Origin of the sequence: Stutzerimonas frequens (assembly GCF_024448335.1) — a bacterium.
GTDB classification, from domain to species: domain Bacteria; phylum Pseudomonadota; class Gammaproteobacteria; order Pseudomonadales; family Pseudomonadaceae; genus Stutzerimonas; species Stutzerimonas frequens.
In genome coordinates this window covers 168,768-226,438 of record NZ_JAMOHM010000005.1, presented here as the reverse complement: position 1 = coordinate 226,438, position 57,671 = coordinate 168,768, and the positions used below count along the sequence as shown (strand labels likewise).

The window sequence follows — 57,671 nt, the reverse complement described above, 5'->3', positions numbered from 1 at the left end:
TGGCATCGGGATTGCGCCGGAGCAGCAGGCCGCCATCTTCGAAGCGTTCCGTCAGGCCGACGGCACCACCAATCGCCGCTACGGCGGCACCGGCCTGGGGCTGTCGATCTCGCGCGAACTGGCCAATCTGCTCGGTGGCGAGATCGAGGTGCAGAGCAGGCCGGGGGCGGGCAGCACCTTCACCCTGGTGGTGCCGGAACACTACAGTGAGCCGCGCCCCACCACGCCTGCCAGCGTGCCGGTGGCGGCGCCTGTGGTCGCGCTCGAGCCTCCGGCGCCTCCAGCCGCCGTCGAGCGAGACCTGCTGCAGCGTGCCGCGGCTCCCCGCCAGTGGCTGCCGGACGACCGTGACGAGCGGCCGTTCGAGGCGCGCTGCGTACTGGTGATCGAGGACGAGCCGCAGTTCGCGCGCATCCTCTACGACCTCGCCCACGAGCTGAACTACAGCTGCCTGCTGGCGCAGAACGCCGACGACGGCTTCGATACCGCCGTGCAGTACAAGCCCGACGCGATCCTGCTCGACATGCGCCTGCCGGATCACTCCGGGCTGACCGTGCTCGAACGCCTCAAGGAAAATCCCGCCACTCGGCATATCCCGGTGCACGTGGTATCGGTAGAGGACCGCAAGGAAGCGGCGCTGCAGATGGGCGCGGTGGGCTACGCAATGAAGCCGACCACCCGCGAAGAACTCAAGGACGTCTTCAGCCGGCTGGAGGCCAAGCTGGCGCAGAAGGTCAAACGCATCCTGCTGGTCGAGGACGACGCCCTGCAACGCGAGAGCATGTCGCGGCTGATCGAGGACGTGGACATTGAGATCACCGCCGTCGAGTTCGGCGAGCAGGCCCTCGAACTGCTGCGCAGCACCGTGTTCGACTGCATGATCATCGATCTCAAACTGCCGGACATGGATGGCAGCGAACTGCTCGAACGCATGGCCAAGGAGGACATCTGCTCCTTCCCGCCGGTGATCGTCTACACCGGGCGCAACCTGACCCGCGACGAGGAAGCGGCGCTGCTCAAATACTCGCGCTCGATCATCATCAAGGGGGCGCGCTCGCCGGAGCGCCTGCTCGACGAGGTCACCCTGTTCCTGCACAAGGTCGAGTCGGACATGCCGCCCGAGCGGCAGAAGATGCTGAAAAGCGCGCGCAGCCGCGAGAAGGCCTTCGAGGGCCGCAAGATCCTGGTGGTGGACGACGACGTACGCAACGTGTTCGCCCTGACCAGCGCGCTGGAGCAGAAGGGCGCACTGGTGGAAATCGCCCGCAATGGCCTGGAGGCCATCGACAGGCTGCAGCACGACGGCACCATCGACCTGGTGCTGATGGACATCATGATGCCGGAGATGGATGGCTTCACCGCCATGCAGGAAATTCGCAAGGACTCCCGTTTCGCCAAGCTGCCGATCATCGCGGTGACCGCCAAGGCGATGAAGGATGACCAGGATCGCTGCCTGAGCGCTGGCGCCAACGACTACCTGGCCAAGCCCATCGACCTCGATCGGCTGTTCTCGCTGATCCGTGTCTGGCTGCCGAAAGTGGAGCTGCTGTGACATGCCCGACCGTAACGTCGAGATCGAACTCAAGCTGCTGATCGAGGCGATCTACCTCAAGTACAGCTACGACTTCCGCGACTATTCCGGCGCCTCGCTCAAGCGCCGGGTATTGCTGGCATTGAAGCAGCTGCAGTGCCAGAGCATCTCCGAACTACAGCGCAAGATTCTCTACGATCCGCAGGCGTTCATGGAGCTGCTGCAGTACCTCACCATTCCGGTGAGCGAGATGTTCCGCGACCCGAGCTACTACCGGTCGCTGCGCGAGCACGTGGTGCCGGTGCTGCGTACCTACCCGTCGCTGAAGATCTGGATCGCGGGCTGCAGCACCGGCGAGGAAGTCTATTCGATGGCCATCCTGCTCAAGGAAGAGGACCTGCTGGAGCGTTCGATCATCTACGCCACCGACATCAACCCGCGGTCGCTGGAACAGGCGCGCCAGGGCATCTTCTCCATCGACCACCTGCGTCAGTACACCGCCAATTACCAGCAGGCCGGTGGCACGCAGAGCTTTTCCGACTACTACACCGCCGCCTACGACTCGGCGATCATGGACAAGTCGCTGAAAGAAAAGGTTACGTTTGCCGACCATAGCCTGGCGACCGATAGCGTATTTTCCGAGACACAGCTGATTTCTTGCCGAAATGTGCTGATCTACTTCAATAAGCCGCTGCAGGATCGGGCGTTCGGCCTGTTCCACGAGTCGCTCTGCCACCGGGGTTTCCTTGGCCTTGGCAGCAAGGAGACCGTCGAGTTCTCGGCCTTTGCCGGTCTCTACGAGCCATTCGACAAATCGGAAAGGATCTTCCGCAAGCTATGAGCAGCGAGCAGGCTATATTGCGCAGCAAACGGCAGCCGCCCATCGAGGCCGTGGTGATCGGTGCCTCGGCTGGCGGGCTGGAGGCGCTCGGCATGCTGCTCGACGATCTGCCGGCCAACTTCCGCCTGCCGATTCTGGTGGTGCAGCACGTTCCGGCCAACGGCCCGACCCACCTGGCCGAAATCTTCGGCCGCCGGACCCGGTTGCGGGTGAAGGAGGCCGACGACAAGGACGCGGTAAGTGGCGCCACCCTGTACTTCGCGGCGCCCGGCTATCACCTGCTGGTCGAGCGCGATCGCAGCCTGTCGCTGAGCCAGGACGATGCGGTGCATTTCTCGCGGCCGTCCATCGACGTACTGTTCGAGTCCGCCGCCGATGCATGGGGCGCGCAACTCGCCGGGCTGCTGCTCACCGGTGCCAATGAGGACGGCGCCGCGGGACTCGAGGCGATCCATCGTTGTGGTGGCCTGACCGTTGTCCAGGACCCAGCCGAAGCGGCGGTACCGACCATGCCGCGTGCCGCGCTCCAGCGCTTCGCGCCGGATTTCATCTTGCCTCTGCGCGACATCCACCGATTGTTGCGAGAACTGGAGTGACCATGCCCGACCATACCGACGAGGTGAATCTGCTGATCGTCGATGACCTGCCGGAGAACCTGCTGGCCCTTGATGCACTGCTGCAGGCGCCGGGCGTCAGGGTGTACCAGGCCGAGTCGGCCGAACAGGCGCTCGAACTGCTTCTGCGGCACGAATTCGCCCTGGCCATTCTCGATGTGCAAATGCCGGGCATGGACGGCTTCCAGCTGGCCGAGCTGATGCGCGGCACCGAGCGCACCAAGCAGATCCCCATCGTCTTCGTCAGCGCCGCCGGTCGCGAACTCAACTATGCCTTCAAGGGCTACGAGAGCGGCGCGGTGGATTTCATGCACAAGCCGCTGGACGCCCATGCGGTGCGCAGCAAGGTCAGTGTGTTCGTCGACCTGTATCGCGGGCGCAAGCGTCTGGCTCGCCAGCTCGATGCGCTGGAGCGCAGTCGCCGCGAGCAGGAAGTGCTGCTCGACGAACTGCGCAGCACCCAGGCTGAGCTGGAGAATGCGGTGCGCATGCGCGATGACTTCATGTCGATCGTCTCCCACGAGCTGAAGACCCCGCTCAACACCCTGATTCTCGAGGTGCAGCTGCGCAAGCTGCAGCTCGGTCGCAACAACCTTGAGGCCTTCAGCGAAGAGCGCCTGCGCAACATGGTGGACAAGGACGAGCGGCAGATTCAGAGCCTGATCCGGCTGATCGACGACATGCTCGACGTGTCGCGAATCCGTACCGGCAAACTGTCGATCCGCCCGGCTCAGATCGATCTGGCGCAACTGGTGGGCAACGTCGTGGAGAGTTTCGCAGCGCAGATGGAAGCCTGCGGCTGCGAACTGCGGCTGGAGCGAAACGAGCCGATCATCGGCGTCTGGGATGCCTTCCGTATCGAACAGGTGCTGGCCAACCTGCTGACCAATGCGATGCGCTACGGTGCCGGCAAGCCGGTACATGTCAGTGTTGCGTCCTGTGCGGAGGGTGCGTGCATCGAGGTGCGCGACCACGGCATCGGCATCAGCCCGCAGAGTCTGGAGCGCATCTTCTGCCAGTTCGAGCGTGCCGAGGGTAGCGAAAGCAGCGCCGGACTCGGGCTTGGCCTGTTCATCGCCGACCAGATCGTCAGGGCGCACAACGGCCGCATCCAGGTTCACAGCGAGGAAGGTCAGGGCTCGCGGTTCCGCGTGCTGCTGCCATTGGGCAAGTAGCGCAGCGACGGCACTCCAGCGGGCGATATGGACTCGGCCCGTCACGGGCCGCGCACCTCAGGACGAGCAGCTGATCTCCAGATGCTTGCCCCATTCCGGCGGGCGCTCGGCGTAGCGCTGCATGCCGGGCTGCTCATCGAACGGTCGGCTGAGCACCTGATGCAATTCGCGCACCGGCCCGTAGTCGCCTTTCTCCGCCGCCTCGATGGCCTGCTGCGCCAGGTAGTTGCGCAGGATGTACTTCGGGTTGACCGCCTGCATGCGCGCCTGGCGCTCGGCCGGCACGCTGCCCTCGCGTGCGGTGCGCGCGCAATAGTCCGCGGCCCAGGCATCGAAGCCCGGCAGATCGACGAAGTCCTCGCGCAGGCGGCGTACCGCCTGTTCGGCAGGACTCTCGCTGAGTTCGCGGAAGAAGTTCGTGTAATCCACGGCGCTGGCCTGCATCAGCTGCAGCAGGCGGCGCACCAGTGCCTCGTCATCCGCTTCGGCCGCGGCGAAGCCCAGGCGTCGGCGCATCAGGTCGAGCCATTCGGCTTCGTACAGCGGCAGGAACAGCTCCATGGCTTCACGCAGCAGCTTGACCTCGACGAAGGGCGTCAGCGCCTGGGCCAGCGCCGCCAGGTTCCAGTGGGCGATGGGCACCTGGTTCTCGAAGGAGTAGCGGCCGGTATCGTCGGAGTGGTTGCAGATGAACCGCGCGTCGAAATCGTCGAGGAAGGCATAGGGGCCGAAATCGAAGGTGATACCCAGGATCGACATGTTGTCGGTGTTCATCACCCCGTGGCAGAAGCCGTAGGCCTGCCAGCGGGCGATCAGCGCCGCGGTGCGTTCGAGCACTTCGCGGAAGAAGGCGTGGAATGGTTCGGGGTGTTCCAGCAGGTCGGGAAAATGGGCCTCGATGACATGCTCGAGCAGCTGCTTCAGCTCGGCATGCTGGCGGGTGTAATAGAAGAATTCGAAATGGCCGAAGCGCACGTGGCTGGGCGCCAGGCGCAGCAGCATGGCGCCACGTTCCGGTCGTTCGCGGTAGACCGTGGTGTCGGAGCCGGTCACGCACAGCGCGCGGGAGCTGGGGATGCCCAGCGCGTGCAGATGCTCGCTGGCGAGGAACTCGCGGATCGACGAGCGCAGCACGGCACGGCCATCGCCCATGCGCGAGTAGGGCGTCTTGCCGGCACCCTTGAGGTGCAGGTCCCAGTGCTCGCCCGCTTCGTTGACCACCTCACCGAGCAGCAGGCCGCGGCCGTCGCCGAGCTGCGGGTTGTAGCTGCCGAACTGATGACCGGAGTAAACCATCGCCCGCGGTTCGGCGGTCGACCAGATCTTGTGTCCGGAGAACAGCTCGGCGAACAGCGGCTGCTCGGCCTCGGCCGGGTCCAGGTCGAGCAGCGCCATGGCCGCCGCGCTGACGACCACCAGGCGCGGTGCCTCGAGTGGTTGCGGCGGCACCTCGGTGGAGAACGTATCGCCAAGGCGGGCGAAGCGGTTGTCGAAGGTCAGTTGGGTCAGGGTCTTCAAGATCCCTCCGGCGCGGCATGCAGGCAAGAATAGCCCGGCAATTGCCGGGCGTGTTCAGGTGGTTGGAGGCTGCGATCCGTCTGGGCGTTCCTCAGCCGCGATCGTCGGTCTCCGATTTGTCGCCATCCTCTAACGGCTTGGGGGTAGCGCTGAGCTGCAGCTGCTGGCCATTGCGGTTCTTCAGATGCACATCCAGCTGGCGGAAGGCGACGACGATGCCAACTTCACGGAACTCCCGGTCCAGGCGCCTGTTGATCTCGTCGATCACGGGGTTGCGGTCACCCAGATCACGGACGTGCAGGCGCAACTCGTGTTCCAGTCGACTTTCGCCAAAGTTGAGGAAGAACACCTGCGGCTCGGGTTCCTTTAGCACGCGCGCGTTCTCCCGGGCGGCCTTGAACAGCATTTCGCGGACGGCTTCAAGATCAGAACCGAATTCGACCCCGATGCGTATCGTGACGCGCGTGACGGTATCGCTCAGCGACCAGTTCACCAACTGATCGGTCACGAATGTCTTGTTCGGGACAATGATTTCCTTGTTGTCGAAATCAGTGATCGTCGTGGCCCGGATGCGAATGCGGCTGACCGTGCCGGACAGATTGCCGATGGTCACAACGTCGCCGATACGCACTGGTTTCTCGAACAGGATGATCAGGCCGGAAACGAAGTTGGCGAAGATTTCCTGCAGGCCGAAGCCCAGGCCCACCGAGAGCGCCGCTACCAGCCACTGCAGCTTGTCCCAGCTGACACCGAGGGTCGACAGGCTCGAGACAATGCCAGTGCCGACCAGCGTGTAGGAAAGCAGCGTGCCAGTGGCATAAGCGCTACCGGGCGCCAAGCGCAGGCGCGATAGCACTGCAACCTCCAGCAAGCCAGGCAGGTTGCGCGCCAGCACCAGCGTGATGCCGATGATTGCCAGTGCGCCGATCAGGTCGTTCAGGCTTATCGTCGAAGTGGTCAGCGTGTCGCCACTGCCGCTGGAAAATTCGTAGAGGGCGACGTTATCCAGGTATGAGATTACCGAGAAAAGGTCCGACCAGACCCAGTACAGTGCCACCAGCAGTAGCGCGAAAGTGGCGAGCCGGGTCAAGCGCAAGGACTGCTGGTTGACCTGTTCGATATCCAGCCCCGGCTCGTCGACCGTTTCGTCAAGCTCCGTGTTGGCGGATTCTTCGGCCGCCTGGCGCCTGGCGATAGCTCGCTGATAGGCAAGCCGTCGGGCGGCGATGGTCAGCGATCGAACCAGCGTAGCCTCGAGCGCGACCCAGATCATCAGCAGGTAGAGCGTGTCGATAAGTCGATCGGTAAGTTTCAGTGCGGTGTAGTAGTAACCCGCTCCGACTGCGACGATCAGTGCCAGGGGAAGCATGGTAAAAGTCATCCCGAGCAACAGGCGGCTCGGTGGGGCGTTTTCATGTGACGGGCCTTTGAGCAGCATGCGCGTCAGCCGCCAGCTCATTAGTGCATAACAGGCAAGAACGACGAGGAGCCCCAGCACGTCGTCCGCCAGGTTGGCCGGTCGTTGCTCGGCAATGCTGACCACCACCACCAGCGCAAGCACGATCAGCCCGAGGCGACGAATCTCGTTGCGCAGGAAGATCACCTGCGGGTGCGACCAACGGAAATGCAATTCCGCAACCCGCCCAGGGGAGAGCATGCGATAGGCGGTGTAGAACACCAGCCAGCCCTGCGCCATCTGGTAAAACGCGGCGCCGATGCCGAGATTCTGTCCGCGCGCATCGATCTGCAACAGGTAACCGCACAGCGCCAGCAGCAGCGCGCCGGGCAGCGCCAGCAGCAGATTGAGCAGTAGGGCGAGAGGCGTATGCAACTGGCTGTCGTTGCGGAAGTGGCCGATGTCTTTGCTCAGTGCGTCCAGCTTGGCGTTGATCGCCGGTCGCCGCCAGAGCAGCGCTGCGATCATCAGGAACAGTGGCAGGAACAGCAGCGGCCGCTCACCCAGCCCGGCGGCCAGGCCCTGTAGCGCCGACGCCCAAGGCAGGGTGCTGATTTGCCGCTCCAGCAGCAGGGGCGCGGTCTTCAACCAGCTGAAATCGAGCGGTTTGTTGCTGGGAATCCAGAACATCTGCTCGTCGAGGGTTTCGCTGAGCGCGCTGGCGGTGTCCTGCAGCTGCTTCTGGTTCAGCTGCAGGGTGATGGATGCGTTGAGCAGGGCATCCAGTTCGCGATTGAGCCGATCGAGCAGCTCGCTGCGGGTGGTCGCCAGCTCCAGCAGGGTGCGCCGCAGTTCCGGTGTGACCTCCTCTGCGTTCTGCTGGGCCAACAGCTGCTCGACGTAGGCAGAGGGGTTGCCTGCGGCTTCACGGCGCTGGTTCAGCTCGAACTGATAGAGGCGGATATCGGCGATCTCGTCGGCGAGATTCTTGTCCAGCTGCAGGCTCGGCAGCGCCTGCTTCTGCTGATAGAGAATGCGCGACAGCAGCAGGCTGCCTTCGAGCACGGCGATCTGCTCCTCCAGTGCCTGGTCGGTCTGGTTGAGCGTGTCGAGCTGTTGACGGGTCTGCAGGTTCTGCTGGTTCAGACGGTTGAGGCGTTCGGTGGCGCGCAGCAGGTAATCGGAGAGCTTGAGGTTCTCGGCGCTTTCGGCGGCGAGCAGTTTGTCCGAGCCGGCCTGCTGCACCCGTGCCGAGAACTCCGCCACGGTCTGTTCCGATTCGGCCCGGCGCTTTTCGTTGATCAGGTTCTGCAGCGCCTGGGTTTCTTCCTCCGCACGCCGAATGCGTTCGGCGAGCAGATCACGGCGAGCCTTGCCGAGGTCCTGCAGCAGGCTGTTGCCGGCCAGTTCCTGGCGGCGCAGCTCGATCTGCGCGCCGAGCGCGAGGATTTCGGCATCTAGCAGCGCTCGTCGCTCGTCGCTCAGCGGCTTGCCGGCTTCGCGGCCGCTCTTGAGCAGGTTGTTGATCTCCTGGATGCGTGTCTGTGCCGTACCGATCTGCGCCTGAGCGCGTTCGGGGCGTGTCTGCGCCGAGATGATCATGCTGTTGGCCGAGCTGTATTGCTTCTGCCATTCAGCCAGTTCCTCGACCCGCGCGCTCAGACGCTGCTCCAGCGCCTCGACCGATTGCTTGGCGTGGCGTTCGGCGGGGTCCTGCTCGGGGCTGGCCTTGAGTCTGGCCAGCTCGCGCTGGGCTTCGGCGATCTCCTTCGGCGCCTGCGCCAGTTGCGTCTTCAGCTCGTCGAGGCGGGTCTTGCTGGTTTCGGTCTGCTCGACCATGCGCTGGGTCTGCTCGCCCAGCGATTGCGCGGCGGGCTTCGCTTCGCCTTCGGCGCTGGGGGGCGTTCCAGTGAGGCTGTCCAGCGATTGGGCATGCAAGGGGGCGACGATCAGGCAGAGCGTCGAGAGCAACAGCGTGCGCAGAAGTGACATGAGGGCAGTGACGTAGCGGATGACCGGGAAGAGCGGAAGTCTACGGACTGTGCCGGCCCAGCGCGAGTACCCGGCAACCGAGCGGCGGATGAGCGGCGAGGCCGCGCCAGCCGGCGGCTGTGCTGGCATCAGAACATCAGCTGCGGGCCGGGCTTGTCGCCTTCTGGAAATTTCAGGCCGACCTTGCGCACTTCGCCGGCTTCCATGGCCGCCACGGTCCAGGTCAGACCGTTCCATTGGAGCTGGTCGCCGACCACCGGGCGGCCGCCGACCTGCTCGGCCATGAAGGCACCGATGCTCAGGCTGCCGTCGACCTCGCCGAGCTTGAGCCCGTAGAGCGCGGCAATGGCGCTGAGCTGGGCGTCGGCTTCGAGGATGAAATCGCCGAAGAAGCGCAGGTCCTGGCCGCGCTTGGGCGCCTGGCTGAACAGCTTGCCGAGGGCCGGCAGGTCTTCGTCATGGCCGATCACGCAGAGGATGTCGTTCACCTGCAGACGGGTACTGCCCGACGGGTGCAGCAGCTCCTTGCCGCGGAACAGCGCAGCAATGCGAGTACCGGGTGGCATTTTCAACTCGCGCAGCGCGGCGCCGACGCACCATTTGCTGGCACTCAGGCGGTAGACGAACATCTCCCACTGGCTGGTGGTGTGCACCTGCAGGCCGGTGCGCGAGATCGGCATAGGCGCCGGCGGGACTTCCACCTTGGCTTTCTTCGCCGCCCAGGCCAGGGTCGAGCCCTGCAGCAGCAGCGATACGAGGACGATGAAGAACGCCACGTTGAAGAACAGCTGGGCATTTTCCAGCCCGGCCATCAGCGGGAACACCGCGAGGATCACCGGCACCGCGCCGCGCAGGCCGATCCAGGAGATGAACAGGCGCTCGCGCAGGTGGAAGCTGCGAAACGGCAGCAGGCTGACGAATACCGCCAGCGGCCGGGCGAAGAGGATCATCCACAGCGACAGCAGCAGCGCCGGCAGGGCGATGGGCAACAGCTCGCTGGGCGTGAGCAGCAGGCCGAGCACGAGGAACATGCCGATCTGGCTGAGCCAGGCCAGGCCGTCGAACATGTGCAGGATGCCGTGGCGGTTGCGGATCGGCCGGTTGCCCAGCAGCAGACCGCAGACGTAGATCGCCAGGATGCCGCTGCCGCCAATCGCGCCGGACAGGGCGAAGATCATCAGGCCGCCGGCCACCGCCAGCAGCGGGTAGAGCCCGTCGGCCACCGACAGCCGGTTGATCAGTTGCAGCAGCAGCCAGCCACCGAGCAGGCCGAGCACGGTGCCGATGCCGAACTGCTGCAGCAGGTTGAGCAGGAAATTCCAGCCGAACGTGGTCTGCCCGGCGAGCAGCATGTCGATCAGCGCGACGGTAAGGAACATCGCCATCGGATCGTTGCTGCCCGATTCGATCTCAAGGGTCGAGCCGACCCGTTCGTTGAGGCCCTTGCCGTTGAGCAGATTGAACACCACCGCGGCATCGGTGGAGCCGACGATCGCACCGATCAGCAGGCCCTGCAGCAGCGGCAGATCGAACAGCCAGGCGGCGGCGAGGCCGGTCAGGCCGGAGGTGATGGCGACGCCCAGGGTGGCCAGGGAAAAGGCCGGTTTCAGCGCGACGCGGAAGGTCGCGGTGCGCGTGCGCATGCCGCCATCGAGCAGGATCACCGCCAGCGCCAGGTTGCTGATGACGAAGGCGAGCTGGTAGTCCTCGAAGACGATACCGCCGATGCCGTCGACGCCGGCGAGCATGCCCACGGCGAGGAAGATGACCAGGATCGGTACGCCGAGGCGATTCGACAGCGAACTCATCAGGATGCTGGCAGCAACCAACAAGGCACCGATAAAAAACAGGTGGTTGATGTTGCCGACGTCCAAATGCGCTCTCCCCGGTCATTGCGGCCCCATGCAGGGGGCATGCCAGCGATTCTAACCTGATGATTTGACGGGCTGTCAAAAAAAAGCCCCGCATTGTGCGGGGCGCTGTAACAGGATTTCTAACGGCTTAGAACCAGGCGTCCTGCATGCCCAGGCAGGTGTCGTCGCGGGCTTCGAGAATGGCAAGCTCATGGGCGCAGCCCGGTACCTCCCAGGTCAGGAAGTAGCGCGCCGCCTGTAGCTTGCCGCGATAGAAGTCGGCATCGGCCGGATTGCCTTCGGCCAGCCCGCGCTCGGCGTGCAGCGCCTGTTCCAGCCAGCGCCAGCCAACCACGGCATGGCCGAATACCTTCAGGTACAGCGCCGAGTTGGCCAGGGTCTGGTTGACCTTGCCGGCCATCAGGTCGCCGAGCAGCGCCTGGGTCACGCTGGTGAGGCGGGCGATGTGCTGCTCCAACGGCTGGCGCAGTGCGCTCAGCGAGTCGTACTCGGCGGCGTGCGCGCAGCTGGCCTGGATCAACCCGAGTAGCTGGCGCAGGCCGGCGCCCTTGTTCTGCATCAGCTTGCGGCCGAGCAGGTCCAGCGACTGGATGCCGTGGGTGCCTTCGTGGATCGGATTGAGGCGGTTGTCGCGGTAGTACTGTTCCACCGGGTATTCGCGGGTGTAGCCATGCCCGCCGAGAATCTGGATCGCCAGCTCGTTGGCCTTGAGGCAGTACTCCGATGGCCAGGACTTGACGATCGGCGTCAGCAGGTCGAGCAGTTCGCCGGCGTTGCGCCGCTCCTCGTCGCTCTCGGCGGTGTGCTCGTCGTCCACCAGGCGTGCCGAGTACAGGCCGAGATCGAAGGCGCCTTCGACATAGGCCTTCTGCATCAGCAGCATGCGCTTGACGTCGGTGTGCTCGATGATCGGTACCTGGGTCGACGCCGGGTCCTTGCCGTCCGGCAGGCGACCCTGCGGACGCTCGCGGGCGTAGTTCAACGAGTAGAGGTAGCCGGCGTAGCCGAGCATGATCGCGCCCATGCCGACGCCGATGCGCGCCTCGTTCATCATCTGGAACATGTAGGCCAGGCCCTTGTGCGGCTCGCCTACCAGGTAGCCGACGCAGTTGCCGTTGTCGCCGAAGTTCAGCGCGGTGCTGGTGGTACCGCGCCAGCCCATCTTGTGGAACAGACCGGCGAGCAGCACGTCATTGCGCTCGCCGAGGCTGCCGTCGTCGTTGACCAGGAACTTCGGCACGATGAACAGGCTGATGCCCTTCACCCCGGGCGGTGCGTCCGGCAGCTTGGCCAGCACCATGTGCACGATGTTTTCCGACAGCGGGTGGTCGCCGCCGGAGATGAAGATCTTGTTGCCCTTCAGGCGATAGCTGCCGTTACCGGCCGGTTCGGCGCGGGTGCGGATGTCCGACAGCGAGGAGCCGGCGTGCGGCTCTGTGAGCGCCATGGTGCCGAAGAAGCGGCCATCGATCATCGGCTGCAGGAACAGGCGCTTCTGCTCGTCGGAGCCGAAGGCCTCGATCAGGTGGGCCGCGCCCATGGTCAGCATCGGATAGGAGCTGGTGGCGATGTTGGCCGACTGGAAGTGAGCGAAGCAGGCGCGCGACAGCAGGTTGGGCATCTGCATGCCGCCGTCTTCGAAGTTGCGTCCGGCGTTGTGGAAGCCCGCCTCGATAAAGGCATCGACCGCCGGCTTCACCTCGGGAATCAGCACAGCCTCGCCGTTCTGGTAGACCGGTTCGTGCTCGTCGGACTTGCGGTTGTGTGGGGCGAAGTACTTCTCGGCGATGGTACGTGCGGTGCCGAGGGCGGCATCGAAGGTTTCGCGGCTGTGCTCGGCGAAGCGCTCGCGGCGGGTCAGGGCTTCGGCGTCGAGCACTTCGTAGAGTTCGAAAGCCAGGTTGCGCGGGCAGAGCAGGGTCTCGGTCATGGTCAACCTCCATTTTTATCGACCCGAGTCTAAGGACCGCGGTTTTCCATTGCCTAGCTCCATCCATTGCACTGATGGAGCGTCAACACGGTCGCCCTCGTCAGCTAGCCGAGCAGCTGGCGCATCAGCGAGGCGAGCTCGCCTTCGGCCAGCCCGGCGGCCTGCAAGTGCGCCAGTGCCGCTTCGCGGTGCGTCGCCAGTTGCTGGCGCGCGGCCTGCGGACCGAGCAGCGAGACCACCGTGGCCTTGGCCCGATCCTGCTGGCAATCCTTGCCGGTCTGCTCGGGGCTGAGGCCGTCGGCGATGTCGTCGAGCAGCTGGAAGGCCAGGCCCAGTTCGACGGCGAAACCGTGAAGATGCCGCATCAGCGTTCGATCGGCCCCGACCAGCAGCCCGGCCAGGGTCAGCGCAGCGCTAAACAGGGAGCCGGTCTTCAATTGGTTGGTGGTGGTGGCTGCATCGAGTGGGTGAGCCCGTTGCTGCGCACCGTGCAGGTCGCGGAACTGCCCTCGCACCAGGCCCTGCGCACCGACGGCGCGAGCCAGGATGGCGACCGCTTCGTTGCGCTGTCTGGGCGTCAGGCCTGGAGCGGTGGCGGTGATGCCGTAGGCGTGGCTGAGCAGGGCCACCGAGGCGAGTACGGCGACGTCTTCGCCGAAACGCAGGTGCAGAGTCGGCTGGCCGCGGCGCAGGCTGGCGTTATCCATGCAGGGCATGTCGTCGAGAAACAGCGACGCGGCATGGATCATCTCCAGCGCACAGGCCGGATCCAGGCCGATGGTCGGGTCGCTGCCCAGGTCGCCGAGCGCCAGCAGGAGCAAGAGCGGGCGCAAGCGCTTGCCGGGTGCCAGGGTGCCCTCGCGAAGCGCGAGCGTGACCGTGTCCAGCTCCGATTCGGGAAACGGCAGGCGCAGCGCCAGGCGCTCGTCGACTTGCCGGCGCAGGCGCAGCAGGCTGTCGCATGACGGGAGCGGGAGGCTGGTATTCGGCGTTTGCATGGCGCTGCCCTCGCTGGCGTCCCGGCACGAGCCAGGATGGCGGATAGGTTGTACAACCTGATGGACGGTTTGACAGAAACTTGTACAACTCGTGCCATCGCATAGCACTTTTTTCAGGTCATCACGTCCAATGAAGTCATTCCGGGGAGCCGATTCCATGAGCAAGCAATCGCTGGTGAGCCGCAAGAACGATCATCTGGACATCGTCCTCGATCCCGGGCGCGCGGCGAGCGCAGCAGGGAACGGTTTCGCTGCCTTCCGCTTTGAGCACTGCGCCCTGCCCGAGTTGCACCTCGACCAGATCGACCTGCGCAGTCAGCTGTTCGGGCGGCCGCTACAGGCACCGCTGCTGATCAGCTCCATGACCGGTGGTGCGGCGCGCTCGGCGGCGATCAATGCGCATCTGGCCGAGGCCGCTCAGCAGCTGGGCATCGCCATGGCTGTCGGTTCGCAGCGGGTGGCGCTGGAAACTGCGGGCGACCAGGGGCTCACCGGTCAGCTGCGCCAGCTGGCGCCGGACATCCTGCTGCTGGCGAACTTCGGCGCCGCCCAGCTGGTTCGGGGCTATGGCGTGGACGAGGCGCGGCGGGCGGTGGAGATGATCGAAGGCGATGCGCTGATCGTGCACCTCAACCCGCTGCAGGAGGCCGTGCAGGCCGGCGGCGATCGGGACTGGCGCGGCGTGCTGCAGGCGATCGAGGCACTGGCCGCGCGCCTGCCGGTGCCGGTGGTGATCAAGGAAGTCGGCGCGGGTATATCCGCAGCGGTGGCCCGGCGACTGATCGATGCCGGGGTGGCCGCCATCGATGTGGCTGGTGCCGGCGGCACCAGTTGGGCTGCGGTGGAGGCCGCGCGGGCGGCAGACGCCAGCCAGCAGGCCGTCGCCCAGGCCTTCGCCGACTGGGGCATACCCACGGCGCAAGCACTGCTGGCGGTGCGAGAGGCCTGCCCGAACACGCCGCTGATCGCCTCCGGCGGTATCCGCGATGGCGTCGAGGCGGCCAAGGCGATCCGCCTGGGCGCCGATCTGGTGGGGCAGGCGGCCGGCGTGTTGCAGGCGGCGATGCACAGCAGCGAGGCGGTGGTCAGCCATTTCGAGATGCTAATCGAGCAGTTGCGCATCGCCTGCTTCTGCACCGGCTCGACCGATCTCGCCGCGCTGCGACAGGCCCGGCTGCTGCAGCTATCCGCCTGCTGATGCCCGGCCAGGCGCGCCGATGACACATTTTGCGGCAATTGTGCCGCCCTTTCTCAGCCATCTGCGGGCGTTCGAGGCGATCGCCTGGCAGCTGCAGCAACGTGGCCACCGTCTGACCTTTATCCAGCAGGCCGATGTCGGCGCGCTGCTGGACCTGCCTGCGGCGGGCTTCGCCGCCATCGGTAGCGACACCCATCCGCCGGGCTCGCTGGCCGCGGTGGTGCGTCGTGCCGCCAGTCCCGGACCGTTCGGCATTCGCCGGGTGATCGCCGACATGGCGGCGAGCACCGAGCTGTTCGGCCGCGAGGCGCCTGCCGTGTTGCGGGCGCTGGAAGTGGAGGCGGTGCTGGCCGACCAGATGGAGCCGGCCGGTGCGCTGCTGGCCGAGCACCTCGGGCTGCCATTCGTTTCCATCGCCTGCGCCCTGCCGTTCAACCGCGAGCCGCGGGTGCCGCTGCCGGTGATGCCCTGGCGTTACCGTGCCACGGACTGGGGCGAGCAGCTCAACCGGCACAGTAGCGGCGTCTACGATCGGCTGATGCGGCCGCACGGCGAAGTGATCGAGCGCTATTGCCGGGCGTTCGGCCTGGCCAGACGCACGAGCCTGAGCGACTGTCTGTCGCCGCTGCTGCAGATCAGCCAGACGGTGGAAGGTTTCGACTTTCCGCGGCAGGCCCTGCCGCCACATTTCCATGCCGTCGGCCCGTTGCGTCGGCCTCAGGCGGAGGGGGAGCTGGACCTGCCGATCGACCGCGCGCGGCCCTTCGTCTTCGCCTCGCTGGGCACGCTGCAGGGCCACCGCTACGGCCTGTTGCGCAGTATCGCCCGCGCCTGTCGGCGGCTCGATGTGCAGCTGTTGATCGCCCATTGCGGTGGGCTGGATGCCGCAGCGGCCGCCAGGCTCCGGCAGGAAGGCGCATGCTGGGTCACCGATTTCGCGCCGCAGCGGGCCGTGCTGGCGCAGGCGTCGGCCGTGGTGACTCATGCCGGGCTGAACACCGTGCTCGATGCCTTGGAGGCGGGTGTGCCGATGCTGGCGCTGCCGATCGCCTTCGACCAGCCCGGCGTCGCCGCGCGTATCGAGCACGCCGGCGTCGGGCTGCGCCTGCTTCCGGCGCTGGCCAGCCCGGCGCGTATCGCCCATGCGCTGCGGCGGCTGCTCGCCGAAGCGGCCTTCCGCCAGCGTGCCGCGGCGCTCGGTGAAGAGGTTCGTCAGGCCGGTGGCGCGGCCCGCGCCGCCGAGCTGATCGAAAGCGCGCTCGGCTGCGTTCGGCCTCGGTCGGAGGTAGCCGATGACGCCTGATGCAGACCTGATCCTGGTCGGCGGTGGCCTGGCCAACGGGCTGCTGGCCCTGCGCTTGCGCCAGCAGCGGCCGGAGCTGCGCGTGCTGATCCTGGAGCAGGGTGAAACCCTCGGCGGCAACCACACCTGGTCGTTCCACCAGCACGACCTGACCCCGGCGCAGCAGGCCTGGCTGGCGCCGCTGGTGGAGCAGCGCTGGCTGGGTTACGAGGTGATCTTTCCCGCCCTGCGACGGCAGCTCGGCAGCGGCTACGCGAGCATTTTCTCGTCGCGCTTTCATCAGCACCTGATGGCTGAGCTCGGCGGGCAGATCCGCCTGGGCGTGGAGGTGTCCGCGGTCGAGCCGCAACGCGTTCAGCTGGTCGGCGGGCAGAGCCTGGAGGCCGGGGCGGTGATCGACGGGCGCGGCGTGCGGCGCAGCGCTCAGCTGGCGCTGGGCTTCCAGAAGTTTCTCGGCCAGGAGTTGCGCCTGCAGCAGCCCCATGGCCTGCAGGTGCCGATCATCATGGACGCCAGCGTCGCCCAGAAAGACGGCTATCGCTTCGTCTACGTGCTGCCGCTCAGCGTCGACAGCCTGCTGATCGAAGACACCTACTACGCCGACGGCGATGCGGTGGCGCCGGAGGCACTGCGCGCCAATATCCAGCGCTACGCCGAGGGCCGCGGCTGGGCGATCCGCCAGGTGCTGCGCGAGGAGCAGGGCGTGCTGCCTATCGTGCTGTCCGGCGACATTGCCGCCTTCTGGGGCGAGGCGCGTGGCGTGCCGCAGAGCGGGCTGTCGGCTGCGTTGTTCCACCCCACCACGGGCTATTCGCTGCCCGATGCGGTGCGCCTGGCCGACCACCTGGTTGCCCTCGATCGCTGGGATGCAAGCAGCCTGTTCGCCGCGATTCGCGACTATTCCACGCTGCAGTGGCGCAGGCGCGGCTTCTTCCGCCTGCTCAATCGCATGCTGTTCATGGCCGGCCCGGCGGATCGCCGCTGGGCGGTGATGCAACGTTTCTACCGGCTGCGCGAACCGCTGATCCAGCGCTTCTACGCGGCCGAGCTGACTGCCTGGGACCGCTTGCGCATCGTCTCGGGCAAACCTCCCGTGCCGGTGGGCGAGGCGCTGCGGGCGCTGGCCGCCAGCAATCTGCACAAGGACAGACGATGAACCAGGCAACAGGTGGTGTGAGGCGGGCGGTGGTGATCGGTGCCGGTTTCGGCGGGCTGGCGTTGGCGATCCGCCTGCAGCGTGCCGGCATCCAGACGACGCTGCTGGAGAAGCGCGACAAGCCGGGTGGCCGCGCCTACGTCTATCACGACCAGGGCTTCACCTTCGACGCCGGGCCGACGGTGATCACTGATCCGCCGGCGCTGGAAGAACTCTTCAGCGGCGCCGGCAAGCGCATGGCCGACTACGTCGAGCTGCTGCCGGTCAGCCCCTTCTACCGGCTGTGCTGGGAGGACGGCTACAGCTTCGACTACGTCAACGACCAGGCCCAGCTGGACCGGCAGATCCACGCGCTCAACCCTCGTGACGTGGCCGGCTATCAGCGCTTTCTCGCCTATTCGCGGGCGGTGTACGAGGAGGGCTACGTCAAGCTCGGCACCGTGCCCTTCCTGTCGTTTCGCAGCATGATCGGCGTCGCACCGCAGCTGGCCAAGCTGCAGGCCTGGCGCAACGTGTACAGCATGGTGGCCAACTTCGTGGAGAACGACCGGCTGCGCCAGGCGCTGTCCTTTCACTCGCTGCTGGTCGGCGGCAATCCGTTCGAGACCTCGTCCATCTACGCGCTGATCCATGCCCTGGAGCGCCAGGGTGGCGTCTGGTTTCCCCGCGGCGGCACCGGGGCGCTGGTGCAGGGCATGGTCCGGCTGTTCGAAGATCTGGGCGGCAGGCTGGAGCTGAACGCCGAGGTCGCGCGGATCGAGCTGGAGGCTGGACGCGCGAAGGCCGTGATCACCGGTGACGGTCGCCGCTTCGACACCGATGCGGTGGCGTCCAACGCGGATGTGGTCAACACCTACAAGCAGCTGCTCGGGCATGAGGAGCGTGGTCGCGACGAGGCCAAACGGCTCTCCGGCAAGCGTTTCTCGATGTCGCTGTTCGTCATTCATTTCGGCCTCAAGCGCCGGCATGAGCACTTGCAGCACCACACGGTGTGTTTCGGCCCGCGTTACCGCGAGCTGATCGACGAGATCTTCAAGCGCGAGACGCTGGCCGACGACTTTTCCCTCTACCTGCACGCGCCCTGCGTCACCGATCCTTCGCTTGCGCCGGAAGGCTGCGCCAGCCATTACGTGCTGGCGCCGGTGCCGCACCTGGGCACGGCAGATATCGACTGGGCGGAGGAGGGGCCGAAGTACCGCGACCGCATCTTCGAGTACCTGGATCGGCACTACATGCCGGGGCTGCGTGGCGATCTCGTGACTCACCGGATCTTCACGCCGCAGGATTTCCGCGACGAGCTCAACGCCCATCTAGGCTCGGCGTTTTCGCTGGAGCCGATCCTCACCCAGAGCGCCTGGTTCCGCCCGCACAACCGCGATGACGTGATTCCCAACCTCTATATCGTCGGCGCCGGCACTCACCCGGGTGCCGGCGTGCCGGGGGTCGTCGGTTCGGCCAAGGCCACCGCCGGGCTGATGCTGGAGGACTTCATGCTGAAGGGGCAGGCCGGATGAACGATCAGGTCATCGATCACTCCACTCAGGCGATCAATGTCGGCTCCAAGAGCTTCGCCGCGGCGGCGAAGCTGTTCGACGAGCGCACCCGACAGAGCGCGGTGATGCTCTACGCCTGGTGCCGTCATTGCGACGATGTGATCGACGGCCAGACGCTGGGGCATGGCCAGGTCGAGGGCGATCGCAACAGCGGTAAGGCGCGGCTGGCCGAGCTGGTCGATCTCACCGAGCGCGCCTACGCTGGCGAGCCAATGGTCGATCCGGCGTTCGCCGCCTTCCAGCAGGTGATCCAGCGTCATCGGATTCCCAAGGCCCATCCGCTGGAGCACCTGGCGGGTTTTCGCATGGATGTGCAGGGCTACCGCTACCAGACCCTCGACGACACCTTGCTGTACTGCTACCGCGTTGCCGGCGTGGTGGGCCTGATGATGGCGCGGGTGATGGGCGCCGAAGCGGAGCCGACGCTGGATCGCGCCTGTGATCTGGGCTTGGCCTTTCAGCTGACCAACATTGCCCGCGATATCGTCGAGGATGCGCAGGTCGGCCGTGTCTATCTGCCGGTCGAGTGGCTGGCGGAGGTGGGTATTCCAGAGGACGAGGTCGCGCTGCCTCAGCATCGTGCCGCGTTGGCGACGCTGGCGGCGCGACTGGTGGATCTGGCCGAGCCCTACTATCGCTCTGCGTCTCAGGGCTTGCGCGACCTGCCGCTACGCTCGGCCTGGTCGATCGCCACGGCGCATGGCGTCTACCGGCAGATCGGCGTCGAGGTGAAAGCGCGCGGCGCGGCGGCCTGGGATGCGCGGGTGTCGACCAGCAAAGGGCAGAAGCTGCAGTTCCTGCTGGGGGGCGGCGTGCTGGCGCTGGCCTCGCGGCGGATGCAGGTCAGGCCGCGTCCTGACGATCTCTGGAGACGTCCTCGCTAGGTAGGGTCTGTTGACGTTTCGCTCGCGGCCGCGCCGGAGCTCATTTTTCCGCGGAGCAAGGCATGAGGAGAGAAGTTTGGTTATTCCAAATGAACGACGAATAACGCCGCGCCGCGCAAAAATGGGCCCGGCCCTTCGGGTTGCGCGGCAAATGGCGCCAGCTGTCGTTGCAGGACTTGGCAAGGGAATAACCATTACCGGCGTCCTGCGCCTAAGTTGGCGCCATTTGACACGGCAACGCGGCTCGCGCCGAAACGTCAACAGACCCTAATTCTTCTTGCGCAGCGGCCCGTCGTGCAGCTCGCGCAGCTGGCGCTTGAGCACCGGCAGCGGCGGCGCGTAGAGAAAACCGAAGGATACGCAGCGCTCCTTGCCTTCGACCGCATGGTGCAGACGGTGCGCCTGATACAGCCGCTTGAGATAGCCGTTGCGCGGCACGTAGCGCAGCGGCCACCGGTGATGGACCAGCCCGTCGTGGGCGACGAAGTAGAGAAATCCGTAGGCCGTCATCCCGGCGCCGATCCATTCCAGCGGGTGATAACCGGCCGTGCCGAGGGCGATCAGCAGGATCGCCACGCCAGCGAACACCACCGCATAGAGGTCGTTCTTCTCGAACCAGCCGTTGCGCGGCTCGTGGTGTGACTTGTGCCAGCCCCAGCCCCAGCCGTGCATCACGTACTTGTGCGCCCACCAGGCGAAGACTTCCATGCCGGCCAGGGTGGCCAGGAAGACGAGCGTATTGGTCAGTGGACTCATGGCGGGATTCCGTGTGACGTGCGGTCGATTCTACGCCCCGTCGCGGCGGCTCAGGGCTCGCCGCGACGGAATGCGTAATGACTCAGGCCCGCCAGCCGCCGGCAAGTTCACGCGTCAGCTGACCGGCCGGAATCTCCCGGCAGCCGCTGACGTTTTGCCCGGCCCACAGCGGCGTGCAGTGATCCAGGCCCTGCTTCTCGGTCTGGGCGCGCAGCGCGCCGATGGCGTTGCCGGCCAGCGGGAAGGGCGGCACGCCTTCGGGCAGCGGACCCAGTTCGCGCATGATGCGGTTGACGATGCCACGCGCCGGGCGCCCGCTGAACAGGGTGGTCAGCGTCGTATGTGCCGCCTGCGGGCTCTTCAGCGCGGCGCGATGCAGCGCATTGGTGCGGCTCTCCGGGCACAGCAGGTAGGCGGTGCCCAGTTGCACACCAGCGGCGCCCAGGGCCTGCGCTGCCGTCACGCCATTGGCATCGGCGATGCCGCCAGCGGCGACCACCGGTACGTCCAGCGCGGCGACCAGTTGCGGCAGGAGGGCGAAGGTGCCGAGTTGGGTGGTCAGGTCCTCGCCGAGGAAGATGCCGCGGTGGCCGCCGGCCTCCAGGCCCTGGGCGATCACCAGGTCGACGCCGTGCTGCTGCAACCAGAGGCCTTCGGCGACCGTTGTCGCGCTGGACGCGATCTTCGCCCCGGTGGCGCGGGCGCGCTGCAACAGGTCGGGGCTAGGCAGGCCGAAGTGGAAGCTGACCAGTGCGGGCCTGTGCCGCTCCAGCACCGCGGCCATTGCCGCGTCGAACGGCTGGCGGGTGGCGCCGGTGGGAATGCTCGCCGGGTCGATGGCGAACTCGGCGAACATGGGTGCGAGCATCCGGTGCCAGGCGTCGAAGGCCGTCGGGTCGGCAGCCGGCGTCTGGTGGCAGAAGAAGTTGACGTTGTAGGGCCGGTCGGTCAGCGCCTCGATGGCGGTCAGCTCGGCGTCCAGCGCCTCGGCGTTGAGCATACCGGCCGGGATCGAACCCAGCCCGCCGGCCTCGCAGACCGCCGCGGCCAGCAGATGATTCTGCGCACCGGCCATGGGTGCCTGGATGATGGGATGCTCGATGCCGAAAAAATCGCGCAGGTCCATGAGGTCAGCTCCGTTCAGTCGTCGTGGGTGGGCACTGTAGCCCTAGTCGGTGGCCGGGGAAAACGACGCTGGTCATGCCGGACCTGCGCGGCGCAAGGCGGACGGGTAAACTGCGCGGCTCTCGAGGAGGATCAGATGAACTACCGCCACGCCTTCCATGCCGGCAACCACGCCGATGTGCTCAAACACCTGGTGTTGAGCCGGATCTTCGCCCTGCTGTCGCGCAAGGAGGCCCCGTTCGCCTACCTCGACAGCCACGCCGGCGTCGGCCTTTACGACCTGGCCGGCGACCAGGCCAGCCGTACCGGCGAGTGGCTGCAGGGCATCGCCCGCATCTGGCAGGCCGAAACCCGCCCGGCGCTACTAGACGACTACCTCGGCGTGATCCGCTCGCTCAACCCGGACGGCGCGCTGCGCTACTACCCGGGCTCGCCGGAACTGGCGCGGCAGCTGACCCGCGAGCAGGATCGGCTGCAGCTCAACGAGAAGCATCCCGAGGATGGCGCCCTGCTCAAGGACAACATGTCCGGCGACCGCCGCGTGGCGGTGCACCGGGGCGAGGGCTGGCATGTACCGCGGGCGCTGATGCCGACCCGCGAGAAGCGTGTGGTGCTGCTGATCGACCCGCCATTCGAACAGGCCGACGAACTGAGCCGATGCGTCACGGCGCTCAAGGAAGCGCTCGGCCGCATGCGCCAGACCATCGGCGTGATCTGGTACCCGATCAAGGACGAGCGCCAGCTCAAACGCTTTTATCAGGACCTCGCCCGCAGCGGCGCCCCGAAACTGCTGCGCGCCGAACTGTTCGTCCACCCCGCCGACGACGCCAGCCGCCTGGCCGGCTCGGGCCTGGCCATCGTCAACCCGCCGTGGGGGCTGGAGGATGAACTGCGAGAGCTGCTGCCATGGCTGGCCGAGCAGCTGGCGCAGAGTCAGGGTAGCTGGCGGCTGGACTGGCTGATCGAAGAGGCCTGAGCCGCTGAGATCACCACCCGGTGGATCGATTAAGCGCTATCCACCCTACGCAGACGCCTGGTTTCGTAGGGTGGATGTCGCTTTTCACATCCACCGTCACGGGGCTGAAGTCGCACCGCTTGGCCGTCCTCAGAACAGCCTGAGCGGCTCTTCCTGCAACGCCGACATCTGCTCGCGCAGGATCAGCACCTGGTCGCCCCAGTAGCGCTCGCTGCCGAACCAGGGAAAGCTCATGGGGAAGGCCGGGTCGTCCCAGCGTCGTGCCAGCCAGGCGCTGTAGTGCATCAGCCGCAGCGCGCGCAGGGCCTCGATCAGCGGCAGCTCGCGCGGGGCGAAATCGTGGAATTCGTTGTAGCCGTCCACCAGTTCGGCCAGCTGGCCGAGCCGCTCGTGTCGCTCGCCGGCGAGCATCATCCACAGATCCTGTACCGCCGGGCCCATGCGGCAGTCATCCAGGTCGACCAGATAGAAGGCGTCGTCGCGGGCGAGGATATTGCCCGGGTGACAATCGCCATGCAGGCGGATCGGGGTGAAGTTGGTGCTGGCGAAGACATCCTCGACCCGCTTGAGCAGGTCCCGCGCCACCGACTCGTACGCCGGCAGCAGGCTCCGCGGCACGAAGTCGCCTTCCAGCAACGTGCTCAGCGAATCATGGCCGAAGTTCTGCACGCCCAGCGTTTCGCGATGCTCGAACGGGCGGTTGGCGCCTACCGCATGCATGCGGCCCAGCAGCTGGCCGAGGCGATAGAGCTGGTCGAGATTGCCGGGCTCCGGTGCGCGGCCGCCGCGCCGCGGGAAGAGGGCGAAGCGAAAGCCTGCGTGCTCGAACAGCGTGCTGCCGTCGCGCTCGAGCGGTGCCACCACCGGCACCTCGTGCTCGGCCAGTTCCAGACTGAACTGGTGCTCCTCGAGGATCGCCGCGTCGCTCCAGCGGCCCGGGCGATAGAACTTGGCGATCAGCGGCGTTTCGTCTTCGACGCCCACCTGATAGACGCGGTTCTCGTAGCTGCAGAGCGCCAGCACGCGGGCATCGCTGAGGTAGCCGATGCTTTCCACGGCGTCGAGGACCAGGTCCGGCGTGAGTGTGTCGAAGGGATGGGACATGACCGGCTCCGCTGACTAGGTCGTCCAGTGTACGCCCTCCATCGGTCGGCGGCTTCATTCGCCGGGCTTCGGGGTGCGCGCCAGGCAGTAGACATCGACCCGTTCGGCGCCGGCGCGCTTGAGCAGGCGCGCAAGGGCTTCGGCGGTGGCGCCGGTGGTCAGCACATCGTCGACCAGCGCCAGATGCCGGCCCTTGATGTCGGCACCGGTTGCGATGGCGAAGGCCTGACGCAGGTTGCGGCGGCGGGTGGCGGCGTCCAGCTGCTGCTGAGCCGGGGTGTCGAGCACACGTTCGAGCACGCGGGCGTCGGTGGCGATGCCCAGTGGGCGGCTCAGCCAGTCGGCGAGCATCTGCGCCTGGTTGAAACCGCGCTGGCGCAAGCGACGACGGGCCAATGGCACCGGCAGCAGCAGGTCCGGCCGCGGCAGCCCATCGGCGAAGGCATGCTCAAGATGATGGGCCAGGCGTTCGCCGAGCAGCCGGCCATAGGGCCAGCGCGCCTGGTGCTTGAAGCGGGTGATCAGCGCATCCACCGGGAAGGCGAAGCGCCAGGGCACTTCGACGTGATCGTAGCTGGGCGGTCGCTTCAGGCATTCGCCACAGACCAGCCCGCGGCTGGGCAGCGGGACCGCGCAGACCGTGCACCGACCGTCGAGCCAAGGCAGATCCGCCTCGCAGTGGCTGCACAGTGGCTGACCCTCGCAGCGCTCGTCGCAGAGCAGGCAGTGGTGTTCAATAATTGACCAGTTGTAAACCATGATTCCGTTCCTGGTTGACAGCGTATCGGGCTTGGCTAACCATTCCGCATCCGTGTCAGGCCGCCGCGCCGCTATTAATTACAAGGAATGCCCATGAGCGCCACCTCCGCTTCCGTTACCCGCCACGACTGGTCCCTCGCCGAGGTCAAGGCGCTCTTCGAGCAACCCTTCAACGACCTGCTGTTCCAGGCGCAGACCGTGCATCGCCAGCACTTCGACCCCAATCGTGTTCAGGTTTCGACGCTGCTCTCGATCAAGACCGGTGCCTGCCCGGAAGACTGCAAGTACTGCCCGCAGTCCGGTCACTACAACACCGGTCTCGATAAAGAGAAACTGATGGAAGTGCAGAAGGTGCTGGAGGCCGCAGCCGAGGCCAAGGCCATCGGCTCGACGCGCTTCTGCATGGGCGCGGCCTGGAAGCATCCGTCAGCCAAGGACATGCCCTACGTGCTGAAAATGGTCGAGGGCGTCAAGGCCATGGGCCTGGAAACCTGCATGACTCTTGGCAAGCTGGATCAGGAGCAGACCCGCGCCCTGGCCGCTGCGGGCCTGGACTACTACAACCACAACCTGGATACCTCGCCGGAGTTCTACGGCAACATCATCACCACCCGCACCTACGCCGAGCGTCTGGAGACGCTGAGCTACGTGCGCGAGGCGGGGATGAAGATCTGCTCGGGCGGCATCCTCGGCATGGGTGAGTCGCTGGACGATCGCGCTGGCCTGCTGATCCAGCTGGCGAACCTGCCGGAGCACCCAGAGTCGGTGCCGATCAACATGCTGGTCAAGGTCAAGGGCACGCCGCTGGCCGAGGAACAGGACGTCGATCCGTTCGACTTCATCCGCATGCTCGCGGTGGCGCGGATCATGATGCCGAAATCCCATGTGCGTCTGTCGGCCGGGCGTGAACAGATGAACGAGCAGATGCAGGCCCTGGCCTTCTTCGCGGGTGCCAATTCGATCTTCTACGGCGAGAAGCTGCTGACCACCGCCAACCCGCAGGCGGACAAGGACATGCAGCTGTTCGCGCGTCTGGGCATCAAGCCGGAAGAACGTCAGGAGCACGCCGACGAGGTGCACCAGGCAGCCATCGAGCAGGCGCTGATCGAGCAGCGCGACAGCAAGCTGTTCTACAACGCCGCGGTCTGATCTTCTCGCCGGGGGGATGAGCGTCGCGTTCGTCCTCTCGGTGCCTGCTCTGGTTTCTTCGCAGTGACGGCCCGCTTGCGGTTGTTCACCGTCTCCGGTTCCTGCCATGACATTCGATCTCGCTTCCCGCCTCGCCGCCCGTCGTGCCGAGCACCTCTACCGCCGGCGTCCGCTGCTGCAGAGTCCGCAAGGGCCTGAGGTGACGGTCGACGGTGAACGCCTGCTGGCGTTCAGCTCCAACGACTACCTGGGCCTTGCCAACCATCCCGAGGTGATCGCGGCGCTGCAGCAGGGCGCTGCGAAGTGGGGCGTGGGCGGCGGTGCTTCGCATCTGGTGATCGGTCACAGCACGCCGCATCACCAGTTGGAGGAGGCGCTTGCCGAGTTCACCGGCCGGCCGCGTGCGCTATTGTTCTCCACCGGCTACATGGCCAACCTGGCCGCAGTAACCGCGCTGGTCGGGCAGGGCGACACGGTGCTGGAGGATCGGCTCAACCACGCCTCGCTGCTCGATGCCGGGCTGCTCAGCGGCGCGCGCTTCTCGCGTTATCTGCATAACGACGCGAGCAGCCTCGCCAAGCGGCTGGAAAAGGCCAGCGGCAACACCCTGGTGGTCACCGATGGCGTGTTCAGCATGGACGGCGATCTCGCCGACCTGCCGGCGCTCTGCGCCGAGGCGAAGCGACATGGCGCCTGGGTGATGGTCGACGATGCCCATGGCTTCGGCCCGCTGGGCGCCACCGGCGGCGGCATCGCCGAGCATTTCGGTCTCGGGATCGACGAGGTGCCGGTGCTGGTCGGCACCCTCGGCAAGGCCTTCGGTACCGCGGGCGCCTTCGTCGCCGGCAGCGAGGAGCTGATCGAAACGCTGATCCAGTTCGCCCGTCCCTACATCTACACCACCAGCCAGCCGCCAGCGGTGGCCTGTGCCACACTGAAAAGCCTGGAGCTGCTGCGCAGCGAGGGCTGGCGCAGAGACCAGCTGAACCGACTGGTCGCGCGCTTTCGCGCCGGCGCGGCGCAGATCGGCCTGACGCTGATGGCCAGCCCGACGCCGATCCAGCCGGTGCTGGTGGGCAGCAGTGCGCGGGCGCTGAGGTTGTCGGCCTTGCTGCGCGAGCGCGGCATTCTGGTCGGCGCCATACGTCCGCCGACCGTTCCGGCCGGCAGCGCGCGATTGCGGATCACCCTGACCGCGGCCCATACCGACGCGCAGCTGGAGCGCCTGCTGGAGGCGCTGGCCGACTGTTGGGCTCTGATGCCCGAGGAGTGCGACGATGCGTGATCGACTGACCCTGCTGCCGGGCTGGGCCTTTGGCCCCGCTGCCCTCGAACCACTGGCCGAACTGCTGCGCGAACGTGAACCGCGTTTGCAGGTCGAGATCGCCCCGTTGCCTGCACTGGAACAGCCCGACGCCTGGCTCGACGAACTGGATGCGCGTCTGCCATCGGACAGCTGGCTGGCCGGTTGGTCACTGGGGGGGATGCTGGCCACGCAACTGGCGGCGCGCCGCGGCGACAGCTGCCCCGGCCTGATCACCATCTGCAGCAACCCCTGCTTTCGCAGTCGCGACGACTGGCCGACGGCCATGCAAGCGGAAGTGTTCAATGCCTTCGAAGAGGCCTTCCGCCTCGGCCCGGACGACACGCTCAAGCGCTTCAGTTTGCTCTGCAGTCGCGGCGCCTACGATCCACGCACCCTTGCCCGGCAATTGCAGGTGAGCCTGCTGGATCAGCCGCAGGCCGTGGCGGCTGCGGGCCTGCGCCTGCTCGCCGAACTGGATGGGCGCGCGGCGCTGCAGCGTTACGTCGGGCCGCAGCTGCACCTGTTCGCCGGCAGCGATGCGCTGGTCCCCGCCACTGCGGCTGATGCCTTGCTGGCCTGCCTGCCGGATGTAGAGGTCGATGTGCTGGCCAATGCCAGCCATGGTTTGCCGCTGGAACGCGCGGAAGACGTGGCGACGGCGATGCTGGCCTTCATGGGTGAGGGCGAGGATGACTGACAGCACCACCCTGTTGCCGGACAAGCGCCAGGTCGCCGCGTCCTTTTCCCGCGCGGCGGCCAGCTACGACAGCGTCGCGGCCCTGCAGCGGCAGGTCGGCAACCAGCTGCTGGCGCGGCTGCCCGCCGATCTGCAGGTCGCCAGCTGGCTCGATCTGGGTAGCGGCACCGGCTATTTCTCTCGCGCACTGGCAGCAGCGTTTCCCCAGGGCGACGGCATCGCGCTGGATATCGCCGAGGGCATGCTGCGTCATGCCCGGCCGCAGGGCGGTGCGCGCCATTTCGTGGCCGGCGATGCCGAGCGCCTGCCGCTGCGCGATGCTGGCCTGGACCTGATCTTTTCCAGCCTGGCCCTGCAGTGGTGCGAAGATTTCGCCAGCGTGCTCGGCGAGGCGCGACGGGTGCTTCGCCGAGGCGGCACCTTTGCCTTCAGCAGCCTGTGTGTGGGTACCCTGCAGGAGCTGCGCGACAGCTGGCAGGCGGTGGACGGTTTTACCCACGTCAACCGTTTTCGCACCCTGGACACCTACCAACGACTCTGCCGGGACAGCGGTTTGCAACTGCTCGGCCTCGAGGTTCGCCCCGAGGTGCTGCATTTTGCCGATCTGCGTCAGCTGACCCACGAACTCAAGGCGCTGGGCGCGCACAACCTCAATCCCGGTCGTCCGGGCGGCCTCACCGGCCGTGCACGCATCCGCGCGTTGGTCAGTGCCTACGAGCGCTACCGCCAGGCCGAGGGGCTGCCAGCCACCTATCAGGTCGTCTATGGCCTGCTGCGCAAGGAATCGTGAAATGAGTCTGGCCTTCTTCGTCGCCGGTACCGATACCGATGTCGGCAAGACCACCATCGCCGCCGGCCTGCTGCATGCCGCCCGCGCGCAGGGGATGTCCACCGCGGCGATCAAGCCGGTCGCCTCCGGCTGTGAACTGACCGACGCCGGCCTGCGCAACAGCGACGCATTGGCGCTGCAAGCCGAGTGCAGTCCAGCGCTGGATTACGCCACGGTCAACCCGTTTGCCTTCGCGCCGGCGATCGCGCCGCATATCGCCGCTCGCGAAGCCGGTGTCGAGCTGAGCGCCGAGCGTCTGGTTCAAGTGATACGGCCGGTTTTGGCGCGGCAGGCCGATTTCACCCTGGTGGAAGGTGCAGGCGGCTGGCGCGTGCCGCTCAACGCGCAGGAAAGTCTTTCGGCGGTCGTACAGGCGCTGGGCTTGCCGGTGATCCTGGTCGTCGGCGTGCGGCTGGGGTGCATCAATCACGCGGTGCTCAGTGCCGAGGCGATTGCCCGGGATGGGCTGGCACTGGCCGGCTGGGTGGCCAACATCGTCGACCCGGCAACCTCGCGTATGGAGGAGAATCTGGCGACGCTGGCCGAGCTGCTGCCAGCGCCCTGTCTCGGCCGTGTGCCGCGTCTGGACCAGCCAGATGCTCAGGAGGTCGCCCGCCATCTGTCGCTCGGCGCCCTGCAACTGCCGAGCGGTCGAGGTTCCACGAACTAGCGCCTTGCCGGCGCAACCGGCATCTGCTTGAATGCTGGCAACCTGATAGCGCGTGGAGCGAACCATGCAGATCACCAACAGCCTCATGGGCGCCGGGCTGAGCGCCTTCCAGAACGGTCAGCAGCGCGTCGAGCAGGCCGCATCCAGCATCGCCTCCGCCAGTGCGCCCGCGCTGGGCAATTCCCAGGCGGTCGCCGAGCTCACCGAAGAGCTGATCCAGCTGAAGGTCGGCGAGCACACTGCCAAGCTCGGCGCCCGCATGATCCAGAGCGCCGACGAAGTGCTCGGTACGCTGATCGACACTCAGGCCTGATCGAGCTTCCCGCTCCCCATTCTCTTGCTGCGAGCGCGCCGCTCTGCCAGGCGCCTGTTCGGCTGTTTCCACGCTCGTTGTCTGGCTCGCCATCGCTTACGCCACCCCGACAAGTGATTGCAACAATGCATTTCCAGTAGACCCATCTGCCTTGCCTGGCGTCGAGGCCGGTGCGACTGTGCCCGTAATCTGGCCGATTCAGCCGATCGATGGCGACCCTTCCCCTGCTTGACATCGCTCAGGTCGAAACGTATGTTTCAAACGCCTGTTTGACCCGTCGGGCGTATCGTCCGACGGTCGGAATCGAATTCGAATGGCCGGACTTGCCGGTCAGCTGCAACAAGAACTCACCGCTGAGGTTTACGCTATGCCCGATTACAAGGCCCCCTTGCGCGATATCCGCTTCGTACGTGACGAGCTGCTCGGCTACGAGGCGCACTATCAGAGCCTCCCGGGATGTGAAGACGCCACCCCGGACATGGTCAATGCCATTCTCGATGAAGGCGCGAAGTTCTGTGAGCAGGTGCTGGCACCGCTGAACCGCGTCGGCGATACCGAGGGCTGTACCTGGAGCGAGTCCGGCGTGAAGACGCCGACCGGCTTCAAGGAGGCCTATCAGCAGTTCGTCGAAGGCGGCTGGCCGAGCCTGGCCCACGACGTCGAGCACGGCGGCCAGGGCCTGCCGGAGTCTCTCGGCATGGCCATGAGTGAAATGATCGGTGAAGCCAACTGGTCCTGGGGCATGTACCCCGGCCTGTCCCACGGCGCCATGAACACCCTGCATGCCCACGGGACTCCCGAGCAGCAGCAGACCTACCTGACCAAGCTGGTATCCGGCCAGTGGACCGGCACCATGTGCCTGACCGAGCCGCACTGCGGTACCGACCTGGGCATGCTACGCACCAAGGCCGAGCCGCAGGCCGACGGCAGCTACAAGGTCACCGGCACCAAGATCTTCATCTCCGCTGGCGAGCACGACATGGCCGAGAACATCGTCCACATCGTACTGGCCCGCCTGCCCGACGCCCCTGCCGGTACCAAGGGGATCTCCCTGTTCATCGTGCCGAAGTTCCTGCCGAACGCCGAAGGCGAGGCGGGCGAGCGCAACGGCGTGTCCTGCGGCTCCATCGAGCACAAGATGGGTATCCACGGCAACGCCACCTGCGTGATGAACTTCGACGGCGCCACTGGCTTCCTGATCGGCCCGCCGAACAAGGGGCTGAACTGCATGTTCACGTTCATGAACACCGCGCGCCTGGGTACCGCGCTGCAGGGCCTGGCCCACGCCGAAGTGGCCTTCCAGGGCGGCATCAAGTACGCCCGCGAGCGTCTGCAGATGCGTTCGCTGACCGGCCCCAAGGCTCCGGAAAAGGCCGCCGACCCGATCATCGTGCATCCGGACGTGCGCCGCATGCTGCTGACCATGAAGGCCTTCGCCGAAGGCAACCGCGCCATGCTCTACTTCGCCGCCAAGCAGGTCGACGTGATGCAGCGCAGCCAGGACGAGGAGCAGCGCAAGGCGGCTGACGCCATGCTGGCCTTCCTCACCCCGATCGCCAAGGCGTTCATGACCGAAGTCGGCTTCGAAGCGGCCAACCACGGCGTGCAGATCTACGGTGGCCACGGCTTCATCGCCGAGTGGGGCATGGAGCAGAACGTGCGCGACAGCCGCATCTCCTGCCTGTACGAAGGCACCACCGGCATCCAGGCGCTCGACCTGCTCGGCCGCAAGGTGCTGATGACTCAGGGCGAGGCGCTCAAGGGCTTCACCAAGATCGTGCACAAGTTCTGCCAGGCCAACGAAGGCAACGATACCGTCAAGGAATTCGTCGAGCCGCTGGCCAAGCTGAACAAGGAATGGGGCGAGCTGACCATGAAGGTCGGTATGGCCGCCATGAAGAACCGCGAGGAAGTCGGTGCCGCATCGGTCGACTATCTGATGTACTCCGGCTATGCATGCCTGGCCTACTTCTGGGCCGACATGGCGCGCGTCGCAGCCGAGAAGCTGGCGGCCGGCACCGAGGAAGAGGGCTTCTACAAGGCCAAGCTGCAGACTGCTCGCTTCTACTTCGCACGCATCCTGCCGCGTACCCGTACCCATGTGGACGCCATGCTGTCCGGCGCCGACAACCTGATGGAGATGGCCGAGGAAGATTTCGCCCTCGGTTACTGATCGGTTGTTGCTGAAGAAGGCCGCTGCATCTGCAGCGGCTTTTTTTTGCGCCGCTTTCGGCCGGTCTGCAAGACAACTGTGCTTTTCGACCTTTTGGCTGCACATCCGTAGCCGTTAAGGCAAAATGCCAGCTTTTCTCGCTGCGCCGGTATTCTCGTGTCGCGCCCCTATTCGCCTCGCTTCAGTCACTTCCTTGCACCGCTGGCATTGCTGCTTGGCGGCGAGGCGATCGCACGCCAGGTCGTGCTGAACGAGTTCTTCACTTCGCTGTACAACGTGCTGCCGACGGTACTGTTGCTGCTCGGTGGGGCGCTGTGCGCGATGTACGGCCGCATTCGCGAGCTATTCCTGCTGCTTTGCGTCTATATCGTCTATTTCCTGCTCGACACTCACGCCGACTATTACCGGGCCCATGGCAGATTGCTGGACGACGCGGCGCTGACGTTCCATCTGTGCAGTCTGTTGCTACCGCTTTTATATGGCTTGTATGGCCTGTGGCGAGAGCGCAGCCACCTGGCACAGGATGGTCTGGCCCGGGCGGCGGTGCTGTTTGCCCTGGGCGTCGTTGCGGTCGCGTTGGCGAAGCGATTTCCGGAGGCGCTGCACGCCTGGCTGGTGGTGATCCGCTGGCCATCGCTGCAGGCCGATTGGCTGCCGCTCATCCAGCTGGCCTATCCCGCTTTCATCGTTGCGCTGGCGTTGCTGGTGGTGCAGTACCTGCGGCAGCCCAGGCCTTCACATGCGGCGCAGATCGTCGCGCTGATCGCCTTGCTGCTGATGCTGCCTCAGACGTTCAGTCGCATCGCCGCACTGAACATCCTCAGCAGCCACGTGTTGCTCATGCTGGTCGTGGCCATCGCTCACGAAGCCTATCTCATGGCCTTTCGCGACGAGCTGACCGGTCTGCCGGGGCGGCGTGCGCTGAACGAGCGGCTGCAGCGCCTCGGCCGGCAGTACGTGCTGGCCATGGCGGACGTGGATCATTTCAAGAGTTTCAACGATACCCATGGGCATGATGTCGGCGACCAGGTGCTGAAAATGGTGGCCAGCCGCCTACGCAAGGTCGGTGGTGGCGGGCGCGCCTATCGCTACGGTGGCGAGGAGTTCACTCTGGTGTTTCCGGGGCGTAGCGTCGAGCAGTGTCTGCCGCACCTGGAGGCTGTCCGCCAAGCGATTGAGGGGTATGCCCTGCAACTGCGTGACGCCAGCAAGCGGCCCAAGGATGACCGCCAGGGACGTATGGCGCGTGGTCATTCATCGACAGCGCAGGTGTCGGTGACCATCAGTATCGGGGTGGCCGAGCGGCAGAGCGACCAGCGCAGCCCGGAGGAAGTCATCAAGGCGGCCGATCAGGCGCTGTATGGCGCCAAGAAGGCCGGCCGCAATTGTGTTCGGGTGCATGGCAGCGGGCGCGGCGCAGTGCGTATGGCCGGCCATTCGCGTTAGGGCTGTAGCGGTTCGCTTATGACCGCACAAAACTATCTGGTCATAAAAAGACGCTTAATCCTGTCCTGGTTGTTCGGTTAGACTCGCTGGAAACGGCCCACAGTGGCTGCAACCCAGTGTCTTGCGAGGAACCTTGCCATGGCTGACTACCAAGCGCCGCTGCGCGACATGCGTTTTGTCCTGAATGAAGTCTTCGATGCGCCGAAGCTCTGGCAGGCGCTGCCAGCCCTGGCCGAGGTGGTCGACGCGGAAACCGCCGACGCGATCCTCGAAGAGGCCGGCAAGATCACCGCCAACAGCATCGCCCCGCTCAATCGCAGTGGTGACGAAGAGGGTTGCCGCTGGGACGGCGGTGCGGTGTCGACACCGGCCGGCTATCGCGAGGCCTATCAGCTGTACGCCGAAGGTGGCTGGGTGGGTGTCGGTGGTGACCCGGCATTCGGTGGCATGGGCATGCCCAAGGTCATCTCGGCGCAGGTGGAGGAGATGATGAACTCCGCCAGCCTGGCGTTCGGTCTGTATCCGATGCTGACATCCGGCGCCTGCTTGTCGATCTACGCCCATGCCAGCGAAGAGCTTAAGCAGAAGTACCTGCCGAACATGTACGCCGGCGTCTGGTCCGGTTCCATGTGCTTGACCGAGCCGCATGCCGGTACCGACCTCGGCATCATCCGCACCAAGGCCGAGCCGCAGGCCGATGGCTCCTACAAGGTCAGTGGTACCAAGATCTTCATCACGGGCGGCGAGCACGACCTGACCGACAACATCATTCATCTGGTGCTGGCCAAGCTGCCGGATGCGCCGGCCGGTTCGCGCGGCATCTCCCTGTTCCTGGTGCCCAAGGTTCTGGTCAATGACGACGGCTCGCTCGGCGAGCGCAACTCGCTGTCCTGCGGTTCGATCGAACACAAGATGGGCATCCAGGCGTCCGCCACCTGCGTGATGAACTTCGATGGTGCCACCGGCTGGATGGTTGGCGAACCCAACAAGGGTCTGGCGGCGATGTTCACCATGATGAACTACGAGCGTCTGGGCGTCGGTATCCAGGGCTTGGCCACTGGCGAGCGTTCCTACCAGAGCGCCATCGAGTACGCTCGCGAGCGCATCCAGAGCCGTGCCCCGACTGGCCCGGTGGCGCAGGACAAGGCCGCCGATCCCATCATCGTGCATCCCGATGTGCGGCGCATGCTGCTGACCATGAAGGCCTTGAACGAAGGTGGGCGTGCGTTTTCCAGCTACGTCGCGCTGCAGCTCGATATCGCCAAGTTCAGCGACGACGAAGCGGCACGGCAGCGGGCCGAGGCGCAGGTTGCGCTGCTGACGCCGGTGGCCAAGGCCTTCCTCACCGACATGGGATTGGAAACCACTGTGCATGGTCAGCAGGTGTTCGGCGGCCACGGCTTCATTCGCGAATGGGGCCAGGAGCAACTGGTGCGCGACTGCCGTATTACCCAGATCTACGAAGGCACCAACGGCATCCAGGCGCTGGACCTGGTCGGACGCAAGATTGTCGGCAGCGGCGGCACCATGTATCAGGCGTTCGTCGATGAGATCCGCGCGTTCGTCGCCAGTGCCGGTGCGGATCTGCGCGAGTTCACCGAGCCCCTCAAGGCTGCGCTGGACAATCTGGACGAGCTGACCGCCTGGGTGATCGATCAGGCCAAGACCAATCCGAACGAGATCGGCGCCGCTTCGGTCGAGTACCTGCACGTGTTCGGCTACACCGCGTACGCCTACATGTGGGCGCGGATGGCGGCGGTTGCACTGGCCAAGCAGGGCGAGGGCGATTTCTATCAGAGCAAGCTGGGCACGGCGCGCTTCTACTTCGCCCGGCTGTTGCCACGCATCCACTCGCTGACTGCCTCGGTCAAAGCAGGAAGCGATTCGCTGTACCTGCTCGAAGCGGCACAATTCTGAGTGGAGAGGCTTAATCTAAGGGCAATTTGAAATTATTTGGCCATGACGTGGAACGATTAAGCCGCCCCTTCTGTCATAAAACTCGCGCCATGTAAGCCTGGACTTACAGGATTGCGTCAAGGATGACGCGATGTAGGAAAAGGCTTACAGGGCGTGATGCAAAATGGCTACTACTGGCTCACGAGGCACGGCGGTACTCTACTGCATAGGGACGTTGCACAAGGAAAGCGCGGATCAACAACACGGACCAACAAGGAGCGGTGCCAGGACGGCACGCGATCATGGATGTCAGGATTCAGTCTGCAGAGCCCCGCTTCGGCGGGGTTTTTCTTTTCCGCGCCGCCGTGGCTTAGCCATGGTGCTATGGGCAAAGCGCGCGAGCCCTCTTTTGGGGTGAGGCTTAACCTGCCCCTTCGGCGCTTTCAGCCGGGCAGGCACACGCCTGTTCCACCCAGCCCGCAATAACCCCCCGGATTCTTGGCCAGATATTGCTGGTGGTATGCCTCTGCATAGAAAAAAGCTGGAGCGTCGGCAATTTCCGTGGTGATCGCGGGATAGCCGGCAGCGCTGAGGCCACGCTGGAATCGCTCGCAACTGGCCTCCGCTGCACCCCGCTGACGCTCGTCCATGCAAAAGATCGCGGATCGGTACTGGCTGCCGACATCGTTGCCCTGACGCATCCCCTGGGTGGGGTTGTGCGATTCCCAGAAGACCCGCAGCAGTGTTTCGTAATCGATGATCTGTGGATCGAAAACTACCAGCACGGCTTCGGTATGGCCGGTCAGGCCGGAACAGACTTCTTCGTAAGTCGGATTGGGCGTCGGGCCGCCAGCGTAACCGACAGCCGTCGTCCAGACGCCAGGCAGTTCCCAGAATCTCCGCTCCGCCCCCCAGAAACAGCCCATCGCGAAAACGGCCTGCTCGAGGCCTTGGGGAAAGGGCGGTTGCAGCGGGTGCCCGTTGACATAGTGTGCAGCGGGAACCGGCATCGGTGTCGAACGGCCAGGCAACGCCTGCTCGGCCGTCGGCAATGTCTGTTTGTTGAGCAGAATCTGCGAACGTAGGGACATGCGGGCCTCGGTCAGAGCGTGAGCTGGACTTGTAGGCTACAAAAGGCCGGGCGGCAGCGAAAGCGTCGCGCGTCGCCTGGCATGCTCAGGCATTGTGGGGATAACGCTGCAGCGCCTCGTGCAGCGAGCTGCTGGAGATCGGTCTGTCGAACAGGTAGCCCTGGCCGATGTCGCAGCGATGCTGGCGCAGGAACCTTAGCTGTTCGGCGGTTTCGATGCCTTCGGCGACGACTTTCAGATTCAGCTTGCGTGCCATGGCGATCACTGCCGAAGTGATCTCGACGTCATCCTGGTTGCCCGGGATGTCCTTGATGAAGCTTCGGTCGATCTTGATGACGTCGATGGGAAACTTCTTCAGGTAGCTGAGCGAGGAATACCCTGTGCCGAAATCATCCATCGCCAGGGTCAGCCCCAGCGCCTTCAGGCCGAGCAGCTGCTGGCGGGTTTCCTCGGTGGCGTCGAGCAGCAGGCTCTCGGTCAGTTCCAGCTCCAGCTGAGCAGGTGGCAGTTGCTCTTCGAGCAGTATTGTCGCGATCGAACCGAGCAGGTCGGGATCGGAGAACTGCTTGGGTGACAGATTGATCGCCACTTGAGGGGCGCCAAACCCTAGTGCCGACAGCCGGACACCCATGCGGCACGCTTCGCGCGCCACCCATTTGCCAATGGGGATAATCAGGCCGGTTTCTTCCGCAACGCTGATGAACTGATCCGGGCTGATCATGCCCTTTTCCGGATGGTTCCAGCGCAGTAGTGCCTCCAGGCCCTGCAGTCGACCGCTGCGCAGGCAGAGCTTGGGTTGATAGAACACCTCCAGCTCGTTCTGTATGAGCGCGCGGCGCAGGCTGTTCTCGACGAACAGTTTGTAGTTGGCCTCGGCGTGCAGCGCCTCGGTAAACACCTGTACCTGATTCTTGCCGTTGGCCTTGGCTTTGTGCAGTGCCTGCCCGGCATGCTTCATCAGCGTCTCGGGATCGCGGCCATGCTCGGGCGAACAGGCGAGACCGAGCGAGCCACTGACGCTGATCAGGTGTTTATCGACGAACAGTGGCTTGTCGAGGATGTGCAAGACCTGGTCGGCAAGGCGAATCCCCTCCTCGAGCTCCATTTCATCGAACATCAGGGCGAACTCGTTGCTGGCGAAGCGCGCCAATACGCTCTGCTGGCTCAATCCGTTGCGCAGGCGGCGGGCGAGGCTGGCAAGCAACTTGTCGCCGGTCTGGTGGCCAAGGCTGTCGTTGATCCGCTTGAAGTTGTCGATATCGACGAGCAGCAGGCAGAGCCGCGGCTCGGCGCCGGCTGCGAAGCGTTCTTCGAGGCTGCGGATGAAATAGGGACGATTGCCGAGGCTGGTGAGATTGTCGGTGTAGGCCAGGCGCTCGATGTGCTGGTGCGCCAGCTTGCTACGGGTGATGTCTTCGTAGATGCCGATGTAGTGGGTGAGAATGCCGTCCTCGTTGAAGACCTTGGAGATCGACAGCTGGCCCCAGTATGGCTCGAGGTTCTTGCGTCGCGAGCGGAACTCGCCCTGCCAGCTGTTGCTGTGCGCCAGTGCCGATGACGTGGCGAACAGCAGCTCGCTGAGATTTTCCAGCGCTTTGAGGTCTGCCAGACGCTGACCGCGAACCTCGGACTCGGTGAACTGGCTGATGGTCGTGAAGGCCGGATTGACGTACTCCACCCGTCCTTCGCGGTCGACCAGGATGAACGCGCTGGCACTCTGCTCGACGGCGCGCTGGAACAGGCCGAGCATATGGGTGGCACTGAGGCGCTGCTGGTTGGCCAGTACCTGAGCGTACTGATCGGCCAGCTCGCCGGCGAACGCAATCTCGTCGGCTTGCCAGATTCGCGGTTTGCCATCGTGTTGCAGGCTCAGCACGCCAACCACCTCGCCTCCGACTCGGATGCTGGCGTCGAGTATCGACTGGGTACCCAGGGGCGCGTAGAGCTGTCCGCCGAGTTCGCTGGTTCGATGATCCTGCAGCACGTCCCGTGCATCCACTGCTCGACCGCTCTGCAGCGCCTGCAAGTAGCGGGGAAAAGGCGCCAGCTCGAGCGGCGCGAGGGTTTCATAGCTATCGCTGATGCGTGCGTAGCAGGCGATCGGCTCCAGGCGCGTTCCGCTCAGGTGCCAGATGGCGGCACGGTTGACCTCGTAGACTTCGCAGGCCGCCTGGGTGATCAGCTGCGCCGCTTCGAGTTGTGGGTTGGCCGAGCCGTAGCGGTGCCTGGCCAGCCGGACGATGAGGCTCTGCTGGGTGCGTGAGCGCAGCATGTGCTCGACATGCTCGTCCTGGGCCTGCTCATGCTCCTGCAGTGCCATGCGCAAGCGGGCGTTCTGCGTTCTCAGGTCATGATCCGATTCGGGGTGCCGGCCGGCCAACAGGTATCCCCTGAGTAGCTCGCGACCGTATTGCTGGCAAACTTCGCCGAGTTCGGTGATATCCAGGACCCCGTCAGGCGTGTGCAGCCGGTAGCCGACCTGATAGTGATTGCGCCCGGCCAGCTGCTGCTGGATGTCTTCGTGCAGCTGGTGGCGAGCGCTGGGTTCCATGAGACTGGCGTAGGGCGAGTCGACCAGCGAGCAGAGATCGCCGGCGCTGACTCCGAATGCACGCTCGCAGGTCGGATCGAGAAACAGCAGTGTCCAGCTCGGCTCGTTCAAACGCTCGAAGCGCAGCATGCCGAGCCGTGATGGCACTGGCAACTGCGTCACAACCTCGGTCGCCAGTCGGCTGGCGGCATCGGTATGTATTTTCATCGAGCGGCTGGCTTCCAGTATGCTCCACGGAGTTGGGCTGGCCTGGGCTCCAGGTGCCGTTCCAGCGAAGGACGATGGCTAAATAATATTAATTCCGGGCAAGGGTGCATCATGCGACAGGGACTGACAAGTCGGCTTGCGAAGTTAGTGATGGTCTCGCTTTTCTGTACCTTCGGGATACCCCTTCAGGCTGCTGAACCGGTGGAGTTCGCATCTGATGAATCGGCCAACTATCTGGCCGAACTGCGCCGGCTGTATCTGACCGGCAGCGACCGTCAGGCCTTGCTGGCACACAGCAACGGGCTGCTCGGCACCTACGCCTTGCGTGCCGGTTTCCAGATCGGTCAGCCCAACCCCCAGGATGTGCTCTACGAGCTGAGCGTGGCGACGCCCGGCGAGCTCCGCATCCGCGAAGAGGTGCGTGGCAGTAACGGCGGCGTAGCGGTACGCAACCGCAGCCTTTCGGTATTCGGGCTCGACCCCTATCTCCAGTACCAATGTCCGGCGCAGGGCTTCAGTTGCGCGATCAACAGTCCGGCCGATGGTTTGCCGCTGGTGGTGATCCAGCGTGACCCGGCGGGTGCTGAGGAGCTTGCCAAGGCGCTGTCTTATCTGATCCGAAACCTGCAGAAGGGGTGAACCCGACGCTGCAGATTGTTCGTCCGTCGGGCTGAGTCGTAGACGGCTCCGGTAAAGAAAAACGCCGCATCCTCGAAGAGAATGCGGCGTTTTTTCTTCAGCCCGAGCGGTTACAGCAGCAGCGTGCGGATGTCCGCCAGCAGTTCGGACAGGCGCTTGGTGAAGCGCGCCGCCGCGGCGCCGTTGATCACTCGGTGATCGTAGGACAGCGACAGCGGCAGCATCAGGCGCGGCTGGAACGCCTTGCCGTCCCACACCGGCTGCATGGTGGCCTTGCTGACGCCGAGGATCGCCACCTCAGGCGCATTGACGATCGGCGTGAAACCGGTGCCGCCGATGTGGCCGAGGCTGGAGATGGTGAAGCAGGCGCCCTGCATGGCGTCCGGAGAGAGCTTCTTGTTGCGTGCCTTGTCCGCCAGTTCGGCAGCTTCGCCAGCCAGTTGCAGCAGGCTCTTCTTGTCCACGTCGCGGATGACCGGGACCATCAGGCCGTCCGGCGTGTCCACGGCGAAGCCGATGTGCACGTACTTCTTGCGGATCAGCGCCTTGCCGCTCGGCGCCAGCGAACTGTTGAAGTCCGGCAGCTCCGTGAGCAGGTGCGCGCAGGCCTTGAGCAGCAGCGGCAGCACGGTGAGCTTGACGCCGGCCTTCTCGGCCACCGCCTTCTGCGCCACGCGGAAGGCTTCCAGCTCGGTGATGTCGGCCGACTCGAACTGGGTCACGTGCGGCACGTTCAGCCAGCTGCGATGCAGGTTGGCGGCGCCGATCTGCATCAGTCGCGACATCGCGACTTCCTCGACCTCGCCGAACTTGCTGAAGTCCACCGCCGGGATCGGCGGAATGCCGGCTCCACCGGCCGCGGCCGCGGTCGGTTCAGCATTGCCCTGCTGCAGCATGGTCTTCACATACTGCTGCACGTCTTCCTTGAGGATGCGTCCCTTCGGACCGCTGCCGGCGACCGCGCTCAGCTCGACGCCGAACTCGCGGGCCAGCTGGCGCACGGCCGGGCCGGCATGCACCTTGGCGCCGTCGCGGCTCGGTGCGCCGACCGCCTGTGGAGCTTCGCTCTGCGCGGTTGGTGCCGGCTTGCGGTCGGCTTGTTCCGGGCTTGCGGCCTTGGCCGGCTCGGCGGGACTCGGCGCCGGCGTCGACTCGGCCTGCTTGGCCGGTGCCGCGCCCTGGACCTTGAGGGTCAGGATCAGATCACCGGTGCCGACCTCGTCGTTCAGCTTGATCGCCAGGCTCTCTACCACGCCGGCCACTGGAGACGGAATCTCCATGCTGGCCTTGTCCGATTCCAGGGTGATCAGCGACTGCTCGGCCTGTACCGAATCACCCGCCTTGACCATGATCTCGATGACGTTGGCCTTGCCGGCCGAGCCGATATCCGGCACGCGGATCTCCTGGCTCTGTTCGGCGCCTGCTGCGGCCGGTGCTTCGCTGGCCGCAGGGGCTTCAGTGGCTTCGGCTTCATCGGGCGCCTGGCTCGGTTGCGCGGCCTCCGCGGCAGGCGCCGCGGGTGCTTCGGCAGCGGCTTCGCCACCTTCGCTTTCCAGCTCCAGCAGTTCGTCGCCTTCTTTCAGGCGGTCGCCCAGCTTCACCTTGAGGGCCTTGATGACGCCGGCCTTGGGCGCCGGAATCTCCATGCTGGCCTTGTCCGACTCCAGCGTCAGCAGGCTCTGTTCGGCTTCGATGCGGTCGCCGACCTTGACGAACAGCTCGATCACTTCACCTTCGCCGCTGCCGATGTCGGGTACGCGAATCAGTTCACTCATGGCTTCGCTCCTCAGCAGTCCAGCGGGTTGGGTTTGTCGGTATCGATGCCGAACTTGACGATGGCCTCGGCCAGCACCTTGGCTTCCATCTCCCCACGTGCGACCAGCTGCTCCAGCGCGGCCAGCACGACCCAGTTGCGATCCACTTCGAAGTGATGACGCAGCTTCTTGCGGCTATCGCTGCGGCCGAAACCATCGGTGCCCAGCACGCGGTATTCGCGGCTCGGTACCCACTGGCGGATCTGGTCGGCGAACAGCTTCATGTAGTCGGTGGAGGCCACTACCGGGCCCTTGCGGCCGGCCAGGCACTGTTCGACGTAGGACTGCTGTGGCTTCTCGTGCGGGTGCAGGAGGTTCCAACGATCCACCGCCAGGCCGTCGCGGCGCAGTTCGTTGAAGCTTGGCACGCTCCAGACGTCGGCGGCGACGCCGTAGTCTTCGCGGAGGATCTTCGCCGCCTCGCGCACTTCGCGCAGGATGGTGCCGGAACCAAGCAGCTGGACGTGATGCGCGGCGTCCATCTTGTCTTCTTCGAGCAGGTACATGCCCTTGATGATGCCTTCTTCCACACCCTCCGGCATCGCCGGCTGCTGGTAGGCTTCGTTCATCACGGTGATGTAGTAGAAGATGTTCTGCTGCTCTTCGGTCATCTGGCGGATGCCTTCACGGATGATCACCGCCAGCTCGTAGCCGTAGGTGGGGTCATAGGTGCGGCAGTTGGGGATGGTTGCAGCGAGGATATGGCTGTGGCCGTCCTCGTGCTGCAAGCCTTCGCCATTGAGCGTGGTACGTCCGGCGGTGCCGCCGATGAGGAAACCGCGTGCACGGCTGTCACCAGCCGCCCAGGCCAGGTCGCCGATGCGCTGGAAGCCGAACATCGAATAGAACACGTAGAACGGCAGCATCGGCTGGTTGTGATTGCTGTAGGCAGTCGCCGCGGCAATCCAGCTGGACATGGCGCCGGCCTCGTTGATGCCTTCCTCGAGGATCTGACCCTTCTTGTCCTCGCGGTAGAACATCACCTGGTCCTTGTCTACCGGCTGATACAGCTGGCCGACCGAGGAGTAAATGCCGAGCTGGCGGAACATGCCTTCCATACCGAAGGTACGCGCCTCGTCCGGAATGATCGGCACGATGCGCGAGCCCAGATCCTTGTCCTTGACCAGCTGTGCCAGTACTCGGACGAAGGCCATGGTGGTGGAGATCTCGCGATCGCCGGAGCCGTCGAGGATGGCCTTGAGGGTGTCCAGCGGCGGCGTCGGGATGCTGAAGCTCTTGGTGCGGCGCTGCGGCACGAAGCCACCGAGGGCCTCGCGCTTCTGGCGCAGGTACTTGGCCTCGGCGCTGTCCTCCTCGGGTTTGTAGAACGGCAGCTTCTCCAGGTCCTCGTCGCGGATCGGGATGTTGAAGCTGTCGCGGAAGCGCTTGAGGCTCTCGACGTCGACCTTCTTGACGTTGTGCGCGATGTTCTGCGCCTGGCCGGAGCCGGTGCCGTAACCCTTGATGGTCTTGGCCAGGATCACGGTGGGCTGGCCCTTGTGGTTCACCGCCTGGTGATAGGCCGCATAAACCTTGTACGGGTCATGGCCGCCGCGGTTGAGCTTCCAGATTTCCTCGTCGGAGAGGTCCTCGACCATCTTCAGCAGCTCGGGGCGTGCGCCGAAGAAGTGCTTGCGCACGAAGGCGCCGTCGTTGGCCTTGTAGTTCTGGTAGTCACCGTCGACAACCTCGTCCATGCGCGCCTGCAGCAGGCCGGCATCATCCTTGGCGAACAGTGGGTCCCACAGACGGCCCCAGATGACCTTGTTGACGTTCCAGTTGGCGCCGCGGAAGTTGCCCTCCAGCTCCTGGATGATCTTGCCGTTGCCGCGCACCGGGCCGTCCAGGCGCTGCAGGTTGCAGTTGATGACGAAGATCAGGTTGTCCAGTTTTTCGCGGCCGGCCAGGGAGATGGCGCCGAGGGATTCCGGCTCGTCGCACTCGCCGTCGCCGAGGAAGCACCAGACCTTCTGCTTGCCGGCCGGGATGAAACCGCGGTCTTCCAGGTACTTCATGAAGCGGGCCTGGTAGATCGCCTGGATTGGGCCGAGGCCCATGGAGACGGTGGGGAACTGCCAGAAGTCCGGCATCAGCCAGGGGTGCGGATAGGAGGACAGGCCGTTGCCGTCCACTTCGCGGCGGAAGTTGTTCAGCTGCTCTTCGCTGATGCGGCCTTCGAGGAAGGCGCGGGCGTAGACGCCGGGCGAGGCGTGGCCCTGGAAGTAGATCAGGTCGCCACCGTGCTCTTCGGTCGGTGCCTGAAAGAAGTAGTTGAAGCCGATGTCGTACAGCGTCGCGCTGGAGGCGAAGGTGGAGATGTGACCGCCGAGGTCCGGGTCAGCCAGGTTGGTGCGCATGACCATGGCCAGCGCATTCCAGCGTACCAGCGAGCGAATGCGGCGTTCCATGAACAGGTCGCCGGGCATGCGTGCTTCGTGGGTGACGGGAATAGTGTTGCGATACGGCGTGGTGATGGCGTAGGGCAGCTGGGTGCCGCTGCGTGTGGCCAGTTCGCCCATCCGGGTCATCAGGTAGTGAGCGCGTTCTTCACCCTCGCGGTCGAGGACGGACTCGAGGGCGTCCAGCCATTCCTGGGTTTCGACGGGATCGAGATCTTGCATGGCTTGCTCCATGGCGGAAAGGCTTCCAGAATCGGTCGCCTGTTCGCTACCGGCTTTGTGGGCCGGTGCGTGTAATGTTCTTGGACGAGTGCCGGGGGTAGGGCCGGGCGTCTGTAGTTTTACTACAAAAATGCGCCGGGATCAGCCCCCTGAAATACTCTTTAGTAGTAAAACTACAGATCAGCGGCACTGGCATTTCCCTGTAATAGGTACTTGCGAGGCTCTGAATCGCGCGGTCCATCGTATTCGCTGCTGTGAAGGAAACCTTCCAATGAGTCTGCCGTCGCTGGTTGCATTGCCGCCCTCACTCCTGCCTTTTGTCAGTCGTGCCGAGGAGTCGTTCCTCGCGGCTGCCGGCAACCTGTCGGAAGCGCTTGCGGCACGATGCCGCGCCTGGCTGACCGAGCATGGCGAAGCGTTCGCCCGGGTCTGCGCGGCGAGCGACTTCGTCAGCGAACAGGTTAGCCGAGATCCACAGATGCTGCTGCAGCTGGCCGAGCTGGGCTGGCTGGATCGGTCGCTGGAAGCCGGCGAACTGCGCGATGCGCTGAGCGAGCTGATTGCCGCCTGTGACAATGAGGACACCCTGGCGCTGACGCTACGGCGTTTCCGTAGCCGCCAGCAGGTGCGCATCATCTGGCGCGATCTGACCCGCCAGGCGGCCCTGGCCGAAACCTGCCGCGATCTCTCCGATCTGGCCGACGCCAGCGTCGATCTGGCCTACCACTGGCTCTACACCCGCCATTGCGAGCAATTCGGCGTGCCCACCGGCCGGCGCAGCGGCCAGCCGCAGCACATGGTGATCCTCGGCATGGGCAAGCTGGGTGCCCATGAACTGAACCTGTCCTCCGACATCGACCTGATCTTCGGCTATCCGGAGGGCGGCGAGACCGTCGGCGCCAAGCGCTCGCTGGACAATCAGGAATTCTTCGTCCGCCTTGGCCAGCGGCTGATCAAGGCGCTGGACGCCATCACCGTCGACGGCTTCGCCTTCCGCGTCGACATGCGCCTGCGTCCGTACGGCTCGTCCGGGCCACTGGTCTACAGCTTCAATGCGCTGGAGCAGTACTACCAGGACCAGGGGCGCGACTGGGAGCGCTACGCCATGATCAAAGCGCGGGTCATCGGCGGCGACCAGCAGGCCGGCAAGGAGCTGCTGGAGATGCTGCGACCCTTCGTCTACCGGCGTTACCTGGACTTCTCCGCCATCGAGGCGCTGCGCACCATGAAGCAGCTGATCCAGCAGGAGGTCCGGCGCAAGGGCATGGCTTCGAACATCAAGCTGGGCGCCGGTGGCATTCGCGAGGTCGAATTCATCGCCCAGGCCTTTCAGCTGATCCACGGAGGGCGCGATCTCAGCCTGCAGCAGCGTCCGTTGCTCGGTGTGCTGGCCACCCTGGAGGGGCAGGGTTATCTGCCGGCCGCGGCAGTGGCCGAACTGCGCGAAGGCTATGAATTCCTGCGCTATACCGAGCATGCGCTGCAGGCGATCGCCGACCGTCAGACGCAGATGCTGCCGGACAACGAGGTGGACTGTGCGCGGGTGGCGTTCATGCTCGGCTTCGACGGTTGGGCGGCCTTCCATGAGCAACTGCTGTACTGGCGCGGGCGCATCGACTGGCATTTCCGCCAGGTCATCGCCGACCCGGATGAGGACGAGAATGCCGAGGGCGAGGCGCTGGTCGGCGGCGAATGGCTGCCGCTGTGGGAGCAGGACTGGGACGAGGAGTTCGCCTGCCGCCAGCTGTCCGAGGCCGGTTTCCGTGATGGCCAGGGCGCCTGTCAGCGGCTCGCCGCGCTGCGCAACGCCAGCCAGGTACGCACCATGCAGCGTCTCGGCCGCGAGCGTCTGGATGCCTTCATTCCACGGCTGCTGGCGCAGGCCGTCGAGCAGGACGATCCGGATCTGGTGCTCGAACGCGTACTGCCGCTCGTGGAAGCGGTCGCCCGGCGTTCGGCCTACCTGGTCCTGCTGACTGAAAATCCCGGGGCGCTGCAGCGCTTGCTCGAGCTCTGCGCAGCCAGCCCGTGGATCGCCGAGCAGATTGCACGCTTCCCGCTGTTGCTTGACGAGCTGCTCAACGCCGGTCGTCTGTACAGCCCGCCGCTGGCGCCGGAACTGGCGGCTGAACTGCGCGAACGGCTGATGCGCATTCCCGAAGATGACCTCGAGCAGCAGATGGAGGCGCTGCGGCACTTCAAGCTGGCGCACCGGCTGCGGGTGGCCGCTTCGGAAATCGCCGGGACGCTGCCCTTGATGAAGGTCAGCGACTACCTGACCTGGTTGGCGGAGGCGATCCTGCAGGAAGTGTTGACCCTCGCCTGGCGCCACACCGTCGCGCGTCATGGTCAGCCACAGCGCAGCGATGGCACGCTCTGCGATCCGGCGTTCGTCATCGTCGGTTACGGCAAGGTCGGTGGCATCGAACTCGGGCATGGTTCGGATCTGGATCTGGTGTTCATCCACGACGGCGACCCCGCCGCCGAGACCAATGGCGCCAAGCCCATCGATGCCGCGCAGTTCTTCACTCGCCTGGGCCAGCGCATTATCCACCTGCTCACCACCCAGACCACCTCCGGCCAGCTCTATGAAGTGGACATGCGGCTGCGCCCGTCCGGCGCTTCCGGGCTACTGGTCAGCTCGCTGGGCGCCTTCGAGCGCTACCAGAGCCAGGAGGCCTGGACCTGGGAGCACCAGGCGTTGGTGCGCGCGCGGGTGCTGGTCGGCTGCCCGCAGCTGACGGCCGACTTCGAACGGGTGCGCGCCGGTGTGCTGGGCCGCGAACGCGATCTCGAGGCGCTGCGCCGCGAGGTCAGCGAGATGCGCGCGAAGATGCGCGACAACCTCGGCACCCGCGCGACGCATGCGGGAACCGCCGAGCAGGCCTTCGACGCCGCTGCCGAGTTCAATCTCAAGCAGGACGCCGGTGGTATCGTGGATATCGAATTTATGGTGCAATACGCGGCTTTGGCGTGGTCGCACCAGCATCCCGAACTGCTGCGCTATACCGATAACATCCGCATTCTCGATGGGTTGGAGCAGGCCGGGTTGATGACCGGCGATGAGGTGCGGCTGCTGCAGGACGCCTACAAGGCGTACCGTGCCGCGGCCCACCGGCAATCACTGCAGAAGCAGCCCGGAGTGGTGAGTGGGGATCAATTCCACGACGAGCGTCGCGCAGTCATGCGGATCTGGCGCGAGCTGGGGCTCAGCTGAGCCCGCGTCGGGCTACCGAGCAATATCGAATTCTGAGGAGCTGGCAAGATGTCGATGGCCGATCGTGATGGCGTCATCTGGTATGACGGCGAACTGGTGCAGTGGCGCGATGCGACCACCCATGTGCTGACCCATACCCTGCACTACGGCATGGGCGTGTTCGAAGGTGTTCGCGCCTACAACACCCCGGACGGCACGGCGATCTTCCGCCTGCAGGCGCACACCGACCGCCTGTTCGATTCGGCGCACATCATGAACATGCCGATGCCGTACTCGAAGGAAGAGATCAACGAGGCGACCCGCGCCGCAGTGCGCGAGAACAACCTGGAAAGCGCCTACATCCGCCCGATGGTGTTCTACGGAAGCGAAGGCATGGGCCTGCGCGCCAGCGGTCTGAAGGTGCACGTGATCGTCGCGGCCTGGCACTGGGGTGCCTACATGGGCGACGAGGCGCTTGAGCTGGGAATCAAGGTGCGCACCAGTTCCTTCACCCGTCACCACGTCAACATCACCATGACCCGCGCCAAGTCCAACGGTGCCTACATCAACTCGATGCTGGCCCTGCAGGAAGCCATTTCCGGCGGCGCCGATGAAGCGCTGATGCTGGACCCCGAAGGCTACGTGGCAGAGGGCTCGGGCGAAAACATCTTCATCATCAAGGATGGCGTGATCTACACCCCGGAAGTCACCGCCTGCCTGAACGGCATCACCCGCGGCACCGTGCTGACCCTGGCCGCCGAGCACGGCCTGAAGGTGGTCGAGAAGCGCATCACCCGCGACGAGGTGTACATCGCCGACGAAGCCTTCTTCACCGGTACCGCTGCCGAAGTCACGCCGATCCGCGAAGTGGACGGCCGCGCCATCGGTATCGGCCGTCGCGGCCCGATCACCGAGAAGCTGCAGAAAGCCTACTTCGATCTGGTCACCGGCAAGACCGATGCCCACGCCGAATGGCGGACCCTGGTCAAGTAAGCCTGGCGCTGGAAGCCGGCAGCGCATGAATCGCTTGGCGGCCACGCTTCCAGCCCCTCAGCTTATGGCTTAGAGCTTATGAACATACTGATCGTAGGACCCAGCTGGGTTGGCGACATGGTGATGGCGCAGACGCTGTTCGTCTGCCTGAAGCAGCGCCATCCCGACTGCCAGATCGACGTGCTGGCGCCCGAGTGGAGCCGGCCGATTCTCGAGCGCATGCCCGAGGTACGCCAGGCGCTGAGCTTTCCGGTCGGGCACGGCGTGCTCGACATGGCGACCCGGCGCAAGGTTGCGCAGAGCCTGCGCGGTCAGTACCAGCAGGCGATCCTGCTGCCCAACTCCCTGAAGTCGGCGCTGGTGCCATTCTTCGCCGGTATCCCCAAGCGCACGGGCTGGCGCGGCGAGATGCGTTTCGGCCTGCTCAACGACATGCGCAAGCTCGACAAGCAGCGCTACCCGCTGATGATCGAGCGCTTCATGGCGCTGGCCTTCGAGCCGGGCGCCGAGCTGCCCAAGCCGTATCCGAACCCCTCGCTGCGCATCGACACCGCGACTCGCGACGCCGCCCTGGCACGTTTCCGCCTGAGTCTGGACCGGCCGGTGCTGGCGCTGTGCCCCGGTGCCGAGTTCGGCGAATCCAAGCGCTGGCCGGCGGAACACTTCGCCAAGGTGGCCGAGCTGAAGATCCGGGACGGCTGGCAGGTCTGGCTGTTCGGCTCGAAGAACGATCACCCTGTCGGCGAGCAGATCCTCGAGCGGTTGATTCCGGGCCTGCGCGAAGAGGCGGTGAACCTGGCCGGAGATACCAGCCTGGCCGAGGCAATCGATCTGCTGTCCTGTGCCGATGCCGTGGTGTCCAACGACTCCGGTCTGATGCATGTCTCCGCCGCGCTCGGCCGGCCGTTGGCGGCGGTCTATGGCTCCACCTCGCCAGCCTTCACCCCGCCGCTTTCCGAGCAGGTCGAAGTGGTGCGCCTGGGGCTCGACTGCAGTCCCTGTTTCGAGCGCACCTGCCGCTTCGGCCACAACAATTGCATGCGCGAGCTGAAGCCGCGCGCGGTGATCGAGGCGCTGGATCGTCTGGTCCCGCAGTCGGTCGAGGTGCGCTGATTGAAGGTCCTGCTGGTCAAGACCTCGTCGCTGGGCGATGTCGTGCATACCCTGCCGGCCCTGACCGATGCGCAGCGGGCGCTGCCCGGCATCCAGTTCGACTGGGTGGTGGAGGAGGGCTTCGCCGAGATTCCGGCCTGGCATCCGGCGGTGGCGCAGGTGATCCCGGTGGCGATTCGTCGCTGGCGCAAGCACCCGCTGCAGACCCTGCGCAAGGGTGAATGGCAGCGCTTCAAGACACGCCTGCGGGAAGGCCGTTACGACCTTGTGATCGATGCCCAGGGCTTGCTGAAAAGCGCCTGGCTGACCCGCTACGTCAAGGCTCCGGTCGCCGGATTGGACCGGGAGTCCGCGCGTGAGCCCATCGCCGCACGCTTCTATGACCGATGCTACGCCGTGCCGCGTGACCAGCATGCGCTGGAGCGGGTGCGTCAGCTGTTCGCTCAGGCGCTCGCGTATCCGCTGCCGCAGGATGTCGCCGATTACGGTCTCGATCGCGAGCAGATGGCGGCGCCCAGCGACCAGCCCTACCTGCTGTTTCTGCACGGCACCACCTGGCCGAGCAAGCACTGGCCGGAAGCATACTGGCGCGAGCTGGCCGAGCGCATGAGTGATTTCGGCTGGGCGATCCGCCTGCCGTGGGGCAATGCCGAGGAGAAGGCGCGGGCCGAACGCATCGTCAGTGGCATAGCCAACGCCGCGGTGCTGCCGAAGCTCAATCTTGCCGGTGTCGCCAGGGTCATCGCCGGCGCGCGCGCCTGCGTCGCGGTGGATACCGGTCTCGGCCACCTGGCCGCGGCGCTGGATGTGCCGAGCATTTCGCTCTATGGTCCGACCCTGCCCGGGCGGGTCGGCGCCTATGGCCGCTCCCAGGTGCACCTGTGTGCCAGCGGACCGAACGCCGGTCGCGGTGATCGGCACAAGCCCTGTTTCGACGATCTGCGCCCCGAGCGCGTCGTTACCGAATTGAAAGCCCTGCTGCGGGCCCCGGAGTCCGTCTGATGCAACTGGCCTTCATTCTCTACAAGTATTTTCCGTTCGGCGGTCTGCAGCGCGACTTCATGCGTATCGCCCTGGAATGCCAGCGTCGTGGGCATAGTATTCGCGTCTACGCGATGATCTGGGAAGGCGAGGTGCCGGACGGCTTCGAGGTGCTGATCGCGCCGGTCAAGGCGCTGTTCAACCACACCCGCAACGAGCGCTTCACCGCCTGGGTCGAGGCCGATCTGGCCAAGCGGCCGGTGGACCGGGTGATCGGCTTCAACAAGATGCCGGGGCTGGACGTGTACTACGCCGCCGACCCATGTTTCGAGGACAAGGCGCAGACGCTGCGCAACCCGATCTATCGGCGCTGGGGCCGTTACAAGCACTTCGCCGAGTACGAGCGCGCAGTGTTCGCGCCCGAAGCGAAGACCGAAATCCTGATGATCTCCGAGGTGCAGCAGCCGCTGTTCGTCCAACACTACGGCACGCCCGCCGAACGCTTCCACCTGTTGCCGCCGGGCATTGCCCAGGATCGCCGCGCGCCGGCCAATGCCGCGCAGATCCGCGCCGAGTTCCGCGAGGAGTTCGAGGTGCGACCCGACGAGCTGCTGCTGGTGCAGATCGGCTCCGGCTTCAAGACCAAGGGGCTGGACCGCAGCCTCAAGGCACTCGCCGCATTGCCGCGCGAACTGAGCCAGCGCACCCGGCTGCTGGTGATCGGCCAGGACGATCCCAAGCCGTTCAAGCTGCAGGCCAAGACGCTGGGCGTTTCCGGCATGGTGGAATTCCTCAAGGGGCGCAGCGATATTCCGCGTTTCCTGCTGGGCGCCGATCTGCTGATCCACCCGGCCTATAACGAGAACACCGGTACCGTCCTGCTGGAAGCGCTGGTCGCCGGGCTGCCGGTGCTGGTCACCGACGTATGTGGCTATGCGCACTACATTACCGATGCCAACTGCGGTCGCGTGGTGCCCAGCCCCTTCGAGCAGCAGGCACTCGACCAGATGCTGGCGCAGATGCTCGCCGATGATGCGCAGCGCTCGGCCTGGAGTCGCAACGCGCTGGCCTTCGCCGAGACGGCCGATCTCTACTCGATGCCGCAGAAAGCCGCCGACGTGATTCTCGGGGAAAGTGCATGAACGTCGTGTGTCTCGTGCGTGCGCCGTCATTGGGGGCTCCATGCGTCTGATGCTGACCGAGCCGTTCGAACGCCTGTGGCAGGGCAAGGACCCCTTCGAAGAGGTCGAGCGTCTGCAGGGCCAGGTCTACCGGGAACTGGAAGGTCGCCGCACGCTGCGTACCGAGGTTGCCGGGCGCGGTTACTTCGTCAAGATCCATCGCGGCATCGGCTGGGGCGAGATTGCCAAGAACCTGCTCACGGCCAAGGCGCCGGTGCTTGGCGCCGGCCAGGAATGGCGAGCCATACAGCGCCTCAAGGAAGTCGGCGTGCCGACCATGACCGCGGTGGCCTATGGCGAGCGCGGGGGCAATCCGGCAGGCCAGCACTCGTTCATCATCACGGAAGAGCTGGCCCCGACCGTCAGCCTCGAGGATTTCTCGGCTAACTGGCGCGACCAGCCGCCACAGCCGGCGCTCAAGCGCGCCCTGATCGCCGAAGTCGCCCGCATGGCCGGCACCATGCACCGCGCCGGGGTCAATCACCGCGACTTCTACATCTGCCACTTCCTGCTGCACACCGACCGGCCGGTGACGGTCAGCGATCTGCGCCTGTCCTTGATCGACCTGCACCGCGCCCAGACTCGCAGTCACACACCTGTTCGCTGGCGCAACAAGGATCTGGCCGGGCTGTACTTCTCGGCCCTCGAGATCGGCCTGACCGGCCGCGACAAGCTGCGCTTTCTGCGCGATTACTTCCAGCGGCCGCTGCGTGAAGTCCTGCGCGACGAAGCTGCCTTACTGGCGTGGCTTCAGCGCAGGGCGGAAAAGCTACTGGATCGTAAGCGGCGCTACGGGGATCGACTTTAGATGAAGGGGAGGAAGGTATTGATCAACCAAGGTATGAAGGTAGCGCTGGTTCCATGCCCCGCCTTGGGGGATACCACCTTGTTTCTAAGGCTCGCCTGGCGTTTACAGGCTGCAGGTGCAAAAGTCACGTTGGTATCAATGTCACTTTCTTCCATGCGGGAATATTTGCCGGGCCTACAACTGATTGATGATGCCAAGCCGGAAATCGTTGAGTTGGCGCAGAGTAACGATTTGGTTATCAGCGCAATAGACTGGCTGGACGAGGGGGGGCTAGCGGCTGTCAATTCTGCAAGTGTTGAAAATGTCGCCTACCTTGCTGGCAAGAAGTTGCCAGCTCGGCTCGGTCTGGATCAGCGTCCGGTCTTGATAAAAGGCTTCTCGGTCTCAGGTGCTCATAACGTTATATGCCGTGATACCAAGGCCGGTAAAAGCATGGTTCAGTGGATTGATCAGTACGCCGAGGAAGTTCTCGGACTCGATCTTCAGGCCCCGTTGCCAACCTTTCAATTTCTTCCGGACATAGCCAGTGATGCTGGTCGTCGTGTTGCGATTTTCCCAACTACTCCCCACCCGAATAAAAATTATTCAAGCAAAGGCTTTCAGCGTCTAGGGCGCAATTTGGTCGCAAAAGGATGGGTGGTGGAATTTGTAGGTATTCCATCGGAACAGCATAAACTGCAAGAGCTTTACCCAGAGTTCATGGTTCATTCGTTTGCAGAGCTGAAGGGGCTGGTTGATTTTCTTCGGACATGCTCAGTTGTCGTCAGCAACGACTCGGGCGGTGGGCATTTAGCCTCCCTTATGGGGCTGCGCACTTTTACAATCACCCGGCGGCGCCCGGATTTCACGTGGAGGCCGGGGTTTAACGATATGAATCGAGTGGTCTGCCCCACGTTTACATTCAAGTGGATGGGGCACACTGTATGGCGACCTTTCATTCCGCTGGGACGAATCCTTCGAGAATTTCCCAATGTGGCGGGGCAATAGCCATGCCCGCGTGGAGGTGTGATAAAGCCGATCCAGAGGTATTCAAAGCGTTCGGTAGTCTAAGTGCTGTGTTTGATCTTGAGGGCGAACGTATGACTTCAGATCCTTTGTCTGAAGTTATACGGGTTCAGCTGGGCGGCATACGCTACTACGTAAAGCGATACACGAGCGCGGGCAAAGGCCTGCGGCGTTACCTCGGCCGTCCACGGGTCAAGGCGGAGTGGCAGAACCTGATGCTTTTTCGGCGTTGGGGCATCCCCACGGCGCCGATCGTGGCTTACGGCATGGAGCGGCGCGGCGGTGCTTTTCTCCGCGGTGCCCTGATTACGCGTGAGCTGGAGCAAACCAATGATCTGGCTTTCCTGGCGACTACTCATGATGCCCGTCTTCGCGATCCGCGTTGGGTGCAGGAGGTCAGCCTGCAACTGGCGCGCTCGACACGAGCGATGCACGACCGGGGCTTCGCCCACAATGACCTCAAGTGGCGCAACCTGCTCGTCGATCCGCAACGTCGTCTGTATCTGATCGATTGCCCTACCGGCGCGTTCTGGCATGGTCCGTTTCTGCAGCGGCGTATCGTCAAGGACCTGGCATGTCTGGACAAGGTGGCCAAGTACCAGCTCAGCCGAACCCAGCGCCTGCGGTTCTATCTGCAGTATTGCCAGCGAAAGCGACTGGTTGACAAGGACAAGCAGCGCATCCGGCAGATTCTGAATTATTTCCAGGGGCGGGAATGAACGATTTCATTGCGCAGGCCGATCGTCCAACGCTCGAGCGCCTTGGCTTGGCGAGCTTCGATGCGCTCTGGTCGGTCCAGTTGACGGCGGTGGATGAGCCCAATGTCGAACGCGGCGGCTGGAGCAGTGTTTTCAGGCTGGAGCTCGATGATTCGGCGTTCTACCTCAAGCGGCAGAGCAATCATCTGACCCGCACCCTGGCGCACCCGTTCGGTGAGCCGACCTTTGCCCGGGAGTTTCGCAATATCCGTCGTTATGCGCGGCTTGGCGTGCCGGCGCTTCAGGCCAGCTTCTTCGGGCAGCGCAAGGTTGATGGTGAAAGGCGTGCGATTCTCCTGACGCGTGCGCTGGATGGCTGGACGGATCTGGACGGCTGGCTGAAACGATGGCCCGAGCTGAATGAATCTGGACGCCAGGCCATCATCGGTGCGGTCGGTGCGCTGGCGCGCACGCTGCATCAGGCCGGTCAGATGCACGGCTGCTTCTATCCCAAGCACATCTTTCTCCGTGAGCAGGACGGACATTGGCAGGCTTGCCTGATCGACCTGGAGAAAACCCGTCCTCTGTTGTTGGAGTGGCGCGACCGGATCAAGGATCTGGAGCCGCTCGTGCGGCGTGCAAGCTGCATCGGTGAGCAGGGCGTGCGGCACTTGCTGAGTGTCTATCTGGACGATCCTCGCCTGGTCGAGCCATGGCTGCTGCAGTTGCAGCGCCGGCGCGAAGCTAAGGAGGCGCACTGATGAGGCTGGCTGATCTGGCGGTCGCGGGGCGCGAGCCAGCCTGCCCTGCGCTCGTCGAGTTGTCGGGTGAGGCAAGTCTGCATGTCGATCTGTGGCTGCGCATCTTGCCCGGGCAGCGCTATGTCGGTCGCGCGCATTGGAGCGGTCGCCAGGTCCTGGCCAAGCTGATGGTGGGTGGCAAGGCGCAGCGTCATTACCGGCGTGAGCTGGCTGGTGCGAAGCTGCTGGCGGACCAGCATTTGCCAACACCTGCGCTGGTGGGGCAGGGCTGGCACGAGGGTGAGGGTGGCTGGCTGCTATTCGACTGGCTCGATTCCGCCAAAAGCCTGTGGGAGAGCTGGCGCTCCGTCGAGGCGGAGCCTGTGCTGACAGACGGGCAGCGTGGCGTGCTCGGTGAGGCGCTTGAGCTGATCGCCAGGATGCATGCGCAAGGCCTTTGGCAGGCGGATCTGCATCTTGACAACTTCCTCACGGTCGACGGTCAGCTCTACGTGGTCGACGGCGGCGGTGTAAAGGCCGAGACGCCCGGAGAGCCGTTGTCGCGTGAGCAGGTACTGGAGAACCTGGGCGTCTTCTTCGCGCAGCTACCGGCAGAGATCGAACCTTTCATCGAAGAACTGCTGGTGCCCTATCTGCTGACCAACAGCGAGCACGCCCTGCCGCTGGAGGCGTTGCTCAAGCAGGTTCACAAGACTCGTAACTGGCGGCTAAACGATTTTCTGAAGAAGGTCGCCCGAGACTGCAGTCTCTTCAGTGCGCGTATCGGCCCGTTTGGGGCGCAAGTGGTTCGGCGTGACGAGGCGGCCGCGCTGCACTCGCTGTTGGCTGATCCGGACGCTTGCATCGCCCAGGGCCGGCTTTTCAAAACCGGTGGTGCAGCTACAGTTGCGCAATGCGAACTGGACGGCCGGGCCCTGCTTATCAAGCGCTACAACATCAAGAATCCGCTGCATTGGTTGAAGCGCTTCTGGCGGCCGAGCCGCGCCTGGCACAGCTGGGTCGAGGGTAATCGGCTCGATTTTCTCGGGATCGCCACTCCTCGTTTGCTGGCCGTGATCGAGCGCCGCTGGCTGTGGATCCGCGGGCCGGCGTGGCTGATTACCGAATTGCTGCGCGGAGAAGATATAATTGCGCGTTTTCAGCCGTATCTGGATTGCTGTCCTCCAGAGCAGGAATTGGTTGCCCTGGACCGGCTGTTCGCGGCACTGATCCGCGAGCGAATCAGTCATGGTGATCTCAAAGGGCACAACCTGTTCTGGGAGCACGATCGCTGGTCGTTAATCGACCTGGATGCCGTGCAGCAACATGGCAGCGACGCCAGTTTCGCGCGGGCTTATGCCAAGGATCGCGCACGTTTTCTGCGCAACTGGCCGGCCGACAGTGCACTGCATCGACTGCTTGACCAACGTTTACCCGCGGTGCCCGGCACCAGCATCGAAGATTAAGAGGCAATACCCGTGGCATTGACGATTCTCGGCCTTTCCGGCGCCCTCAGTCATGATCCTTCCGCCGCCCTGTATATCGACGGCAAGCTGATCGCCGCCGTCGAAGAAGAGCGCTTCGTGCGCGACAAGCATGCCAAGAATCGCATGCCCTACGAGTCAGCCCAGTTCTGCCTGGAGCAGGCCGGCATCAAACCGTCCGACGTCGATGTGGTGGCGATCCCGTTCGCTCCCATCAGCATCTTCGAAAAGGCGCGCTGGCACTATGCCAAGCGTTACTGGTACGCACCGGATCGCGCGCTGGATGCCATTCTCATGGGCAACCGCCGCTATTACCGCTACAAGAAACGCATCGAATGGTGTCTCCAGCAGCTGGGCTTCGACCTGAAGAAGGTCAAGATCCAACCGGTCGAGCATCACCTGGCTCATGCCTCCAGCGCCTATCACTGCTCCGGCTTCACCGAGAAAACCGCGATTCTCGGCATCGATGGCAAGGGCGAGTACGCCACCACCTTCTTCGGCTGGGGCGAGAACGGCAAGATCCACAAGATCAAGGAGTTCTACGATCCGGATTCGCTCGGCGGCCTGTACGGCGCGATCACCGAGTACCTGGGCTTCGAGATGCTCGATGGCGAGTTCAAGGTCATGGGCATGGCGCCCTATGGTGATGCCGCCAAGTACGATTTCTCGCGCCTGGCCAAGTTCGAGAACGGCGAGCTGATCATCAATACCGAGTACGCCAACGTCATTGGTTTCCGTCGCTACAAGGAAAACGGCAAGGGCTACTACTTCTCGCCCAAGCTGATCGAGTGGCTCGGTCCGAAGCGCCAGGGCGACATCGCCGACGACCCCTACATCCATTACGCGGCCAGCATGCAGGCGCTATTCGAGAAGCTGGCGCTGCAGATGATGGAGTACTACTTAGGCGACATCCTCAAGGAAACCGGCAAGATCGCCTTCGCCGGTGGCTGCGCGCTGAACGTCAAGCTGAACCAGAAGATCATCGCCCGCGATGACGTCAAGGAGCTGTTCGTACAGCCGGCCTCCGGCGATGCCGGCACCGCCGTCGGCGCCGCCGCTTATGTCTCGCACCAGCGTGGCGTACCGGTGGAGAAGATGGAGCACGTCTACCTCGGTCCTTCATACAGCAACGAGGAGGTCATCGCCGCCTGCGCCAAGCACTCGAACAAGCCGGTGTTCAAGCGCATCGACAATACCCCCGAGCGCATCGCCAAGATCATGGTCGACGGCAACCCGGTGGCCTGGTTCCAGGGCCGCATGGAGTTCGGCCCGCGCGCCCTCGGCGGCCGCTCCATCATCGGCTGCCCGAGCGTGCCGGGCGTGGCCGACCGCATCAACGAGCAGATCAAGTTCCGCGAGCGCTGGAGACCCTTCTGCCCGTCGATGC

General features: G+C 64.8%; 44 protein-coding genes (2 of these 44 cut by a window edge). 31 read left to right on the top strand and 13 right to left on the bottom strand.

The annotated features are described in order from the left end of the window. The 4 genes in view from NAO55_RS09725 to NAO55_RS09710 are tightly spaced (at most 2 nt apart) and all read left to right on the top strand, a layout consistent with a single transcriptional unit that may run on beyond the window. Positions 1-1,552, top strand: partial view of a response regulator gene (locus NAO55_RS09725; protein WP_102838841.1) — the 3' end only. The gene continues 1,949 nt to the left of window position 1, outside the view; 1,552 of the gene's 3,501 nt are visible here — the last part of the coding sequence; its start codon lies off the left edge, out of view; the stop codon is at positions 1,550-1,552. Position 1,553: 1 nt separating this feature from the next. Continuing rightward, complete coding sequence (locus NAO55_RS09720; RefSeq protein WP_102838840.1) at positions 1,554-2,372, top strand: CheR family methyltransferase; 819 nt, start codon at positions 1,554-1,556, stop codon at positions 2,370-2,372. Continuing rightward, a complete protein-coding gene (locus NAO55_RS09715; protein WP_063540764.1) occupies positions 2,369-2,968 on the top strand; it encodes a chemotaxis protein CheB in 600 nt (199 codons plus the stop codon). Before NAO55_RS09720 ends, NAO55_RS09715 begins: the two co-directional genes overlap by 4 nt. Positions 2,969-2,970: 2 nt before the next feature. Beyond that, positions 2,971-4,161 (top strand): hybrid sensor histidine kinase/response regulator, encoded by a 1,191-nt coding sequence (locus tag NAO55_RS09710; protein ID WP_102838839.1) that lies wholly within the window; start codon positions 2,971-2,973, stop codon positions 4,159-4,161. A gap of 57 nt (positions 4,162-4,218) precedes the next feature. On the opposite strand, the gene selO is transcribed toward NAO55_RS09710, so the two are convergent. The 5 genes from selO to NAO55_RS09685 all read right to left on the bottom strand — a co-directional run bounded on the left by selO (position 4,219) and on the right by NAO55_RS09685 (position 13,869). Further along, the gene (gene selO, locus NAO55_RS09705) at positions 4,219-5,679 is read right to left on the bottom strand and encodes a protein adenylyltransferase SelO (protein ID WP_102838838.1); all 1,461 of its coding nucleotides are present in this window, start codon (positions 5,677-5,679) and stop codon (positions 4,219-4,221) included. Between the two features lie 91 nt (positions 5,680-5,770). Continuing rightward, the gene (mscK, locus tag NAO55_RS09700) at positions 5,771-9,067 is read right to left on the bottom strand and encodes a mechanosensitive channel MscK (RefSeq protein ID WP_102839656.1); all 3,297 of its coding nucleotides are present in this window, start codon (positions 9,065-9,067) and stop codon (positions 5,771-5,773) included. Positions 9,068-9,195: 128 nt separating this feature from the next. Further along, positions 9,196-10,941: a potassium/proton antiporter gene (locus tag NAO55_RS09695; protein ID WP_102838837.1), complete on the bottom strand. Its 1,746-nt coding sequence runs from the start codon at positions 10,939-10,941 to the stop codon at positions 9,196-9,198. A gap of 127 nt (positions 10,942-11,068) precedes the next feature. Continuing rightward, positions 11,069-12,871 carry an acyl-CoA dehydrogenase gene (locus NAO55_RS09690; RefSeq protein WP_102838836.1) on the bottom strand — a complete coding sequence of 601 codons (1,803 nt, stop codon included), beginning with the start codon at positions 12,869-12,871 and terminating at the stop codon, positions 11,069-11,071. 104 nt (positions 12,872-12,975) lie between these two features. Then, the gene (locus NAO55_RS09685) at positions 12,976-13,869 is read right to left on the bottom strand and encodes a polyprenyl synthetase family protein (protein ID WP_102838835.1); all 894 of its coding nucleotides are present in this window, start codon (positions 13,867-13,869) and stop codon (positions 12,976-12,978) included. 157 nt (positions 13,870-14,026) lie between these two features. On the opposite strand from NAO55_RS09685, the gene fni reads away from it, so the two are divergent. The 5 genes from fni to NAO55_RS09660 are packed head-to-tail and all read left to right on the top strand — an operon-like array spanning position 14,027 to position 19,963. Continuing rightward, positions 14,027-15,067: a type 2 isopentenyl-diphosphate Delta-isomerase gene (gene fni, locus NAO55_RS09680; RefSeq protein ID WP_102838834.1), complete on the top strand. Its 1,041-nt coding sequence runs from the start codon at positions 14,027-14,029 to the stop codon at positions 15,065-15,067. 19 nt (positions 15,068-15,086) lie between these two features. Further along, positions 15,087-16,370: a glycosyltransferase gene (locus tag NAO55_RS09675; RefSeq protein WP_102838833.1), complete on the top strand. Its 1,284-nt coding sequence runs from the start codon at positions 15,087-15,089 to the stop codon at positions 16,368-16,370. Next, a complete protein-coding gene (gene crtY, locus NAO55_RS09670) occupies positions 16,360-17,526 on the top strand; it encodes a lycopene beta-cyclase CrtY (protein WP_102838832.1) in 1,167 nt (388 codons plus the stop codon). Before NAO55_RS09675 ends, crtY begins: the two co-directional genes overlap by 11 nt. After that, on the top strand, positions 17,523-19,040 hold the full coding sequence (locus tag NAO55_RS09665; protein ID WP_102838831.1) for a phytoene desaturase: 1,518 nt from the start codon (positions 17,523-17,525) through the stop codon (positions 19,038-19,040). Before crtY ends, NAO55_RS09665 begins: the two co-directional genes overlap by 4 nt. Next, positions 19,037-19,963: a phytoene/squalene synthase family protein gene (locus NAO55_RS09660; protein ID WP_102838830.1), complete on the top strand. Its 927-nt coding sequence runs from the start codon at positions 19,037-19,039 to the stop codon at positions 19,961-19,963. The genes NAO55_RS09665 and NAO55_RS09660 overlap by 4 nt, the downstream gene beginning before the upstream one ends. Positions 19,964-20,230: 267 nt before the next feature. Here NAO55_RS09660 and NAO55_RS09655 read toward each other — a convergent pair whose 3' ends face one another. Beyond that, on the bottom strand, positions 20,231-20,719 hold the full coding sequence (locus NAO55_RS09655) for a sterol desaturase family protein (RefSeq protein WP_102838829.1): 489 nt from the start codon (positions 20,717-20,719) through the stop codon (positions 20,231-20,233). Positions 20,720-20,801: 82 nt separating this feature from the next. Next, positions 20,802-21,845 (bottom strand): NAD(P)H-dependent flavin oxidoreductase, encoded by a 1,044-nt coding sequence (locus tag NAO55_RS09650; RefSeq protein ID WP_048330069.1) that lies wholly within the window; start codon positions 21,843-21,845, stop codon positions 20,802-20,804. Positions 21,846-21,980: 135 nt separating this feature from the next. Here NAO55_RS09650 and NAO55_RS09645 point away from each other — a divergent pair, with 135 nt between their 5' ends. Continuing rightward, positions 21,981-22,820 (top strand): 23S rRNA (adenine(2030)-N(6))-methyltransferase RlmJ, encoded by an 840-nt coding sequence (locus tag NAO55_RS09645; RefSeq protein ID WP_020305763.1) that lies wholly within the window; start codon positions 21,981-21,983, stop codon positions 22,818-22,820. Between the two features lie 129 nt (positions 22,821-22,949). Here NAO55_RS09645 and NAO55_RS09640 read toward each other — a convergent pair whose 3' ends face one another. Both NAO55_RS09640 and NAO55_RS09635 read right to left on the bottom strand, forming a co-directional pair. Then, positions 22,950-23,924, bottom strand: a complete 975-nt coding sequence (locus tag NAO55_RS09640) for a serine/threonine protein kinase (RefSeq protein WP_102838828.1) — start codon at positions 23,922-23,924, stop codon at positions 22,950-22,952. 54 nt (positions 23,925-23,978) lie between these two features. Next, a complete protein-coding gene (locus tag NAO55_RS09635; protein WP_102838827.1) occupies positions 23,979-24,683 on the bottom strand; it encodes a ComFC family protein in 705 nt (234 codons plus the stop codon). Between the two features lie 93 nt (positions 24,684-24,776). On the opposite strand from NAO55_RS09635, the gene bioB reads away from it, so the two are divergent. The 9 genes from bioB to NAO55_RS09590 all read left to right on the top strand — a co-directional run bounded on the left by bioB (position 24,777) and on the right by NAO55_RS09590 (position 35,183). Next, positions 24,777-25,832, top strand: a complete 1,056-nt coding sequence (gene bioB / locus NAO55_RS09630) for a biotin synthase BioB (protein WP_011914874.1) — start codon at positions 24,777-24,779, stop codon at positions 25,830-25,832. A 106-nt stretch (positions 25,833-25,938) separates the two neighbouring features. Next, positions 25,939-27,117: an 8-amino-7-oxononanoate synthase gene (gene bioF, locus NAO55_RS09625; RefSeq protein ID WP_102838826.1), complete on the top strand. Its 1,179-nt coding sequence runs from the start codon at positions 25,939-25,941 to the stop codon at positions 27,115-27,117. Next, a complete protein-coding gene (locus tag NAO55_RS09620) occupies positions 27,110-27,835 on the top strand; it encodes an alpha/beta fold hydrolase (RefSeq protein WP_102838825.1) in 726 nt (241 codons plus the stop codon). The genes bioF and NAO55_RS09620 overlap by 8 nt, the downstream gene beginning before the upstream one ends. Then, positions 27,828-28,625 carry a malonyl-ACP O-methyltransferase BioC gene (gene bioC / locus NAO55_RS09615; protein ID WP_102838824.1) on the top strand — a complete coding sequence of 266 codons (798 nt, stop codon included), beginning with the start codon at positions 27,828-27,830 and terminating at the stop codon, positions 28,623-28,625. The genes NAO55_RS09620 and bioC overlap by 8 nt, the downstream gene beginning before the upstream one ends. A 1-nt stretch (position 28,626) precedes the next feature. Beyond that, the gene (bioD, locus tag NAO55_RS09610; RefSeq protein ID WP_102838823.1) at positions 28,627-29,334 is read left to right on the top strand and encodes a dethiobiotin synthase; all 708 of its coding nucleotides are present in this window, start codon (positions 28,627-28,629) and stop codon (positions 29,332-29,334) included. Positions 29,335-29,398: 64 nt separating this feature from the next. After that, positions 29,399-29,647 carry a hypothetical protein gene (locus tag NAO55_RS09605; RefSeq protein ID WP_017245459.1) on the top strand — a complete coding sequence of 83 codons (249 nt, stop codon included), beginning with the start codon at positions 29,399-29,401 and terminating at the stop codon, positions 29,645-29,647. Between the two features lie 367 nt (positions 29,648-30,014). Continuing rightward, positions 30,015-31,820: a phenylacyl-CoA dehydrogenase gene (locus NAO55_RS09600; RefSeq protein WP_020305770.1), complete on the top strand. Its 1,806-nt coding sequence runs from the start codon at positions 30,015-30,017 to the stop codon at positions 31,818-31,820. Between the two features lie 156 nt (positions 31,821-31,976). Continuing rightward, positions 31,977-33,266: a GGDEF domain-containing protein gene (locus NAO55_RS09595; protein ID WP_102838822.1), complete on the top strand. Its 1,290-nt coding sequence runs from the start codon at positions 31,977-31,979 to the stop codon at positions 33,264-33,266. A gap of 138 nt (positions 33,267-33,404) precedes the next feature. Continuing rightward, positions 33,405-35,183 (top strand): acyl-CoA dehydrogenase C-terminal domain-containing protein, encoded by a 1,779-nt coding sequence (locus tag NAO55_RS09590; protein ID WP_102838821.1) that lies wholly within the window; start codon positions 33,405-33,407, stop codon positions 35,181-35,183. A gap of 422 nt (positions 35,184-35,605) precedes the next feature. On the opposite strand, the gene msrA is transcribed toward NAO55_RS09590, so the two are convergent. Both msrA and NAO55_RS09580 read right to left on the bottom strand, forming a co-directional pair. Further along, positions 35,606-36,253, bottom strand: coding sequence for a peptide-methionine (S)-S-oxide reductase MsrA (gene msrA, locus NAO55_RS09585; RefSeq protein WP_063540787.1), 648 nt, complete (start codon positions 36,251-36,253; stop codon positions 35,606-35,608). Between the two features lie 85 nt (positions 36,254-36,338). After that, positions 36,339-39,011 carry a sensor domain-containing protein gene (locus NAO55_RS09580; protein ID WP_102838820.1) on the bottom strand — a complete coding sequence of 891 codons (2,673 nt, stop codon included), beginning with the start codon at positions 39,009-39,011 and terminating at the stop codon, positions 36,339-36,341. Between the two features lie 150 nt (positions 39,012-39,161). Here NAO55_RS09580 and NAO55_RS09575 point away from each other — a divergent pair, with 150 nt between their 5' ends. Beyond that, positions 39,162-39,650 carry a hypothetical protein gene (locus NAO55_RS09575; protein WP_102838819.1) on the top strand — a complete coding sequence of 163 codons (489 nt, stop codon included), beginning with the start codon at positions 39,162-39,164 and terminating at the stop codon, positions 39,648-39,650. A gap of 110 nt (positions 39,651-39,760) precedes the next feature. Here NAO55_RS09575 and aceF read toward each other — a convergent pair whose 3' ends face one another. Further along, positions 39,761-41,425, bottom strand: a complete 1,665-nt coding sequence (gene aceF, locus NAO55_RS09570) for a dihydrolipoyllysine-residue acetyltransferase (protein ID WP_102838818.1) — start codon at positions 41,423-41,425, stop codon at positions 39,761-39,763. 11 nt (positions 41,426-41,436) lie between these two features. Then, on the bottom strand, positions 41,437-44,085 hold the full coding sequence (gene aceE, locus NAO55_RS09565; protein WP_063540924.1) for a pyruvate dehydrogenase (acetyl-transferring), homodimeric type: 2,649 nt from the start codon (positions 44,083-44,085) through the stop codon (positions 41,437-41,439). A gap of 271 nt (positions 44,086-44,356) precedes the next feature. On the opposite strand from aceE, the gene glnE reads away from it, so the two are divergent. The 11 genes from glnE to NAO55_RS09510 form a co-directional block, all read left to right on the top strand. Next, positions 44,357-47,302: a bifunctional [glutamate--ammonia ligase]-adenylyl-L-tyrosine phosphorylase/[glutamate--ammonia-ligase] adenylyltransferase gene (gene glnE, locus NAO55_RS09560; protein ID WP_102838817.1), complete on the top strand. Its 2,946-nt coding sequence runs from the start codon at positions 44,357-44,359 to the stop codon at positions 47,300-47,302. Between the two features lie 48 nt (positions 47,303-47,350). After that, positions 47,351-48,274 carry a branched-chain-amino-acid transaminase gene (gene ilvE, locus NAO55_RS09555; protein ID WP_003301609.1) on the top strand — a complete coding sequence of 308 codons (924 nt, stop codon included), beginning with the start codon at positions 47,351-47,353 and terminating at the stop codon, positions 48,272-48,274. A gap of 78 nt (positions 48,275-48,352) precedes the next feature. After that, positions 48,353-49,387: a lipopolysaccharide heptosyltransferase II gene (gene waaF / locus NAO55_RS09550; protein ID WP_102838816.1), complete on the top strand. Its 1,035-nt coding sequence runs from the start codon at positions 48,353-48,355 to the stop codon at positions 49,385-49,387. Next, positions 49,388-50,389, top strand: a complete 1,002-nt coding sequence (gene waaC / locus NAO55_RS09545; RefSeq protein ID WP_102838815.1) for a lipopolysaccharide heptosyltransferase I — start codon at positions 49,388-49,390, stop codon at positions 50,387-50,389. Next, positions 50,389-51,510: a glycosyltransferase family 4 protein gene (locus NAO55_RS09540; RefSeq protein WP_102838814.1), complete on the top strand. Its 1,122-nt coding sequence runs from the start codon at positions 50,389-50,391 to the stop codon at positions 51,508-51,510. The genes waaC and NAO55_RS09540 overlap by 1 nt, the downstream gene beginning before the upstream one ends. A gap of 40 nt (positions 51,511-51,550) precedes the next feature. Then, the gene (gene rfaP, locus NAO55_RS09535; protein WP_102838813.1) at positions 51,551-52,357 is read left to right on the top strand and encodes a lipopolysaccharide core heptose(I) kinase RfaP; all 807 of its coding nucleotides are present in this window, start codon (positions 51,551-51,553) and stop codon (positions 52,355-52,357) included. 18 nt (positions 52,358-52,375) lie between these two features. Next, a complete protein-coding gene (locus NAO55_RS09530; protein WP_170799537.1) occupies positions 52,376-53,344 on the top strand; it encodes a glycosyltransferase family 9 protein in 969 nt (322 codons plus the stop codon). 2 nt (positions 53,345-53,346) lie between these two features. Further along, positions 53,347-54,081 carry a lipopolysaccharide kinase InaA family protein gene (locus tag NAO55_RS09525; protein ID WP_102838812.1) on the top strand — a complete coding sequence of 245 codons (735 nt, stop codon included), beginning with the start codon at positions 53,347-53,349 and terminating at the stop codon, positions 54,079-54,081. Continuing rightward, entirely contained in the window at positions 54,078-54,821 is a 744-nt protein-coding gene (locus NAO55_RS09520) for a lipopolysaccharide kinase InaA family protein (protein WP_102838811.1), read from the top strand. The genes NAO55_RS09525 and NAO55_RS09520 overlap by 4 nt, the downstream gene beginning before the upstream one ends. Continuing rightward, positions 54,821-56,266 carry a BUD32 family EKC/KEOPS complex subunit gene (locus tag NAO55_RS09515; RefSeq protein WP_102838810.1) on the top strand — a complete coding sequence of 482 codons (1,446 nt, stop codon included), beginning with the start codon at positions 54,821-54,823 and terminating at the stop codon, positions 56,264-56,266. Before NAO55_RS09520 ends, NAO55_RS09515 begins: the two co-directional genes overlap by 1 nt. Positions 56,267-56,278: 12 nt before the next feature. Then, positions 56,279-57,671, top strand: the 5' portion of a protein-coding gene (locus tag NAO55_RS09510) for a carbamoyltransferase family protein (RefSeq protein WP_102838809.1). It continues 362 nt past the right edge of the window; only the first 1,393 of its 1,755 coding nucleotides appear in the window; the start codon lies at positions 56,279-56,281; its stop codon lies off the right edge, out of view.

What these genes read in the sequence shown, in the direction of transcription:
- NAO55_RS09720 (WP_102838840.1), top strand. Translation starts at nt 1,554, where the DNA reads ATGCCCGACCGTAACGTCGAGATCGAACTCAAGCTGCTGATCGAGGCG.
- NAO55_RS09715 (WP_063540764.1), top strand. Translation starts at nt 2,369, where the DNA reads ATGAGCAGCGAGCAGGCTATATTGCGCAGCAAACGGCAGCCGCCCATC.
- NAO55_RS09710 (WP_102838839.1), top strand. Translation starts at nt 2,971, where the DNA reads ATGCCCGACCATACCGACGAGGTGAATCTGCTGATCGTCGATGACCTG.
- mscK (WP_102839656.1), bottom strand. Translation starts at nt 9,067, where the DNA reads ATGTCACTTCTGCGCACGCTGTTGCTCTCGACGCTCTGCCTGATCGTC.
- NAO55_RS09690 (WP_102838836.1), bottom strand. Translation starts at nt 12,871, where the DNA reads ATGACCGAGACCCTGCTCTGCCCGCGCAACCTGGCTTTCGAACTCTAC.
- NAO55_RS09685 (WP_102838835.1), bottom strand. Translation starts at nt 13,869, where the DNA reads ATGCAAACGCCGAATACCAGCCTCCCGCTCCCGTCATGCGACAGCCTG.
- fni (WP_102838834.1), top strand. Translation starts at nt 14,027, where the DNA reads ATGAGCAAGCAATCGCTGGTGAGCCGCAAGAACGATCATCTGGACATC.
- NAO55_RS09675 (WP_102838833.1), top strand. Translation starts at nt 15,087, where the DNA reads ATGACACATTTTGCGGCAATTGTGCCGCCCTTTCTCAGCCATCTGCGG.
- crtY (WP_102838832.1), top strand. Translation starts at nt 16,360, where the DNA reads ATGACGCCTGATGCAGACCTGATCCTGGTCGGCGGTGGCCTGGCCAAC.
- NAO55_RS09665 (WP_102838831.1), top strand. Translation starts at nt 17,523, where the DNA reads ATGAACCAGGCAACAGGTGGTGTGAGGCGGGCGGTGGTGATCGGTGCC.
- NAO55_RS09660 (WP_102838830.1), top strand. Translation starts at nt 19,037, where the DNA reads ATGAACGATCAGGTCATCGATCACTCCACTCAGGCGATCAATGTCGGC.
- NAO55_RS09655 (WP_102838829.1), bottom strand. Translation starts at nt 20,719, where the DNA reads ATGAGTCCACTGACCAATACGCTCGTCTTCCTGGCCACCCTGGCCGGC.
- NAO55_RS09650 (WP_048330069.1), bottom strand. Translation starts at nt 21,845, where the DNA reads ATGGACCTGCGCGATTTTTTCGGCATCGAGCATCCCATCATCCAGGCA.
- NAO55_RS09645 (WP_020305763.1), top strand. Translation starts at nt 21,981, where the DNA reads ATGAACTACCGCCACGCCTTCCATGCCGGCAACCACGCCGATGTGCTC.
- NAO55_RS09640 (WP_102838828.1), bottom strand. Translation starts at nt 23,924, where the DNA reads ATGTCCCATCCCTTCGACACACTCACGCCGGACCTGGTCCTCGACGCC.
- NAO55_RS09635 (WP_102838827.1), bottom strand. Translation starts at nt 24,683, where the DNA reads ATGGTTTACAACTGGTCAATTATTGAACACCACTGCCTGCTCTGCGAC.
- bioB (WP_011914874.1), top strand. Translation starts at nt 24,777, where the DNA reads ATGAGCGCCACCTCCGCTTCCGTTACCCGCCACGACTGGTCCCTCGCC.
- bioF (WP_102838826.1), top strand. Translation starts at nt 25,939, where the DNA reads ATGACATTCGATCTCGCTTCCCGCCTCGCCGCCCGTCGTGCCGAGCAC.
- NAO55_RS09620 (WP_102838825.1), top strand. Translation starts at nt 27,110, where the DNA reads ATGCGTGATCGACTGACCCTGCTGCCGGGCTGGGCCTTTGGCCCCGCT.
- bioC (WP_102838824.1), top strand. Translation starts at nt 27,828, where the DNA reads ATGACTGACAGCACCACCCTGTTGCCGGACAAGCGCCAGGTCGCCGCG.
- bioD (WP_102838823.1), top strand. Translation starts at nt 28,627, where the DNA reads ATGAGTCTGGCCTTCTTCGTCGCCGGTACCGATACCGATGTCGGCAAG.
- NAO55_RS09605 (WP_017245459.1), top strand. Translation starts at nt 29,399, where the DNA reads ATGCAGATCACCAACAGCCTCATGGGCGCCGGGCTGAGCGCCTTCCAG.
- NAO55_RS09600 (WP_020305770.1), top strand. Translation starts at nt 30,015, where the DNA reads ATGCCCGATTACAAGGCCCCCTTGCGCGATATCCGCTTCGTACGTGAC.
- NAO55_RS09590 (WP_102838821.1), top strand. Translation starts at nt 33,405, where the DNA reads ATGGCTGACTACCAAGCGCCGCTGCGCGACATGCGTTTTGTCCTGAAT.
- msrA (WP_063540787.1), bottom strand. Translation starts at nt 36,253, where the DNA reads ATGTCCCTACGTTCGCAGATTCTGCTCAACAAACAGACATTGCCGACG.
- NAO55_RS09580 (WP_102838820.1), bottom strand. Translation starts at nt 39,011, where the DNA reads ATGAAAATACATACCGATGCCGCCAGCCGACTGGCGACCGAGGTTGTG.
- NAO55_RS09575 (WP_102838819.1), top strand. Translation starts at nt 39,162, where the DNA reads ATGGTCTCGCTTTTCTGTACCTTCGGGATACCCCTTCAGGCTGCTGAA.
- aceF (WP_102838818.1), bottom strand. Translation starts at nt 41,425, where the DNA reads ATGAGTGAACTGATTCGCGTACCCGACATCGGCAGCGGCGAAGGTGAA.
- aceE (WP_063540924.1), bottom strand. Translation starts at nt 44,085, where the DNA reads ATGCAAGATCTCGATCCCGTCGAAACCCAGGAATGGCTGGACGCCCTC.
- glnE (WP_102838817.1), top strand. Translation starts at nt 44,357, where the DNA reads ATGAGTCTGCCGTCGCTGGTTGCATTGCCGCCCTCACTCCTGCCTTTT.
- ilvE (WP_003301609.1), top strand. Translation starts at nt 47,351, where the DNA reads ATGTCGATGGCCGATCGTGATGGCGTCATCTGGTATGACGGCGAACTG.
- waaF (WP_102838816.1), top strand. Translation starts at nt 48,353, where the DNA reads ATGAACATACTGATCGTAGGACCCAGCTGGGTTGGCGACATGGTGATG.
- NAO55_RS09540 (WP_102838814.1), top strand. Translation starts at nt 50,389, where the DNA reads ATGCAACTGGCCTTCATTCTCTACAAGTATTTTCCGTTCGGCGGTCTG.
- rfaP (WP_102838813.1), top strand. Translation starts at nt 51,551, where the DNA reads ATGCGTCTGATGCTGACCGAGCCGTTCGAACGCCTGTGGCAGGGCAAG.
- NAO55_RS09525 (WP_102838812.1), top strand. Translation starts at nt 53,347, where the DNA reads ATGCCCGCGTGGAGGTGTGATAAAGCCGATCCAGAGGTATTCAAAGCG.
- NAO55_RS09520 (WP_102838811.1), top strand. Translation starts at nt 54,078, where the DNA reads ATGAACGATTTCATTGCGCAGGCCGATCGTCCAACGCTCGAGCGCCTT.
- NAO55_RS09515 (WP_102838810.1), top strand. Translation starts at nt 54,821, where the DNA reads ATGAGGCTGGCTGATCTGGCGGTCGCGGGGCGCGAGCCAGCCTGCCCT.